50 protein-coding genes and 2 tRNA genes are annotated in these 56,907 nt (G+C 65.5%); 33 read left to right on the top strand and 19 right to left on the bottom strand.

Annotated elements, in window-relative coordinates:
* Positions 1 to 53 precede the first annotated feature (53 nt).
* A complete protein-coding gene (locus tag Q8J98_RS08925; protein WP_305185923.1) occupies positions 54 to 1,808 on the top strand; it encodes an acetolactate synthase 3 large subunit in 1,755 nt (584 codons plus the stop codon).
* A gap of 61 nt (positions 1,809 to 1,869) precedes the next feature.
* A complete protein-coding gene (gene ilvN / locus Q8J98_RS08920) occupies positions 1,870 to 2,430 on the top strand; it encodes an acetolactate synthase small subunit (protein ID WP_305185922.1) in 561 nt (186 codons plus the stop codon).
* Here ilvN and Q8J98_RS08915 read toward each other — a convergent pair whose 3' ends face one another.
* Positions 2,431 to 2,730: a hypothetical protein gene (locus tag Q8J98_RS08915; protein WP_305294028.1), complete on the bottom strand. Its 300-nt coding sequence runs from the start codon at positions 2,728 to 2,730 to the stop codon at positions 2,431 to 2,433.
* A 194-nt stretch (positions 2,731 to 2,924) separates the two neighbouring features.
* Here Q8J98_RS08915 and Q8J98_RS08910 point away from each other — a divergent pair, with 194 nt between their 5' ends.
* On the top strand, positions 2,925 to 3,764 hold the full coding sequence (locus Q8J98_RS08910) for a helix-turn-helix domain-containing protein (protein WP_305294027.1): 840 nt from the start codon (positions 2,925 to 2,927) through the stop codon (positions 3,762 to 3,764).
* A 242-nt stretch (positions 3,765 to 4,006) separates the two neighbouring features.
* Here the strand turns inward: Q8J98_RS08910 and Q8J98_RS08905 are convergent, their stop codons facing one another.
* The 5 genes from Q8J98_RS08905 to pdxH form a co-directional block, all read right to left on the bottom strand.
* Positions 4,007 to 7,690 (bottom strand): vitamin B12-dependent ribonucleotide reductase, encoded by a 3,684-nt coding sequence (locus tag Q8J98_RS08905; RefSeq protein ID WP_305294026.1) that lies wholly within the window; start codon positions 7,688 to 7,690, stop codon positions 4,007 to 4,009.
* A gap of 462 nt (positions 7,691 to 8,152) precedes the next feature.
* Positions 8,153 to 8,229, bottom strand: a tRNA-Pro gene (locus tag Q8J98_RS08900).
* A 41-nt stretch (positions 8,230 to 8,270) separates the two neighbouring features.
* A complete protein-coding gene (locus tag Q8J98_RS08895) occupies positions 8,271 to 8,744 on the bottom strand; it encodes a DUF192 domain-containing protein (RefSeq protein WP_370868075.1) in 474 nt (157 codons plus the stop codon).
* Positions 8,741 to 9,277: a cold-shock protein gene (locus Q8J98_RS08890; protein ID WP_305185988.1), complete on the bottom strand. Its 537-nt coding sequence runs from the start codon at positions 9,275 to 9,277 to the stop codon at positions 8,741 to 8,743. The genes Q8J98_RS08895 and Q8J98_RS08890 overlap by 4 nt, the downstream gene beginning before the upstream one ends.
* Before the next feature lie 113 nt (positions 9,278 to 9,390).
* Positions 9,391 to 9,996: a pyridoxamine 5'-phosphate oxidase gene (pdxH, locus tag Q8J98_RS08885; RefSeq protein ID WP_305294025.1), complete on the bottom strand. Its 606-nt coding sequence runs from the start codon at positions 9,994 to 9,996 to the stop codon at positions 9,391 to 9,393.
* 84 nt (positions 9,997 to 10,080) lie between these two features.
* Here pdxH and fabI point away from each other — a divergent pair, with 84 nt between their 5' ends.
* From fabI to trpE, 5 genes are all read left to right on the top strand, one after another.
* A complete protein-coding gene (fabI, locus tag Q8J98_RS08880; RefSeq protein WP_305185917.1) occupies positions 10,081 to 10,905 on the top strand; it encodes an enoyl-ACP reductase FabI in 825 nt (274 codons plus the stop codon).
* A gap of 1 nt (position 10,906) precedes the next feature.
* Positions 10,907 to 11,416 carry a xanthine phosphoribosyltransferase gene (gene gpt / locus Q8J98_RS08875; protein ID WP_305185916.1) on the top strand — a complete coding sequence of 170 codons (510 nt, stop codon included), beginning with the start codon at positions 10,907 to 10,909 and terminating at the stop codon, positions 11,414 to 11,416.
* A 78-nt stretch (positions 11,417 to 11,494) separates the two neighbouring features.
* Positions 11,495 to 12,670 carry an aminotransferase gene (locus tag Q8J98_RS08870; RefSeq protein WP_305294024.1) on the top strand — a complete coding sequence of 392 codons (1,176 nt, stop codon included), beginning with the start codon at positions 11,495 to 11,497 and terminating at the stop codon, positions 12,668 to 12,670.
* Between the two features lie 65 nt (positions 12,671 to 12,735).
* Positions 12,736 to 14,586 carry a peptidylprolyl isomerase gene (locus Q8J98_RS08865; RefSeq protein WP_305294023.1) on the top strand — a complete coding sequence of 617 codons (1,851 nt, stop codon included), beginning with the start codon at positions 12,736 to 12,738 and terminating at the stop codon, positions 14,584 to 14,586.
* 12 nt (positions 14,587 to 14,598) lie between these two features.
* Positions 14,599 to 16,110, top strand: coding sequence for an anthranilate synthase component I (gene trpE, locus Q8J98_RS08860; protein WP_305294022.1), 1,512 nt, complete (start codon positions 14,599 to 14,601; stop codon positions 16,108 to 16,110).
* Between the two features lie 12 nt (positions 16,111 to 16,122).
* Here the strand turns inward: trpE and Q8J98_RS08855 are convergent, their stop codons facing one another.
* Positions 16,123 to 17,844 (bottom strand): divergent polysaccharide deacetylase family protein, encoded by a 1,722-nt coding sequence (locus tag Q8J98_RS08855; protein ID WP_305294021.1) that lies wholly within the window; start codon positions 17,842 to 17,844, stop codon positions 16,123 to 16,125.
* A 128-nt stretch (positions 17,845 to 17,972) separates the two neighbouring features.
* On the opposite strand from Q8J98_RS08855, the gene Q8J98_RS08850 reads away from it, so the two are divergent.
* From Q8J98_RS08850 to lexA, 6 genes are all read left to right on the top strand, one after another.
* A complete protein-coding gene (locus tag Q8J98_RS08850; RefSeq protein WP_305185911.1) occupies positions 17,973 to 18,566 on the top strand; it encodes an aminodeoxychorismate/anthranilate synthase component II in 594 nt (197 codons plus the stop codon).
* Entirely contained in the window at positions 18,563 to 19,570 is a 1,008-nt protein-coding gene (gene trpD / locus Q8J98_RS08845; RefSeq protein WP_305185910.1) for an anthranilate phosphoribosyltransferase, read from the top strand. The genes Q8J98_RS08850 and trpD overlap by 4 nt, the downstream gene beginning before the upstream one ends.
* Positions 19,571 to 19,572: 2 nt before the next feature.
* Positions 19,573 to 20,361 (top strand): indole-3-glycerol phosphate synthase TrpC, encoded by a 789-nt coding sequence (gene trpC, locus Q8J98_RS08840; RefSeq protein WP_305294020.1) that lies wholly within the window; start codon positions 19,573 to 19,575, stop codon positions 20,359 to 20,361.
* Positions 20,358 to 20,831, top strand: coding sequence for a cyclic pyranopterin monophosphate synthase MoaC (moaC, locus tag Q8J98_RS08835; RefSeq protein WP_305294019.1), 474 nt, complete (start codon positions 20,358 to 20,360; stop codon positions 20,829 to 20,831). The genes trpC and moaC overlap by 4 nt, the downstream gene beginning before the upstream one ends.
* Positions 20,831 to 22,012, top strand: a complete 1,182-nt coding sequence (gene glp / locus Q8J98_RS08830) for a gephyrin-like molybdotransferase Glp (protein WP_305294035.1) — start codon at positions 20,831 to 20,833, stop codon at positions 22,010 to 22,012. The genes moaC and glp overlap by 1 nt, the downstream gene beginning before the upstream one ends.
* Positions 22,013 to 22,081: 69 nt before the next feature.
* The gene (gene lexA / locus Q8J98_RS08825) at positions 22,082 to 22,765 is read left to right on the top strand and encodes a transcriptional repressor LexA (RefSeq protein ID WP_305294018.1); all 684 of its coding nucleotides are present in this window, start codon (positions 22,082 to 22,084) and stop codon (positions 22,763 to 22,765) included.
* Positions 22,766 to 22,794: 29 nt separating this feature from the next.
* On the opposite strand, the gene Q8J98_RS08820 is transcribed toward lexA, so the two are convergent.
* Positions 22,795 to 24,909: a ComEC/Rec2 family competence protein gene (locus Q8J98_RS08820; protein WP_305294017.1), complete on the bottom strand. Its 2,115-nt coding sequence runs from the start codon at positions 24,907 to 24,909 to the stop codon at positions 22,795 to 22,797.
* 81 nt (positions 24,910 to 24,990) lie between these two features.
* Between Q8J98_RS08820 and gltX the strand changes: the two genes are divergently transcribed.
* Positions 24,991 to 26,403 (top strand): glutamate--tRNA ligase, encoded by a 1,413-nt coding sequence (gltX, locus tag Q8J98_RS08815; RefSeq protein ID WP_305294016.1) that lies wholly within the window; start codon positions 24,991 to 24,993, stop codon positions 26,401 to 26,403.
* A 60-nt stretch (positions 26,404 to 26,463) separates the two neighbouring features.
* Entirely contained in the window at positions 26,464 to 27,759 is a 1,296-nt protein-coding gene (gltA, locus tag Q8J98_RS08810) for a citrate synthase (protein WP_305294015.1), read from the top strand.
* A gap of 87 nt (positions 27,760 to 27,846) precedes the next feature.
* Here the strand turns inward: gltA and Q8J98_RS08805 are convergent, their stop codons facing one another.
* Positions 27,847 to 28,395, bottom strand: a complete 549-nt coding sequence (locus tag Q8J98_RS08805) for a biotin transporter BioY (protein ID WP_305294014.1) — start codon at positions 28,393 to 28,395, stop codon at positions 27,847 to 27,849.
* Positions 28,396 to 28,501: 106 nt separating this feature from the next.
* Between Q8J98_RS08805 and Q8J98_RS08800 the strand changes: the two genes are divergently transcribed.
* The 4 genes from Q8J98_RS08800 to Q8J98_RS08785 all read left to right on the top strand — a co-directional run bounded on the left by Q8J98_RS08800 (position 28,502) and on the right by Q8J98_RS08785 (position 31,987).
* Positions 28,502 to 29,173: an SDR family oxidoreductase gene (locus Q8J98_RS08800; RefSeq protein WP_305294013.1), complete on the top strand. Its 672-nt coding sequence runs from the start codon at positions 28,502 to 28,504 to the stop codon at positions 29,171 to 29,173.
* A 150-nt stretch (positions 29,174 to 29,323) separates the two neighbouring features.
* Complete coding sequence (surE, locus tag Q8J98_RS08795) at positions 29,324 to 30,109, top strand: 5'/3'-nucleotidase SurE (protein WP_305185900.1); 786 nt, start codon at positions 29,324 to 29,326, stop codon at positions 30,107 to 30,109.
* Positions 30,106 to 30,768, top strand: coding sequence for a protein-L-isoaspartate(D-aspartate) O-methyltransferase (locus tag Q8J98_RS08790; protein ID WP_305185899.1), 663 nt, complete (start codon positions 30,106 to 30,108; stop codon positions 30,766 to 30,768). Before surE ends, Q8J98_RS08790 begins: the two co-directional genes overlap by 4 nt.
* A 55-nt stretch (positions 30,769 to 30,823) precedes the next feature.
* Positions 30,824 to 31,987, top strand: a complete 1,164-nt coding sequence (locus Q8J98_RS08785) for a peptidoglycan DD-metalloendopeptidase family protein (protein WP_305294012.1) — start codon at positions 30,824 to 30,826, stop codon at positions 31,985 to 31,987.
* Between the two features lie 58 nt (positions 31,988 to 32,045).
* On the opposite strand, the gene Q8J98_RS08780 is transcribed toward Q8J98_RS08785, so the two are convergent.
* From Q8J98_RS08780 to recA, 4 genes are all read right to left on the bottom strand, one after another.
* On the bottom strand, positions 32,046 to 32,843 hold the full coding sequence (locus tag Q8J98_RS08780) for a class II glutamine amidotransferase (protein WP_305294011.1): 798 nt from the start codon (positions 32,841 to 32,843) through the stop codon (positions 32,046 to 32,048).
* A 91-nt stretch (positions 32,844 to 32,934) separates the two neighbouring features.
* Positions 32,935 to 33,228 carry a DUF1330 domain-containing protein gene (locus Q8J98_RS08775; RefSeq protein ID WP_305294034.1) on the bottom strand — a complete coding sequence of 98 codons (294 nt, stop codon included), beginning with the start codon at positions 33,226 to 33,228 and terminating at the stop codon, positions 32,935 to 32,937.
* Positions 33,229 to 33,236: 8 nt separating this feature from the next.
* A complete protein-coding gene (alaS, locus tag Q8J98_RS08770; protein WP_305294009.1) occupies positions 33,237 to 35,897 on the bottom strand; it encodes an alanine--tRNA ligase in 2,661 nt (886 codons plus the stop codon).
* Between the two features lie 114 nt (positions 35,898 to 36,011).
* Positions 36,012 to 37,079, bottom strand: a complete 1,068-nt coding sequence (gene recA / locus Q8J98_RS08765; protein ID WP_305185894.1) for a recombinase RecA — start codon at positions 37,077 to 37,079, stop codon at positions 36,012 to 36,014.
* A gap of 206 nt (positions 37,080 to 37,285) precedes the next feature.
* Here recA and Q8J98_RS08760 point away from each other — a divergent pair, with 206 nt between their 5' ends.
* A complete protein-coding gene (locus Q8J98_RS08760; protein WP_305294008.1) occupies positions 37,286 to 37,894 on the top strand; it encodes a hypothetical protein in 609 nt (202 codons plus the stop codon).
* 265 nt (positions 37,895 to 38,159) lie between these two features.
* On the opposite strand, the gene Q8J98_RS08755 is transcribed toward Q8J98_RS08760, so the two are convergent.
* The 4 genes from Q8J98_RS08755 to Q8J98_RS08740 form a co-directional block, all read right to left on the bottom strand.
* Complete coding sequence (locus Q8J98_RS08755; protein WP_305294033.1) at positions 38,160 to 40,355, bottom strand: ATP-binding protein; 2,196 nt, start codon at positions 40,353 to 40,355, stop codon at positions 38,160 to 38,162.
* Positions 40,356 to 40,528: 173 nt separating this feature from the next.
* On the bottom strand, positions 40,529 to 41,728 hold the full coding sequence (locus Q8J98_RS08750) for an RsmB/NOP family class I SAM-dependent RNA methyltransferase (protein WP_305294007.1): 1,200 nt from the start codon (positions 41,726 to 41,728) through the stop codon (positions 40,529 to 40,531).
* A 55-nt stretch (positions 41,729 to 41,783) separates the two neighbouring features.
* Positions 41,784 to 43,232: an IMP dehydrogenase gene (gene guaB, locus Q8J98_RS08745; RefSeq protein ID WP_305185891.1), complete on the bottom strand. Its 1,449-nt coding sequence runs from the start codon at positions 43,230 to 43,232 to the stop codon at positions 41,784 to 41,786.
* 68 nt (positions 43,233 to 43,300) lie between these two features.
* The gene (locus tag Q8J98_RS08740; protein ID WP_305294006.1) at positions 43,301 to 44,266 is read right to left on the bottom strand and encodes a tellurium resistance protein; all 966 of its coding nucleotides are present in this window, start codon (positions 44,264 to 44,266) and stop codon (positions 43,301 to 43,303) included.
* A 147-nt stretch (positions 44,267 to 44,413) separates the two neighbouring features.
* Between Q8J98_RS08740 and Q8J98_RS08735 the strand changes: the two genes are divergently transcribed.
* The 8 genes from Q8J98_RS08735 to Q8J98_RS08700 all read left to right on the top strand — a co-directional run bounded on the left by Q8J98_RS08735 (position 44,414) and on the right by Q8J98_RS08700 (position 51,895).
* Positions 44,414 to 45,298 carry a DMT family transporter gene (locus tag Q8J98_RS08735; RefSeq protein WP_305294005.1) on the top strand — a complete coding sequence of 295 codons (885 nt, stop codon included), beginning with the start codon at positions 44,414 to 44,416 and terminating at the stop codon, positions 45,296 to 45,298.
* Between the two features lie 52 nt (positions 45,299 to 45,350).
* A complete protein-coding gene (locus Q8J98_RS08730) occupies positions 45,351 to 46,301 on the top strand; it encodes a DMT family transporter (protein ID WP_305294004.1) in 951 nt (316 codons plus the stop codon).
* Between the two features lie 30 nt (positions 46,302 to 46,331).
* Entirely contained in the window at positions 46,332 to 47,195 is an 864-nt protein-coding gene (locus tag Q8J98_RS08725; protein ID WP_305294003.1) for an ATPase, read from the top strand.
* Between the two features lie 32 nt (positions 47,196 to 47,227).
* A complete protein-coding gene (gene metA, locus Q8J98_RS08720; RefSeq protein WP_305185886.1) occupies positions 47,228 to 48,151 on the top strand; it encodes a homoserine O-succinyltransferase in 924 nt (307 codons plus the stop codon).
* The gene (locus Q8J98_RS08715; protein ID WP_305294002.1) at positions 48,126 to 49,097 is read left to right on the top strand and encodes an alpha/beta fold hydrolase; all 972 of its coding nucleotides are present in this window, start codon (positions 48,126 to 48,128) and stop codon (positions 49,095 to 49,097) included. Before metA ends, Q8J98_RS08715 begins: the two co-directional genes overlap by 26 nt.
* Positions 49,098 to 49,135: 38 nt before the next feature.
* The gene (ppk2, locus tag Q8J98_RS08710; RefSeq protein WP_305294001.1) at positions 49,136 to 50,011 is read left to right on the top strand and encodes a polyphosphate kinase 2; all 876 of its coding nucleotides are present in this window, start codon (positions 49,136 to 49,138) and stop codon (positions 50,009 to 50,011) included.
* On the top strand, positions 50,004 to 50,621 hold the full coding sequence (locus Q8J98_RS08705) for a TetR/AcrR family transcriptional regulator (protein ID WP_305185883.1): 618 nt from the start codon (positions 50,004 to 50,006) through the stop codon (positions 50,619 to 50,621). The genes ppk2 and Q8J98_RS08705 overlap by 8 nt, the downstream gene beginning before the upstream one ends.
* 95 nt (positions 50,622 to 50,716) lie before the next feature.
* Positions 50,717 to 51,895 (top strand): pyridoxal phosphate-dependent aminotransferase, encoded by a 1,179-nt coding sequence (locus Q8J98_RS08700; RefSeq protein ID WP_305294000.1) that lies wholly within the window; start codon positions 50,717 to 50,719, stop codon positions 51,893 to 51,895.
* Between the two features lie 61 nt (positions 51,896 to 51,956).
* On the opposite strand, the gene Q8J98_RS08695 is transcribed toward Q8J98_RS08700, so the two are convergent.
* Both Q8J98_RS08695 and Q8J98_RS08690 read right to left on the bottom strand, forming a co-directional pair.
* A complete protein-coding gene (locus Q8J98_RS08695) occupies positions 51,957 to 52,565 on the bottom strand; it encodes a LysE family transporter (protein WP_305293999.1) in 609 nt (202 codons plus the stop codon).
* The gene (locus Q8J98_RS08690) at positions 52,565 to 53,017 is read right to left on the bottom strand and encodes an Lrp/AsnC family transcriptional regulator (protein WP_305293998.1); all 453 of its coding nucleotides are present in this window, start codon (positions 53,015 to 53,017) and stop codon (positions 52,565 to 52,567) included. The genes Q8J98_RS08695 and Q8J98_RS08690 overlap by 1 nt, the downstream gene beginning before the upstream one ends.
* Before the next feature lie 140 nt (positions 53,018 to 53,157).
* Here Q8J98_RS08690 and Q8J98_RS08685 point away from each other — a divergent pair, with 140 nt between their 5' ends.
* The 4 genes from Q8J98_RS08685 to Q8J98_RS08670 all read left to right on the top strand — a co-directional run bounded on the left by Q8J98_RS08685 (position 53,158) and on the right by Q8J98_RS08670 (position 56,424).
* Positions 53,158 to 54,540: a pyridoxal-dependent decarboxylase gene (locus Q8J98_RS08685; protein ID WP_305293997.1), complete on the top strand. Its 1,383-nt coding sequence runs from the start codon at positions 53,158 to 53,160 to the stop codon at positions 54,538 to 54,540.
* Positions 54,537 to 55,412: a YgcG family protein gene (locus Q8J98_RS08680; RefSeq protein WP_305293996.1), complete on the top strand. Its 876-nt coding sequence runs from the start codon at positions 54,537 to 54,539 to the stop codon at positions 55,410 to 55,412. The genes Q8J98_RS08685 and Q8J98_RS08680 overlap by 4 nt, the downstream gene beginning before the upstream one ends.
* 67 nt (positions 55,413 to 55,479) lie before the next feature.
* Positions 55,480 to 56,226, top strand: a complete 747-nt coding sequence (locus Q8J98_RS08675) for an SDR family NAD(P)-dependent oxidoreductase (RefSeq protein WP_305293995.1) — start codon at positions 55,480 to 55,482, stop codon at positions 56,224 to 56,226.
* A gap of 108 nt (positions 56,227 to 56,334) precedes the next feature.
* Positions 56,335 to 56,424: transfer RNA gene (locus Q8J98_RS08670), tRNA-Ser, on the top strand.
* Positions 56,425 to 56,907 lie beyond the last annotated feature (483 nt).

Genomic DNA, 56,907 nt, shown 5'->3' with positions numbered 1-56,907 from the left:
GCCCCCGCCCTAAACGGGGGTTTTTTCGTGCCGCAAGGCGGATGGAGTCAGATATGTCACAGTCGATGACCGGCGCAGCAATGGTGGTTAAGGCGCTGAAGGACCATGGCGTCGAGGTGGTGTTTGGCTACCCCGGCGGCGCGGTGCTGCCGATCTACGACGAGATCTTTCAGCAAAACGAGATCATCCACGTTCTGGTTCGCCATGAACAAGGGGCGGTGCACGCCGCAGAAGGCTATGCCCGTTCGACCGGCAAACCCGGCGTGGTGATTGTGACCTCTGGCCCCGGTGCGACCAATGCGGTGACCGGACTGACCGACGCGCTGCTCGACTCGATTCCGCTGGTGGTGTTGTCGGGTCAGGTGCCGACCTTCATGATCGGCACCGACGGCTTTCAGGAGGCCGACACCGTGGGCATCACCCGGCCCTGCACCAAGCACAACTGGCTGGTGAAAGACACCGACCAGCTTGCCGAGACCATCCACCGCGGTTTTCATGTTGCCACCTCGGGCCGCCCCGGTCCGGTGCTGATCGACATTCCGAAGGATGTGCAGTTCGCCACCGGCACCTATGTGGGGCCAAAGACGGTGCGGGTCGAAAGCTATCAGCCCAAGGTCAAGGGCGACATTGCCGCGATCACCCGCCTGGCCGAACTTATCGAAACCGCAGAACGCCCGGTGTTCTACACCGGCGGCGGGGTCATCAACTCGGGCCCCGGTGCCAGCCAGTTGTTGCGTGAACTGGTCGATGCGACCGGCTTTCCGATCACTTCAACGCTGATGGGGCTGGGTGCCTACCCCGCGTCGGGCAAGAACTGGCTGGGCATGCTCGGCATGCACGGGCTTTACGAGGCCAATCTTGCGATGCATGGCTGCGACCTCATGATCAACCTCGGCGCGCGCTTTGACGACCGCATCACCGGGCGGCTGGCCGATTTCAGCCCCCGCTCGACCAAGGTGCATGTCGATATCGACGCCAGCTCGATCAACAAGGTCATTCGCGTCGATCTGCCGATACTGGGCGATGTCGGCCATGTGCTCGAAGACCTGCTGAAGGTCTGGAAATCACGCGGGCGCAGGCTGAACAAGCCGGGGCTGGCGAAATGGTGGGGGCAGATCGAGGGCTGGAAGGCGAAGAAGTGCCTTGACTACAAGAACTCCAGCAGCGTGATCAAACCGCAATACGCGCTGGAGCGGCTTGAGGCGCTGACGAAATCGCGCGATCGCTACATTTGCACCGAGGTCGGCCAGCACCAGATGTGGGCGGCGCAGTACATGGGTTTCGAAGCGCCGAACCGCTGGATGACCTCGGGCGGTCTCGGCACCATGGGCTACGGCCTGCCCGCCTCGATCGGCGTGCAGATGGCCCACCCGGAAGCGCTGGTGATCAACGTGGCGGGGGATGCGAGTTTCCTGATGAACATGCAGGAAATGGGCACCGCGGTGCAGTTTCGCCTGCCGGTCAAGCAGTTCATTCTGAACAACGAACGGCTGGGCATGGTGCGCCAGTGGCAGCAGCTTTTGCACGGCGAGCGCTACAGCCAGAGCTGGTCCGAGGCGCTGCCCGATTTCGTCAAGCTGGCCGAGGCATTCGGTGCCAAGGGCATCCGCTGCTCGGACCCGGCCAAACTTGATGCGGCGATTGCCGAGATGCTGGCCTATGATGGGCCGGTGATTTTCGACTGCATGGTGGAAAAGCACGAGAACTGCTTCCCGATGATACCCTCGGGCAAGGCGCATAACGAGATGCTGATGGGAGATGCCGCAACCGAGGGTGCCATTCAGGCGGGCGGCGCGGTGCTGGTGTAGCGGCCGGGGGCGCTGCCCCCGGACCCCCGGGGTATTTGGACAAAGAAGAAAGAGCAAGATCATGGCAGCACTGAACATCAAGAAGGGTTCCACCAGCCATTCGGCCTATGAGCTGCGCGACCCAAATTCGCAAGTGGCCGAAAGCCATACCCTGGCGGTGCTGGTTGACAACGAGGCAGGCGTGCTGGCGCGGGTGATCGGGCTTTTTTCGGGCCGCGGCTATAACATCGACAGCCTGACCGTGGCCGAGGTGGACCATCTCGGCCACCGCAGCCGCATTACCGTGGTGACGCGCGGCACGCCGGCGGTGATCGAGCAGATCAAGGCGCAACTCGGCCGCATCGTGCCGGTGCACGAGGTCCATGATCTGACCGTCGAGGGCCGCGCCGTCGAACGCGAACTGGCATTGTTCAAGGTGGTGGCCACCGGCGAGAAGCGCATCGAATCGCTGCGGCTCGCCGAGATTTTCCGCGCCAATGTGGTGGACAGCACGCTGGAAAGCTTTGTCTTCGAAATCACCGGCACGCCGGAAAAGATCGATGCATTCGCCGATCTGATGCGCCCGCTCGGGCTGGCCGATGTGGCGCGCACCGGCGTTGCAGCGCTGTCGCGCGGGGTTTGATCAGCCGACCCGGCGCAGATGTGGCGCGGCGCGAAGGGGCGTCGCAGGTATCGAAGCGGCATTGACGAGGTCTTTGGGAATTTGCGGCAGCACCGCCTCGGCAAGCACCCGCACTGCACGCGCGAAACGGCTTCCCGATTTTTTGCGCAAGCTGAACTGCACAAGATCGCCGACCTCGGGCCAGGACTTGGAACACTGGCAGTTTTCCCGGCCCCTGAGATAGGCAAGCTGCGCGTGATCGTCGCACCAGATCACCGCCCCGGCGGTGACGGCATCGCTCCAGACGACCACGCCCAGCATCTGCGCCCTCTTCGTTCTCGGCGACCTCATAAGACTGTTAGCGCCAAAAGAGCAAGCGCTGGACTGTGGCGGAGATGCATCAACTTGTTGCGCCAAATCGACAAATTGGCACCAAATCGGATATCGACTGCGCCAGCTTCGTGTCACACTGACGTGGATTGTGGTCAGCCGCATTCTCCGGCCAAGGGTAGGTCATGCCAACAGAACATATCAGACGAAGGGTGCCGGCAGAAGCAGTGGCCAGCCAGCCCAGCAACCTCGAATTGCGTGCGGTATTCGGGCAGAACCTGCGTTTGCTCAGCGCGCGCGAAGGCTCGGTCAGCGCCGCCTGCCGCGCGCTGGGCATCAATCGCACCCAGTTCAACCGGTATCTCACCGGCACCGCGTTTCCTCGCCCCGATCTGCTTTACCGCATTTGCCGCCACTACGGTGTTGATGCGCGCATCCTTCTTGAACCGCTGAACGATACGGCACCGCCAAAGATGAGCGCGGAACTGGCGCGGGTCTTGCACGAGGTCATCGATGCGCCGCTTGATTTCCGGCTTGACCAGACCCTGCTGCCGAGCGGCATCTACCGGCTCTGGCGCCGCTCGTTCTTGTTGCCCGACAGGGTGATCATGTCGCTGGCGCGGGTCTGGCGCGACGGGCTGGTGACGCGGATGAAATCTTACGAACCGCATCTGATCAGCCCGAGTCAAACCGAGATCACGCGGCCTGCCATGCACCCTTGCCATGGCATCTTTCTGCGCGCCGAAGACGGCATCACCCTTGTCACGCTGTTTCCGGCAACAAGGATGCTTAGATTTTCCTACTTTCGCCAAGGGCTTGCTGGGTTCGGCGCACTTTACCCCGGCTATTCGGTGCTGGGCCGCGACCATGCAGACGGCATGGTGCGCAGCGGCGGCGCGGTGCTTGAATATTTGCCGCCGCCGGTCACCGGGCTGATGGCGCTGGCGCGTTCGGCGGGCTATCGCGATGCGGCCACGGTGCCCGCCATGTTCCGCAACCACTTGCTGAACGATCATCCGCTCTGAGGTGCTGGAAAACGGGGGCAGGTTTCCCTGCCCCCGGAGTTTCGCCGTTCAGGCTCGTGCTTGACCGCTCGGGTTTATCTGCCTGCGGCCTGAACGTCGTCAGGGGGCGAGCGCACCCGCCCCGGAACCTCACTTTTTACCAGCCTTCGCGGCGGGTGCCTTGGCCGCCGGTTTTGCGGCAGCTGCTGCCGCCGGGTCGGGGGGTGCGCCCGATGCGCCCGCCCCCGGTGCCAATCTCTCCTTCAGCTGCACCCGCTCGTGCCGCCGCAGGTGTTGCATTTCATGCAGGTGCCGTTGCGCACCAGCGTGTAGTTGCCGCATTCGCTGCAGGCCTCGCCTTCGTAGCCTTGCAGCTTTGCCTTGGCGCGCGCGTCCATGCTGACCACGCCGGAAACGATGGCGGTTGCCGAGGCGCTGTATTGCGCGGTTTCGGGCACCAGCGCGTTGAGCGCGCTCAGCGCGTCGCCGCCGTGAAATGCGGTGTTGCCCGAGATGCCGCCCTGAAACACCACCAGTTCCTGCGGCAGCCGCTTGCGCAGATAGCCGGTCGAGGAAATCTGCCGCAGCACATCAAGCGATTTCGACGCGGCCGATTCCGACGGTTCGGAGATGTTGCGCTTGCCCTCGTCCTTGCCGCCACCGATGTCGTCAAAGCTGGCACCCTGCGGTTTGACATGTGCAAGGTCGGTTCTGTCGAGGTAGGAAACCGCCAGTTCACGGAACACATAATCGAGAATCGAGGTTGCGTTCTTGATGCTGTCGTTGCCCTGCACCATGCCTGCGGGTTCGAATTTGGTGAAGGTGAAGGCATCGACGAATTCTTCCAGCGGCACGCCATATTGCAGCCCAACCGAAATGGCGATGGCGAAATTGTTCATCATCGCCCGGAAGCCCGCACCTTCCTTGTGCATGTCGATGAAGATCTCGCCAAGCTGGCCGTCGTGGTATTCGCCGGTGCGCAGATAGACCTTGTGACCGCCGACCACCGCCTTTTGCGTATAGCCCTTGCGCCGTTCGGGCAGCTTTTCGCGGTGGCTGCGCACGATCTCCTTGACGATCACCTTTTCGATGATCTTTTCGGCCAGCACGATCGCCTTTTGCTGCTGGCTGCCCGAAGCGAGGATTTCCTCGGCCTCCTCGTCATCCTCCACCAGCGAAGACGCCAGCGGCTGGCTGAGTTTCGAGCCGTCGCGGTAAAGCGCGTTGGCCTTGATCCCGAGGCTGTGGCTGAGTTCATAGGCCGCAAGCGTATCGGCAATGCTGGCCGAATTCTGCATGTTGATGGTTTTCGAGATTGCCCCCGAAATAAAGCTCTGCGCCGCCGCCATCATGTAGATGTGGCTGTTGACCGAAAGGTAGCGCTTGCCGGTCTTGCCGCAGGCGTTGGCGCAGTCAAACACCGAATAGTGCTCGGGCTTGAGGTGCGGCGCGCCTTCAAGCGTCATCGTGCCGCAAACGTGGTCGTTGGCAGCATCGACCTGCGCCTTGGAAAAGCCGAGATGGCGCAGCATGTCGAAGGTGGGATCGCAGAGCCGTTCCGCCGGAATGCCAAGCGTCCGGGTGCAAAAGTCCTCGCCAAGCGTCCACTGGTTGAACACAAAGCGGATGTCGAAGGCCGAGGGCAGCGCCGCCTCGAGCTTTTCGATTTCGCGCGCGCCAAACCCGTGGCCAAGCAGCGCGGTATGGTTGACGCCGGGGGCCTGACCCAGGCTTGCGTGGCCTACCGCGTGGGCGATGATTTCCTCGATATCGGCAGAGCCGTAGCCAAGGCTTTCAAGTGCAGCCGGGACCGAACGGTTGATGATCTTGAAGTAGCCGCCGCCCGCAAGTTTCTTGAACTTGACCAGCGCAAAGTCCGGCTCGATTCCGGTGGTGTCGCAATCCATCACCAGACCGATTGTGCCGGTGGGCGCAATGACCGAGACCTGCGCGTTGCGAAAGCCATGCGCCTCGCCCAGCCTGACCGCCTCATCCCATGAAGATTTCGCAAGTGCGACAAGGGTTTCATCGGGGCAATTCACCTGATCAAGCGGCACCGGAAGAACCGCCAGCCCGTGGTAGCCGCGCGCCTTGCCATAGGCCGCCTTGCGGTGGTTGCGGATCACCCGCAGCATGTGGTGGGCGTTGCGCGCATGGCCGGGGAAGGCCCCAAGCTCACCCGCCATCTCGGCCGAGGTGGCATAGGCAACGCCGGTCATGATCGCGCTCAGCGCGCCGCAAAGCGCGCGGCCCTCATCGCTGTCATATCCCATCCCCATGCTCATCAGCAGGCCGCCAATATTGGCATAACCGAGGCCGAGCGTGCGAAAATCGTAGGAACGCTGCGCGATCTCGCGGCTCGGGAACTGCGCCATGGTCACCGAGATTTCCAGCGTCACGGTCCAGAGCCGGGTCGCGTGGATATAGGCTTCCGCATCGAACTCGCCGTTCTTGTGGAAGGTCAGCAGGTTCATCGAGGCAAGGTTGCAGGCGGTATCGTCAAGGAACATGTATTCCGAACACGGATTGGAGCCGCGAATGGCACCGTCTTCGGGGCAGGTATGCCAGGCATTCACCGTGTCATGAAACTGGATGCCGGGGTCGGCGCAGGCCCAGGCGGCGTGGCCGACCTGCTCCCAAAGATCGCGCGCCTTGAGGGTCCTGGCGACCTTGCCATCGGTGCGGCGCAGCAGCGACCAATCGGCATCCTCCTTGACCGCCTTCAGAAAGGCGTCGGTCACGCGAACCGAATTGTTCGAGTTCTGCCCGGAAACCGAGATATAGGCCTCCGAATCCCAATCGGTGTCATAGGTCGGAAACTCGATGCTGGTGTGACCCTGGCGCGCGTATTGCAGCACCCGGTTGATGTAGGTTTCCGGGATCATCACCTTTTTCGCCGAACGGATCGCGGTTTTCAGGCCCGCATTCTTCACCGGGTCGGTGGCATCTTCCATGCTGCCATCCCAGGCACGGATCGCCGCAAAGATCTCGTTCAGCTTCTGCTCGTGCATTTTCGAGCCGGCGACCAGGCTTGCCACCTTTTGCTCTTCGATCACCTTCCAGTTGATGAACTGTTCGATGTCGGGGTGATCCATGTCGCAGATCACCATTTTTGCGGCGCGCCGCGTGGTGCCGCCGGATTTGATCGCCCCCGCTGCGCGGTCGCCGATTTTCAGGAACCCCATCAGCCCGGATGATTTGCCGCCGCCCGAAAGCCGCTCACCCTCGCCGCGCAAGCTGGAAAAGTTGGTGCCGGTGCCCGAGCCGTATTTGAACAGGCGGGCCTCGCGCACCCAGAGGTCCATGATGCCGCCGTCGCCGACAAGATCATCCTTGACCGATTGGATGAAGCAGGCATGCGGCTGCGGGTGCTCATAGGCGCTTTCGGATTTGGTCAGCTGGCCGGTCTTGAAATCGACATAGTAATGGCCCTGGCTCGGGCCGTCGATACCGTAGGCCCAGTGCAGCCCGGTATTGAACCACTGCGGCGAATTCGGCGCGGCCATCTGGCGGGCCAGCATGTAGCGCATTTCATCCATGTAGGCGCGGGCGTCATCCTCGGTGGTGAAATAGCCGCCCTTCCAGCCCCAATAGGTCCAGGCACCCGCCATCCGGTCGAACACCTGCCGGGCCGAGGTTTCGCCGACGAATCTCGCCGCTTCCGGCAGCACGTCAAGCGCCGCGGTATCGGGTGCAGAGCGCCACAGAAATTCGGGCACTCCCGGTTCCGCAACGCGCGTCAGGCAGGCGGGCACCCCGGCCTTGCGGAAATACTTTTGCGCCAGCACGTCCGAGGCGACCTGGCTCCAGCCGGCCGGCACTTCGACATGCTCATTGCGAAACACCACCGTGCCATCGGGATTGCGAATCTCCGAAATGGTGGTGGCAAAGTCGATCTCGCCATAGGCACCGCTCGCTACCGAAGTGAATTTCCGTTCGATTTTCATGGTCTGCCCCGTTCCCGTTTTTTGCCCGCGTTTCGCCAAAGCTGCGCCGCGCCCCGCAAACACTACGGAACCAAGGGCCTTTCCAGCGACAGGCCTCGCTTTCGGCTAAGCTTTGCGCCGACCTCGCCACCACTACATCTGGTGGCATTTCGATCGACTTCCACAAATTGACGGGTTTGCCGGGCAGGGTCAACAAAGTTTTCCGCACCGCATGGTTGATTTTTTGGTTGACGCGCTCATCGCGCAGTGCAGCCAAATTAACCTTTCGATTCATCCCCAAGCCGGACCGCGCAGAGAATGCGGCGCGCGCTGCGACAATTTCCTTTGATACCGCAGAATTGAAACAGTTTTCTAACAGATCGCATGAGCTTCATCGGCGAAGCGCGAATTTGCCTCGCCTCCGAACGGGCGTGGCTGCGGCACAACAGCGCGCGAAAGAACCGAGGTGAACTTGGGGGGATTTGGTCGGGGTGACAGGATTTGAACCTGCGGCCTACTGCTCCCAAAGCAGCCGCGCTACCAGGCTGCGCCACACCCCGACACCGCCACTCCTAACGAAATCGCGCCGCAAGGGAAAGGGTCACTGACAGGGAAATACCGCCGTGCCTTGCGCCAGCCGAGGATGCGCAAGCTCGGCACCGGGCACAATGCCGATGCGCCGCGCCAGGCCGCCGTTGATTTCCAGCACCATCAGCACCCCGTCGCCGCCCGGAATCGGGGTTTCGTCAAGCGGGACGGCATTTGCATGCACCTTGGTCACGGTGCCGGTCGGATCGATGAAAATCATGTCGAGCGGGATCAGCGTGTTGCGCATCCAGAATGACGCGGTCTGCGGGCGTTCGTAGATGAACAGCATGCCGGCGCTGGCAGGCAGGCTGGCGCGGTGCATCAGACCCTGCTGGCGCTCTTGCGGATCATCGGCGAGTTCAATGGTAAACTGCGCCTGACCGCCGGGAAAGCGAAACAGCGCCAGATCGTCACGGCACTCAACCGCCGCAACCGGCGACGCGGAAAAAGCCGCGAGCGCCGCACACACCAACCCGAATCGGATCACCCCTGCACCTCCCGCAATGCGGATTCCCACGCCAGCACCTGCGCCGCCATGCGCCCGCGCTTGCCCTCGATCACCCGAAGCGCCACCGCTTCACCCGGCCCAAGGTCGGCAAAGCCAGACTGGCGCAGAACCTCGATATGAATGAACACATCCTCGCTGCGGCCAAACACGTTGGCGAAACCGAAACCCTTCACCTTGTCGAACCACTTAACCCGCGCCGATTCAAGCGGCAGCGCGGCGATTTCGGCGGCCGAGGTATCATCAAGGTCGTCGATATGCGCCAGCCGGTCGGTTTCGGGCGGCGCGATCTCGACCACCTCGACCGCCTGAACACCGCGCGGCGTTGTCTGCGCCATCACCACGATCGGCGCGCCGTCGGCAACCGATCCCTGGCCAAAATTGCGCAACACATTGGCATGCAAGAGAATGTCGGGGCCGCCCTCGGAATCGAGCACGAAGCCGAATCCCTTGGCCGGATCGAACCACTTGACGTGGCCTGATACCCTGCGCAGCTCGGTCGGTTCCTGGATCATCATTCAGCTCTCGGTCACCCAATCAGGTCCCGCGCAATGTCACATAGTGCGGCGGGGATTCAAGCGGAAAAAGCTGGATAAACCAAGCTGGAGAAATTCACGAAGCGTGAAAATCAAGGGCTGAGGCGGGTCACCGACCAGTCACCCGCGACGCTCTGCCGCTGCCAGCGGAACCGGTCATGCAACCGAAACGGGCCATCCGCCCAGAATTCCACTTCGAGCGGACGCAGCCGGAAGCCACCCCAATACGGTGGCCGTGCCGGTGCCACCCCATGCTGAGCAGTCATTCGTGCCACTTCGGCCATCAGCGCCGCGCGCGACGCCAAAGGCTGACTTTGCCGCGACGCCCAGGCACCGAGGCGGCTCTTGAGACTGCGCGAGGCGAAATAGGCATCGGCTTGCGGTCCCTCTTCGCGGCTGACGATTCCGCGCACCCGGATCTGGCGGCGCAGGCTTTTCCAGTGCAGCACAAAGGCCGCCTTGCCCGCCGCGGCTATCTCCCGCGCCTTGACGCTTTCGTAGTTGGTATAAAAAACAAAGGCGTCGGCCTCGATCTCCTTCAGCAACACCATCCGCACATTGGGCAACCCGGCGGCATCCACTGTCGCCAGTGCAATCGCATCGGGGTCGTTCGGCTCGGATCTTTCGGCCTCAGCCAGCCAGGCGCGCGCTATCGCAAAGGGGTCGTCGCCCGCAAATATCCCGCTCCGGTCGCCCATGCTTTCCCCGATGCTGCCGCCTTGATGCCCTGCATGCTTTGGCCTAATGCTTGCAAACCTGAGTTGCAACGGCGGGGAGTTCGGATGTCAAAGAAACTGATGGCAGGCAAGCGGGGGCTGATCATGGGCCTGGCCAATGACAAGTCGATTGCCTGGGGCATCGCCAAGGCCTGCGCCGATGCGGGAGCGGAACTTGCGTTCTCGTACCAGGGCGAACAGCTGAAAAAGCGGGTCGAACCGCTGGCAGCTAGCATCGGGGCAACCGAGATGGTGGAATGCGACGTGGCCGATGAGGGCTCGCTCGATGCGCTGTTCGCGCGGCTCAAGCAGGTCTGGGGCAGCGTCGATTTCGTCGTCCATGCAATCGGCTTTTCCGACAAGGCCGAACTGCGCGGGCGCTATGTCGATACCAGCGCCGCCAATTTCCGGATGACGATGGATATTTCGGTCTATTCCTTCACCGCTGTCTGCCAGCGCGCGGCGGCGATGATGGGGCCGGGCGGCAGCCTGCTGACGCTCACCTATTACGGCTCCGAGCGGGTGATGCCGCATTACAATGTCATGGGTCTGGCGAAAGCCGCGCTGGAGGCGAGCGTGCGCTACATCGCCGAAGACCTTGGCAAGGATGGTATCCGCTGCAACGCCATTTCCGCCGGGCCGATCAAGACCCTTGCCGCCTCGGGCATCGGCGATTTCCGCTACATCATGAAATGGAACGAGTTGAACAGCCCGCTGCGGCGCAATGTGACGCAGGAAGAGGTGGGCAAGGCTGCGCTTTATCTTCTGTCCGATCTCGGTTCGGGCACCACCGGCGAAGTGCTGCATGTCGATGCGGGCTATCATGTGGTCGGCATGAAGGCGGTCGATTCGCCCGATATCGACGTGGTCACCGGGCGCAAGGAGGCCTGAGATGACCGAGCGTCTGCCGCATGAAAAGGGCTTTCACGTCAGCTGGGACCAGTTGCACCGCGATGCGCGCGCGCTCGCCTGGCGGCTCGATGGCAAGGGTCCGGGCGAGGGCGGGGTGTGGCGCGCCGTGGTTGGCATCACCCGAGGCGGGCTGGTGCCCGCGATGATCGTCAGCCGCGAGCTTGATATTCGCGTGGTCGATACGATTTCGGTGAAAAGCTACAGCCATCAGGCGCAGGCACCCGAAGCAAAGGTGACCAAAAGCCCGCAGGGCGATCTGATGCGCGACGGTGAGGGGATCTTGATCGTCGATGACCTCGTCGATACCGGCAAGACGCTGGAACTGGTGCGCCGCCTCTACCCGCGCGCGCATTTCGCCACCGTCTATGCCAAGCCCAAGGGCAAGCCGCTGGTCGATACCTATGTTACCGAAGTCAGCCAGGATACCTGGATCTTCTTTCCCTGGGACATGGCGCTGCAATATGTGCAGCCCTACCGAGGCACCGACTGAGCCTACGGCAAGCGCCGGGGGCTATCTGCCCCCGGACCCCCGAGGGTGTTTTTGCGAAGAAGAACAGGAAGGTGCGCGATGGTCTTGAAGCCGCTGAACCCGGCGCTTGCGGCGACCTTCGCGCCGCCGGTGATGGAGGCGCGGCGCTGGCTTGATGGGGAGGAGTTTGCGCCCGACCGGCCGCTGATCAACGTCAGCCAGGCCGCCCCTGTCGCGCCGCCGCCGCTGGCGTTGCGGCAAGCCATTGCCGAGGCCGCGCTTCACCTGCCTGCCGCGCATCTTTATGGGCCGGTGCTCGGCATGGCGGAATTGCGTGCAGAACTGGCAGCGCAATGGAGCGCGGCCTATGGCGGCGCGATAGCCCCGGCGCAGGTGGCGATCACCCAGGGCTGCAACCAGGCGTTCTGCGCCGCGCTGGCGACGCTGGCCGGCGCGGGAGATGAGGTTATTCTTCCAACCCCTTGGTATTTCAACCACAAGATGTGGCTTGACATGCAGCGGGTGAAGGCGGTGCCGCTGGCCACCGGGGCCGGGCTGATCCCCGAAGCCGAAGCCGCCGCGGCGCTGATCACCCCCGCCACGCGGGCCATCGTGCTGGTCTCGCCCAACAACCCCGGCGGGGTCGAATACCCGGCGGCAGTGCTGCGCGCTTTCCGCGAACTGGCGCGGCAACGCGGCATCGCGCTGATCGTGGACGAGACCTACCGCGATTTCGACAGCCGTGACGGTGCCCCGCACGACCTTTTCACCGATCCCGACTGGGACGAGGGCTTCATTCACCTCTATTCCTTTTCCAAGGCCTATCGGCTGACCGGGCACCGGGTGGGCGCGATTGTGGCCAGCGCCGAGCGGCTGGCCGAGGTCGAGAAGTTTCTCGACACCGTTGCGATTTGCCCCAGCCAGCTTGGCCAGATCGCGGCACTTTGGGGCATGCGCAACCTCGCGGGGTGGGTGGCGGGCGAGCGCGCCGAAATTCTCGCGCGGCGCGCGGCGATGCAGGCGGGTCTGACGGCCCTGCCCGGCTGGCGCACGCTGGGTGTGGGTGCCTATTTTGCCTATGTCGAACATCCCTCGCCGCTGCCCTCACCCGCCTTCGCCCGGGCGCTGGTGCGCGAGGCGGGCGTACTCGTGTTGCCCGGCACGATGTTCATGCCCGAAGGCGAGGGCGAACGGGAGTTGCGCATCGCCTTCGCCAATATCGACGTGGCCGGAATCGGACGGCTGATGGCACGGCTTTCCGCGCTGACCATCTGAGCCTTGCCCGTACGCAGGCAAACGCCTAAACACCGCCAGACGGCTTTCCGCGAAAGGTGCGAGCGATGACGACCCCGCTGCGTTCAAAAGGCAAAAACACCGTCGTCTGGATTCTGATGGCGCTTCTGGTGCTGGGTCTGGGCGGCTTCGGGTTTACCAACTTTTCCGGCTCGATCCGCTCGATCGGCAAGGTCGGTGACACCGAGGTATCGGTGAACGACTACGCGCGCGCGCTGAGCAACGAGATCAACGCTTTTTCCGCACAGGTGGGGCAACAGATCACGCTCGACATGGCGATGGCCTTCGGCATCGAAAGCGCGGTGCAATCGCAATTGTTCATCAATGCCGCCCTTGACGAGCAGGCGGCGCGGATCGGCATTTCGGCCGGCGATGACGAAGTCCGGCGGCAAATTCTCGGCGCGGCTTCGTTTCGCGGGCTCGATGGCAAGTTCGACCGGCAGAATTACACGCTGACGCTGCGCCAGCAGGGGCTGAACGAAACCGAATTCGAGGCCGCCTTGCGCGCGGATTCGGCGCGCGCCGTGCTGCTTGCCGCGGTGATCGGCGGCGTCAAGGCACCCGACACCCTGGCCCAGACGCTGGCCGCATGGCAGACCGAAACCCGCAGCCTGAGCCATGCCGAACTGACCGCCGACGATCTGACCGAGGCCCTGCCGGTGCCGACCGAGGCAGAGCTGCGCGCCTACCACGCCGCACACCCCGAGGCTTTCACCAGCGCCGAGACGCGCGACATCGCCTATATCTGGCTGACCCCGGCAATGCTGCGCGACGAGGCAATGCCGGATGAGGCAAGCCTGCGCGCGCTTTATCAGGCGCGGATCGACGAATACGTTTTTGCCGAACGGAGACTGGTGGAAATGCTGGTCTATCCGAGCGAGGCCGATGCGCTGGCCGCCCGGACCCGGTTTGACGCCGGACAGACGAGCTTTGCGGCGCTGGTTGCCGAGCGCGGGCTGGCGCGCGCCGATGTCGATCTGGGTGATGTGGCCATAGAAGACCTCGGCGCTGCGGGCGACGCGGTCTTTGCCGCGACGGTCCCGGCACTTCTTGGCCCGCTGCCATCGGATTTTGGCCCGGCGCTTTATGCGGTAAACGCGGTGCTAGGCGCTGAAGAAATCCCGTTTGAAGAGGCGAAGGTTCTGCTCGCCGCCGAAGCCTCGATGGAGGCCGCCCGGAGGCTGATTGCAACGCGCGCCGAAATCTATGCCGACCTGCTTGCGGGCGGAGCCACGCTTGAGGACATGGTCAGGGAAACCCCGATGCAGGCGGGCACGATCCGCTTTTCCGCCGATATCCGCGAGGGCATCGCGGATTACGAAGGTTTCCGCAACGCCGCCGCCTCGGCCAAGCCCGAAGATTTTCCCGAGCTTGCAATCCTTGAGGATGGCAGCATCTTCGCGTTTCAGCTTACGGCCATTAACCCGCCCGAACTGATTTCGTTTGACGAGGTCGCCGATGCGGTGCGCGCCGCATGGGAGTTGGCGGAAATCCATGCGGGCCTGCTGGCCCGCGCCGAAAACGCTGTGCGCGCAGTCGGCACCGGGGTGCCGCTCAGTGCGCAGGGGCTGGTCACCACCTCCATCGGGGCGCTGCCGCGTGGCGGCTTTCTGGAAGATGTTCCCGCCGACATTACCGCCGCCGCCTTTGCAATGAAGGCGGGCGAGGCGCGGGTTATCGATGCCGAGGGTCGGGTGCTGGTGCTGGTGCTCGACGCGGTGCACAAGCCCGCCGCCGACGATCCGGCAACCCAAACCGCGCGCGTGGCGCTTGCCACCCAGATCACCCAATCGCTGGCGCGCGATCTGGTTGACCTTTACGGGCGCGCGGCGCTTGTCGAGGCCGGGTTGCGCATTGATGCCGCCGCGATTGCCGCGGTGCAGGCGCAAATGCGCTAGGCGGGGGAAACTGTGGTCGCGCTCAATCCATCCTTCGAGGCCTTCGAGGCGGGCTGGAATGCCGGGAAAAACCAACTGGTCTATGCCCGCCTTGCCGCCGATCTCGATACACCGGTATCGCTGATGCTCAAGCTTGCCGACGCCGCGACGAACAGCTTCATGCTGGAAAGCGTCACCGGCGGCGAGGTGCGCGGGCGCTATTCGATGGTGGGCATGAAGCCGGACCTGATCTGGGAATGTCGCGGCCGGGCAGCGCGGATCAACCGGCAGGCGCGTTTTGACGAGCGGTTTGAAGACCTGCCGGGGCATCCGTTCGAAAGCCTGCGCGCCTTGATCGCGGAAAGCCGCATCGAAATGCCCGAAACGCTGCCCGCCGGTGCCGCCGGGCTTTTCGGCTATCTCGGCTACGACATGATCCGGCTGGTCGAACATCTGCCCGATGTGAACCCCGACCCGCTCGGCGTACCCGATGCGGTGCTGATGCGGCCTTCGGTGGTTGCCGTGCTGGACGGGGTGAAGGGCGAGGTGATCCTTTGTGCGCCCGCCTGGGCGAGCACCGGGCTTTTGGCGCGCGCCGCCTATGCGCAGGCCGCCGAGCGGGTGATGGACGCGCTGCGCGACCTTGACCGCGCCCCCGCCGCCGCCGCGCGCGATCTGGGCGAGGCCGAAGCGGTTGGCGAGGCTCGATCGAACTTTTCCAAGGCCGCCTATATGGAGGCCGTCGAAAAGGCCAAGGATTACATTCGCGCGGGCGACATTTTCCAGGTCGTGCCGTCGCAGCGCTGGGTGCAGGAATTCCGCCTGCCGCCTTTCGCGCTCTATCGCAGCCTGCGGCGCACCAACCCTTCGCCCTTCATGTTCTTCCTCAACTTCGGTGGTTTCCAGATCATCGGGGCAAGCCCCGAGATCCTCGTGCGCCTGCGCGCGGGCGAGGTCACCATTCGCCCGATCGCGGGCACCCGGCCACGCGGTGCAACGCCCGAGGAAGACCGCGCCTTCGAGGCCGAGCTTCTCGCCGACCCGAAGGAGCGGGCCGAACACCTGATGCTGCTCGACCTCGGGCGCAATGATGTGGGCCGGGTGGCGCGCGTCGGCACCGTGCACCCGACCGAGAAATTCATCATCGAGCGCTACAGCCACGTCATGCATATCGTCTCGAATGTGGTGGGCGAACTTGCGGCGGGCGAAGATGCGCTGTCGGCGTTGCTTGCGGGACTGCCTGCGGGCACCGTGTCAGGGGCACCCAAAGTGCGGGCGATGCAGATCATCGACGAGCTGGAGCCTGAAAAGCGCGGCGTCTATGGCGGCGGCGTCGGCTATTTTGCCGCCAATGGCGAAATGGACATGTGCATTGCACTGCGCACCGCCGTGCTGAAAGGCGGCCAGCTTTACACCCAGGCCGGGGGCGGCGTTGTCTATGACAGCGACCCCGAGGCGGAATGGCAGGAATCGGTCAACAAAAGCCGCGCGCTCCGCAAGGCCGCCGAAGATGCCGGGCTGTTCGTGCGGCGCGGCAACGGTTGAACCGAGGCAGGGCTAAAGCGGCCCGCCTGCCAGAGCCAGTGCCGAAAGCGGGGCGAGTTCCGGCCCGCCCTCACGGCCCGCGTGCCATTCGGCCAACCCGGCAAGCGTTTCGGGCCAGGCGCGCAACATCACCGCAACCCCCTTACCGCGCGCCGCCTCAAAGGCCGCGCGGTCAAGATAGCGGCGAATGGCGGGGGCCTTGTCGGTCTCGGTATCGAGCACGCGCCAGATAGCGGCCTGCGGCACCCCCGCGGCCGCCGCCAGTTGCTCGGCGGCGTTGAGCCCTTTTCCCGATTGCGTGGCCAGCCCCAGCCCATCGCGCGCCAGCACCGCAACGAGTTGCTGGGCGAGGCTGCGGTTGCCCTGAACAACCGGTTCGGGTGGCTCGACCACCGCCACCGCCTCGGGCAGCACCCGCCGCCAATCCGCCAGTGCCACCTCCAGATCGGTTGGCGTGGCCCCCGTGGGCAGTGGCTGGGCAAGGATTGCCACTTCGAAGCCCGCAGCGCGGTAAGCGGCAGCGGCATCGCGCGCACCGGCGCGCATCGGGTCAAGCGCAATGGTCAGCGGCAGCCCCAGCGCCTGCAGCGCGGCAATATCCGCCCCGGCACCGGGATCGAGAAACACCAGCGCCAGCATCGGGCCGCCAGTGGCGGTATAGTCGGTGCCATAGGCCACGATCGGCCGCAGCGCTTCGGCGGGAGGTGTCGGGTTGACCGGGGCCGGGGCGCTGCCGATTGATGGCAACCGGTTCACCGCGACGCCCGGCGCATTGGCAAAGCCGGGCGCGGCGGCTGTGGCGAAGCCCGGTTGCGGCAGCGCCGCAGCTGCCGGGCTGGAGGGTACCGTGTCGGGCACCAGAATGATGTCCGGAAGTGCTGCGGCCTGCGGCGGCGATGCAGCAGCAGGTTTGTCAGCCGCGGCGGCGGCGTCAGGCGCGGCATCCGCCACCGGCGCGGCAAGTGGCGAAGCGGCGGCCGCAGGTGCCGCCAGCACATCGGGGCTGGCCGGCAGATCAGACAGGGCGGCGGCTGAAAGCACCGGCGCAAAGGCTTCTCCGGGCGGTGGCACCGGCAAGGGCTGCTCCGCCTGCGGCAGCGCCGGGGATGCAAGATCGGCCACCGGCGCACCGGGTGCCACGGGGCCGCTTGGTGCCGCGGGGCGCGCGGCAGGATCGGTGCCTGCCACAGCGGGCGCGGCCTCGACGGTGGCAAGCGGGGCTGCGGGAAGGTTCGGCTGCGCCGGGGCCGCATCGGCACCGGGTCGCAATGCCAGAGCATCGCCCGGCGCGCGTGCAAACTCGGACCCGGCGGGAACCTCGATGATCGCGGGCGGGGCTGCCCGCCCCGGAACCGTGGCGGGTGCCGCCGGGGCTGGCTCCGCCATCGGCGCGGCTGTGGCAAGGTCGATTGCCGGGGCCGCAGCTTCTGACCCGCTGGTGACCGCCTCGGCAGGTGCATCGGGCGACGGCGCAATCGCCGCAGGTGCCGCTTCCGAAGCCCCGGAAGGCGCGCTTGCAGTCGCATCGGCCACTGGTGCAATCGCCAGCGGCGCGGGTGCCGTTGCCTCGGGCACCGCCACCACGGGCGCGGGCAGCACCGGCTCGGGCCGCGCCACCACCGGCGCGGGCGCTTCGGGGCGCTGCGGCAAGGGCAACATCAGCGATGTCACGGCAAGCGCCATCGCGGAAAACACCGCCCCCATCACCAGTCCGGAAAGAACGCCGCGCCCCATATCTGCCCTCGCCAACCTCTTGCCCGCCGCACGGGGCCTTGACCATGCCGCGCGGCTCTGCCCATCTATAGCCCGACGCAAAACCCGGTTCACCCTGAATCCGGCCCGCCTTGGGGATTTCCGCCGCCATGCTGCTTCTGATCGATAACTACGACAGCTTTACCTACAACCTTGTGCACTATTTCGGTGAATTGGGTGCAGATGTCGTGGTGCGCCGCAATGACGCGCTGGATGTGCAGCAGGCAATGGCAATGGGTGCCGAGGCGATCGTGCTTTCTCCCGGCCCCTGCGACCCGGCGCAGGCTGGCATCTGCCTGCCGCTGACCCTTGCCGCCGCCGAAACCGGAACCCCGCTGTTGGGCGTCTGCCTTGGCCATCAGGCGATCGGCGAAGCCTTTGGCGGCCATGTGGTGCGGGCGGGCGAGATCGTGCATGGCAAGATGGGCACCATTCACCACGCCGGTGCCGGAGTATTCAAAGGCCTGCCTTCGCCCTTCCTCGCCACCCGCTACCACAGCCTGATTGTCGAACGTGCCACCCTGCCCGCCTGCCTTGAGGTCACGGCATGGCTTGAAGATGGCACCATCATGGGCCTGCGCCACCGCGAGCGGCTGATCGAGGGGGTGCAGTTCCATCCCGAAAGCATCGCCTCCGAACACGGTCACGCGCTGATCCGCAACTTCCTCGCCAGCGCCGGAATTTCCGCAAAGGCAGCCGCATGAGCGATATTCGCCCGCTGATCGGCATCGCCGCCGAGCGCCCGCTGACCCGGCCCGAAGCCGAGGCCGCCTTCACCGCGCTTTTTGAAGGTGCGGCGACGCCAAGCCAGATGGGCGGGTTTCTGATGGCGCTGAGGGTGCGCGGCGAGACGGTCGAGGAAATCGCCGCCGCCGCCCGGGTCATGCGCGCCAAGTGCAACGCCGTGCGCGCGCCGCTGGGGGCGATGGACATTGTCGGCACCGGCGGTGATGGCAAGGGCACGCTCAACATCTCCACCGCCACCGCCTTCGTGGTGGCGGGCGCGGGGGTGGTGGTTGCCAAGCACGGCAACCGCAACCTCTCGTCAAAATCGGGTGCGGCGGATGCGCTGACCGCGCTCGGGATCAACGTCATGCAAGGTGCCGAGATCGCCGAAAAAGCGCTGGCCGAAGCAGGCATTGCCTTCATGATGGCGCCGATGCACCACCCCGCAATCCGCCACGTCATGCCGACGCGCAGCGAGCTTGGCACCCGCACCATCTTCAACCTGCTCGGCCCTCTCACCAACCCCGCCGGGGTGAAGCGGCAGTTGACCGGAGCATTTTCGCGCACCTGGATCCGCCCGATGGCCGAGGTTCTCGGCGCGCTCGGGTCTGATCGCGCCTGGCTGGTACATGGCGGCGACGGCACCGACGAGCTTTCCATTGCCGGGGTTTCCTATGTGGCGGCCCTCGAAGGCGGCGCGGTGCGCGAGTTCGAACTGCACCCCGAGGAAGCCGGGCTGCCGGTGCATGCCTTCGAGACGATCATCGGCGGCGAGCCCGCCGAAAACGCCGCTGCTTTTCGCGCCTTGCTTGCGGGGGTCAAAGGCGCTTACCGCGATGCCGTGCTGCTCAACGCCGCCGCCGCGCTGATCGTGGCGGAAAAGGCCGCGGACCTGCGCGAAGGCGTGGCCCGCGCGATCGAGAGCATCGATTCCGGCGCGGCGGCAGCCAAACTTGCAGCGCTGAAGGCAGTGGCGGGCTGAGCATGGATATTCTCGACCGGATCAAGGCCTACAAGCTGGTCGAGATTGCTGCGGCGAAACAGGCGCGCCCGCTTGCCGCCATCGAGGCGGCCGCGCGGGCGGCCCCGCCTGTGCGGGGCTTTGCCGCGGCGCTGACCGCCAGGGCCACGACCGGCTACGCACTGATCGCCGAGATCAAGAAGGCCAGCCCCTCGAAAGGCGTGATCCGCAGCGATTTCGACCCGCCCGCGCTTGCCCGCGCCTATCAGGCCGGTGGTGCCGCCTGCCTTTCGGTGCTGACCGATGGCCCGAGCTTTCAAGGTGCGCCCGAATTCCTTGCCGCCGCCCGCGCTGCCTGCACGCTGCCGGTACTGCGCAAGGATTTTCTCTACGACCCCTATCAGGTGGCCGAGGCCCGTGCCTGGGGCGCGGATGCCGTGCTGATCATCATGGCGGCGGTCAGCGACACGCAGGCCGCCGAACTGGAGGCGGCTGCCCTGGCCTGGGGTATGGATGTGCTGATCGAGGTGCATGACCGCGCCGAGCTTGATCGCGCGCTTCGGCTCGGCTCGCGGCTGATCGGAATAAATAACCGCAATCTCAAGACCTTCGCCGTTTCTCTTGATGTGACGCGCGAACTTGCGCCGCTGCTTCCTGCCGGGCGCGATCTGGTTTGCGAAAGCGGTCTTTTCAGCGCCGCCGACCTAGCCGACATGGCCGCATCGGGTGCCCGACGGTTTCTGATCGGCGAAAGCCTGATGCGCCAGGCTGATGTCGCCGCCGCCACACGCGCAATTCTGGGGGAGCCATGAGCCTGACCCATTTTGACCCGAAGGGCGACGCGCATATGGTTGATGTTTCATCCAAATCTCCAACCCACAGGGTTGCGGTGGCCGAGGGCACCGTGCTGATGCTGGCGGAGACGCTGCTGCTGGTGCAGGCGGGAAGCGCGAAAAAGGGCGACGTGCTGGGCGTGGCACGGCTTGCCGGTATCATGGCGGCCAAGCGCACCGCCGACCTCATTCCGCTCTGCCACCCGCTGCCGCTCACCCATGTGGCGCTGGAGCTTGAACCGGATCCGGCGTTGCCGGGGGTGCGGATCACCGCAACCGTGGAAACCGACGGCAAGACCGGGGTCGAGATGGAGGCGCTGACTGCGGTTGGCGTGGCGGCGCTCACCGTCTATGACATGCTCAAGGCGGTGGACCGCGCCATGCGCATTGACGGCATCCGCGTTATTCTGAAAGATGGCGGTAAATCAGGGCGTTACGAGGCGAGATGATGATTTCGGTTGACGAGGCACTGCGCCGGGTTCTGGCTTTGGCGGGGCCGGTCGGCAGCGAGGTCGTGCCGCTGCGCGCGGCGCTTGGCAGGGTGCTTGCCGCCCCCGCGCTGGCGCGGCTGACGCAGCCGCCTTTCGATGCCGCGGCGATGGATGGCTATGCGCTCGCGGCTGCCGACCATGTTGCGGGTGCCATGCTTCGCGTGGTGGGCGAGGCAGGTGCGGGGCATGGCTTTGCCGCCAGCTTGCAGCCGGGCGAAGCGGTGCGCATTTTCACCGGCGCGCCGGTGCCTGCGGGGGCGGAGGTGGTGGTGATGCAGGAGGATGTAGCGCGCGCGGGCGACCGCATCACCCTGCCCGCCAGGATCGACAGCCGCCGCCATATCCGCCTGCGCGGACAGGACTTTGCCGAGGGGCAAGCGCTTTCCGCGCCGCTGCTGCTGCAACCGCGACACCTCGGCCTGCTTGCCGCAATGAACCTGCCAGAGGTCACCGTTGCGCGCAGGCCGGTGGTCGCGGTAATCGCCACCGGCGACGAGTTGGTGATGCCGGGCGAAGACCCCGGCCCCGGCCAGATCATCTGCTCCAACTCATTCACGCTTGCCGCGATGGCCGAGGCGGCCGGGGCCGAGGCCCGCATGCTGCCGATCGCGCGCGACGACGAGGCGGCGCTGCGGCAGGCCTTCGCGCTCGCCGCGGGGGCAGACCTGATCGTCAGCTCGGGCGGCGCTTCGGTGGGCGACCACGATCTGGTCGGCAGGGTTGCCGCCGACCTTGGCATGGAGCGCGCCTTCTGGAAGGTGGCAATGCGCCCCGGCAAGCCGCTGATGGCGGGGCGCATGGGCAAGGCGGTGATGCTCGGCCTGCCCGGCAACCCGGTATCGGCCTTCGTGGCGGCACGGCTGTTTCTGCTGCCGCTGCTGGCGGCGATGCAGGGCTTGCCGGGCGCGCACGCGCCGCTGCGCGCCCGCCTTGGCAACGACGTTGCGGCCAACGGAGAGCGCACACATTACATGCGCGCGCGTCTTGAGTCGGGGCCCGATCTGCCAATGATTGCGCCGTTTTCGGAGCAGGATTCGGCGCTGCAGCGGCTGCTGACCGCCGCTGGTGCCTTGCTGATCCGGCCTCCGGGCGATGGCCCGCGCGCAGCGGGGGAGGTTGTCGAATACCTGCCGCTCTGAGCCGAGGCGTTGACACGAAACGGGAACACGGCTAGAACATAGTTTGAACAGGCTCGTGGAGGGGTGTCCATGCTGACGCGCAAGCAACTGGAATTGCTGGATTTCATTCAAAAACGCACGCAGCGCGACGGGGTTCCGCCTTCGTTCGACGAAATGAAGGATGCGCTCGATCTGCGCTCGAAGTCGGGCATTCACCGGCTCATCACGGCGCTGGAGGAGCGTGGCTTCATCCGCCGCCTTGCCCACCGCGCCAGGGCCATCGAAATCATCAAGCTGCCAGAGGCAATGGAGCGTGTCGGCTTCAACCCGCGGCTGATTGCCGGGGACCGGGCCGACCCGCCGCGCGGTGCCATGCCGGTGGCGGCGGGGGTGACGGAGCTGCCGGTGATGGGGCGGATCGCTGCCGGGGTGCCGATCGAGGCGATTTCCGAGATTTCGCACCACATCACGGTGCCCGAAACCATGTTGTCGGGGCGCGGCCAGCACTATGCGCTGGAGGTCAAGGGTGATTCGATGATTGAAGCGGGGATCAACGATGGCGACATCGTGGTGATCCGCGAACAGACCACCGCAGAAAACGGCGATATCGTGGTTGCCCTTGTCGAAGGCTTTGAAGCGACGCTGAAGCGGTTTCGCCGCAAGAACGGCATGATCGCGCTCGAGGCCGCCAACCCCGCCTATGAGACCCGGATTCTGCGTGATGATCAGGTAAAGGTGCAGGGCCGCCTCGTTGGTCTGATCCGCAGCTACTGAGGCCCGGGGGCCGGGACGCAGCTTCGCGCCTAGCGGCCGCGCGTGGCCCAAAGGCGCGGGCCGATCGCCCCGGCAACCGTCTCCACCCGCAGTGTCGCGCCTTCTGGCGTGATCGAAACCGCGCCGCTTTGGCGCAGGCTTTTCAGATCGAACAGCAGGCAATCGGGCGGTGCCGGGCGCTCTGCCTCGGCTGCCAATACCACCACCGCGCCACCTGTGCAGGCGTCGGCCACCCGCCCGGCCGCGCCCTTGCCGCTCAGGTGCACCACGCGCCGCCCGGCCAGCACCGCCTCGCGCGACCCGGCGGGGCCGCTCCATCCGGCGCGGGCCTGGGCATCCTGCGGGCTGGCGATGTCTCCGTCTTCCGCAAGCCAGGTTTCGGCGGCAAATCCGGCACCCGATTTGGAAAGCGCGCGGCCGTTCGCCGTCAGCAGCCCGACAAGCTCTCCCTCGGGGGCGATCAGCAGCACCGGGCGCTCAACCTGCGCCCAGAAGAGCGTCGCGGCAAGCGCGGCACCCAGCCCCGCCACCCGCGCGGCACCCCGCGCCAGCACCACCAGCGCCGCCGCCAACGCCAGCAAGGGCAGCACCACCCCCGGCGGCACCGGCACGGCGAGCAGCGCGCCATCAAGCCCCGCCACCCAGTCGGAAACAAAGATCATCCAGCGCGTGCCTTGCTCCATCACCCAAAGCGGCGGACCGGCAAGGCCGAAGGGTGCCAGCAGCGCCGCGATGACCCCGGCAGGCATCACCGCCGTGCCCATCACCGGCACCGCCAGCAGGTTCGCCAGAAGCCCGTATTCCGGCATCCGGTTGAAATGCGCGGCAGCAATCGGTGCCGAGGCCAGACCCGCCGCAAGCGACGAGATCACCAGCATCGCCACCGGCTTCAGCAGCCCCGGCACAAGGTGCTGCACCGCGGCCCAGGGGCGATAGACCAGAATCAGCGCCACCGTCGCCCCGAAGGACATCTGAAAGCCCGGCTCGACAAGGCTCTCAGGCTCCATCAGCAACAGCAGCAGTGCCGCCAGCGCCACGGTGCGCAGGCTGATGGCGCGGCGGTCAAGCAGCACCGCCACCAGCATCGTCGCGGCCATCACATAGGCGCGCTCGGTTGCCACGTTCGGCCCCGCCAGCCAGAGGTAGATGCTGGCAGCAACCAGCGCCACGCCCGCAGCGATCTTTTTCACCGGCAGATGCAGGGCAAGGCTGCCCGCCGCCGCGAGGCCGTAGCGCAGCGCCGCAAACACGAAGCCCACGAGCATGCCCATGTGCAGGCCGGAAATGGAAATGATGTGGTAAAGGTTCGAGGCGCGCATCGAGGCGTTGGTGGCCTCGGCAATGCCGGATCGGTCGCCGGTCATCAGCGCCGCCGCCACCGCCCCCGCCTGCCCCGGGATCCGCGCCTGAATCGCCGCCGAAATCCGCATCCGCGCGCGGTGCCCGGCAAGCAGCCAGTCGCCTGGTGCCGGCGGCTCTACCAGCAGCACCGGGGCGCGCACATAGCCCACCGCGCCGAGCCGTGAAAACCAGGAGTTGCGGCGGAAGTCATAGCTTTGCGGCGATGCCGGGCCGGCGGGCGGCATCAGGTTCGCGGTCATCATCACCCGCTGCCCCGGCTCGGGCAGAAGCTGCGATTGATCGCCATGCAGCGCCACGCGCGCGGTTGCGGGAATGCGCGCGGGCGCGGTGTTCGCGAGCACCATCTGGTCCAGCGTCAGCCGGATGTAATCGCCGCTGGACCGATCGATCGAGATGATCCGCCCCTCGACCGGCCCGTAATAGCGATAGCCGAGCACCGGTGCCGCCAGATCATGCGCCCGCGCCCCGGCAAGCAAAAAGCCCGCCGCCGCAACGGTCAGCGCCGCCGCAAAAATACGCCCCGCATCGGGGCCGCGCAGCCATGCGACCGCCCCGAGCACCGCCGCCACGGCAACAAGGGTATAGTCCGCCCTGCCCGGCTCCCGGTCGAGGCCGAACCAAAGCCCGATGCCGGTGCCAAGCCAGACCGGCAGCCACAGGAACATATCCGTCCCTGCGGCGGCGAGCGCCAGCAGCGGATGGCGCAAGCCGCCCCAATGCGCCAGAAGGCCGCCGCCGAGCCTGCCTTGCGGTGGCGAATGCAGATCGGCAGCGCCTGCCACTTCTTGTTTCTCCGCGCATCCTTGCCTAAGGATCAGCGCGAAAGCCTATCCGGCTCATGGTTACCGAAAGGTTAATGTGCGATGTCTTCCACCCCCCATGCCCCGGTGGTCACCCGTTTTGCACCGTCGCCAACCGGCTATCTGCACATCGGTGGCGCGCGCACGGCGCTGTTCAACTGGCTCTACGCGCGCGGGCGTGGAGGCAAGTTTCTGCTGCGCATCGAAGATACCGACCGCGAGCGTTCCACCCCCGAAGCGACGGCTGCCATTCTGCGCGGCCTCGCCTGGCTCGGGCTCGACTGGGATGGCGAGGCGGTCAGCCAGTTTGCCGGTCGTGCGCGGCACGCCGAGGTTGCGCGCCAGATGCTGGCAAGCGGCACCGCCTACAAGTGCTTTGCCACGCAGGACGAAATCGAGGCCTTCCGCGCGGCGGCACGCGCAGCGGGTACCTCAACCCTGTTCCAAAGCCCCTGGCGCGATGCCGACCCCGCCAGCCACCCCGATGCGCCCTATGTGATCCGCCTGCGCGCCCCGCGCGAAGGTGCCACGGTGATCGAGGACGCCGTGCAGGGCACGGTCACCTTCCGCAATGACCAGCTGGATGACATGGTTTGTTTACGCTCGGATGCTACGCCCACCTACATGCTGGCAGTCGTCGTAGATGACCACGACATGGGCGTAACCCATATCATCCGGGGCGACGACCATCTGACCAACGCGGCGCGTCAGGTGCAGGTCTATCAGGCGATGGGCTGGCCGGTGCCGGTCTTCGCGCATATTCCGCTGATCCACGGCCCCGACGGCAAGAAGCTCAGCAAGCGTCACGGCGCGGTCGGGCTTGAGGAATATCAGGCGATGGGTTTTTGCGCCGCGGGGATGCGCAACTACCTCACGCGCCTTGGCTGGAGCCACGGCGACGACGAGCTTTTCGACGATGCGCAGGCCAGGGAATGGTTCGATCTTTCGGGAATCGGGCGCGCCCCGGCGCGGCTCGATTTCAAGAAACTCGAGAACGTATCGGGCTATCACATCGCCAAGGCTGCGGACGCAGAATTGTTGCCCGAAATTGAGGCATATCTGGAGGCCGCGGGCCGCCCCGCGCTTAGAGAGGCGCAACGCGAGGGGCTGATGCGCGCCCTGCCCTGCACCAAGGAGCGCGCCAAGACCATTCCGGAACTTCTTGACAAGGCTCATTTTGTTCTGGCCGCGCGGCCACTGGTTCCGGACCAGAAAGCGGCGGCGGGGCTTGATTTGGTATCCCGTGGTATACTGGCTGAATTGACGCCGCAGCTGCAAAATGCTAGCTGGGTGCGAGATGAGCTGGAGGCAATTGTTGCCGCCGTGGCAGAGGCGCACGGGCTTGGCCTGGGCAAGATCGCCGGGCCGTTGCGGGCTGCATTGGCGGGGCGCACGGTAACGCCCAGCGTGTTCGACATGATGCTGGTCCTGGGCCGCGAGGAGACACTCGCACGACTAGGCGATCAGGCGGCCTGACAGGCCGGAGCAAACAACGGAACGCTCTCGGCACGGCCGGGAACAGGGAAAGGGAATGACATGGCTGAGACGAACAGAACTGCCACGCTGAACATCGACGGCAAGAGCTACGATCTGCCGATCTTCTCGCCCACTGTCGGCCCCGATGTGATCGATATCCGCAAGCTTTACTCTGACGCAGATGTGTTCACCTATGATCCCGGCTTCACCTCGACCGCCGCCTGCGAAAGCGCCATCACCTTTATCGACGGTGACAAGGGCCAGCTTCTGTATCGCGGCTACCCGATCGAGCAACTGGCGGAAAAATCGCATTTCCTTGAAGTCTGCTACCTGCTCTTGAACGGCTCGCTGCCGACTGCGGCACAGATGGACAACTTCGAGGGCCGGGTGACCCGCCACACCATGGTGCACGAGCAGATGCACTATTTCTTCCGCGGTTTCCGTCGCGACAGCCACCCGATGGCAACGATGGTGGGCGTCGTCGGCGCGATGTCGGCCTTCTATCACGACAGCCTCGACATCAATGACCCCTGGCAGCGCGAGGTGGCGGCGATCCGGATGATCGCCAAGCTGCCGACGATTGCGGCGATGGCCTACAAATATTCGATCGGCCAGCCCTTCGTCTATCCGCAGAACGATCTCGACTATGCCTCGAACTTCCTGCGCATGTGCTTTGCGGTCCCCGCCGAGGATTACAAGGTCAGCCCGGTGCTCGCCAAGGCGATGGACCGGATCATGATGCTGCACGCCGACCACGAACAGAACGCCTCGACCTCGACGGTGCGGCTTGCCGGTTCGTCCGGGGCAAACCCTTTCGCCTGCGTCGCCGCCGGCATTGCCTGCCTCTGGGGTCCGGCGCATGGCGGTGCCAACCAGGCCTGTCTCGAGATGCTGCGCGAAATCGGCACGGTCGAGCGCATTCCCGAATATATCGCCCGCGCAAAAGACAAGAACGACCCGTTCCGCCTGATGGGCTTCGGACATCGCGTCTACAAGAACTTCGACCCGCGCGCCAAGGTGATGAAGGAATCCGCCGACGAAGTTCTCGACCTCCTCGGTATCCACGACAACGAAACCCTGCGCGTGGCGAAGGAGCTGGAGCGGATCGCGCTGGAAGACGACTATTTCGTTTCGAAGAAACTCTACCCGAACGTCGATTTCTACTCGGGCATCATCCTTGAAGCGATGGGCTTCCCGACCGCCATGTTCACCCCGATCTTCGCGCTTTCGCGCACCGTCGGCTGGATCAGCCAGTGGAAAGAGATGATCGGCGATCCGGCGCTGAAGATCGGCCGTCCGCGCCAGCTTTATATCGGCGAGGCCGCGCGCGATTACACGCCCGTCGAAAGCCGCTGAAGGCGCAAACGAAAAAGGCCGGGGGGGGAACCCCCGGCCTTTTGCCATGAAGCAGCGCGAAAGCCCCGAATATCGGGCGCGCGAGACTCAGCTGCGGGCGCGGCCCAGCAAGGCCCAGCCGCCGGAAACAGCCAAGGCCGCAAGGACAGATTTCGCCATGTCGCCCGCAATGAAGGGCAGCATGCCCTTTTCGATCGCGCCGCCAAGACTGAGCGGCGTCACCGCATCAAGCCAGAGCACACCCGGAACATATATCATCAGCGACGCCGCGACCGAGGCCAGAAGTGCCGGCACAAAGCGGCGCGCACCAAGATCGGCGGCAAGACCGGCAAGCGCGACCATCGGCAGAAAACCGATGATGAAGCCGGTGGTCGGCCCCCCGAGCACCGAACCCGGCGCAAGCACCGGCAGCCCCACCGCGGCCTCGGCGATATAGGCAAGAACGGCCGCAAAGCCCAAGCGCCAGCCCATGGTCAGACCGACCAGCAACACGGCCAGCGTGGAAAGTGTCATCGGCACGGGATACATCGGCACCGAAACGCGCGCCGCCAGCGCAATCACGGCGGCCCCGCCAAGCACCATCAAGGCGCGGGCGGCAAGGGTTTGGCTCGGTAGAAGTGCCTTGGAAAGTGTCATCGGGGGCCTCTTGCAAAGGGTCAGTTGCGCAGAGTTATGCCGCAGTTGCCCGCGATGTCAACGCTCCCCCTTGCACGGCGGCGCGCCGAATGCGAAACGAACCCGCATGAGCGCCAAGCCCGACACCCCGACCGACACCCCGAGAACCGCCCTCGTCACCGGCGCCTCGCGCGGCCTTGGTGCCGCGCTGGCCGAGGCGCTGGCGGCGCAGGGCTGGCATGTGATTGCGGTAGCGCGCACCGTCGGCGGGCTGGAAGAACTTGACGACCGCATTCAGGCGGCCGGGGGCAATACCACACTCGCCCCGATGGATGTGACCGACGCCGATGCGATGGCGCATCTCGCCGCCTCGATCACGGCGCGCTGGGGCGGGCTTCAGCTTTGGGCACATACCGCCATCCACGCGGAATCGCTGACCCCCGCAGGCCATATCGCCGCCAAGGATCTGGCAAAATCAGTGGCCTGCAACCTCGCCGCCACGGCCCATCTGATCGGCCTCGTTGAACCGCTCCTGCGCGCAGGCCACGGAACCGCAGTCTTTTTCGATGATCCGCGCGGCGGGCAGAAATTCTTTGGTGCTTATGGTGCCACCAAATCCGCGCAAATCGCGCTCGCCCGAAGCTGGCAGGCGGAATCCGCAAAGATCGGGCCGCGCGTGCTGATCGAGGCACCGCTGCCAATGCCCACCGCCACCCGCGCCCGCTTTTTTCCCGGCGAGGACCGCAGCGCGCTCACGCCAACCCGCACCGAGGCCGCGCGCATTCTGGCGCGTCTCTGATCGCTGCTTCAGGGCAAATATCCCCCGCGGAGCGCGCGGCCCGTGCCGCAGGTGCCTCCGGCGGGGATATTTACACCAAAGCAGAGACCTTCCTTGCTTTACGCACCTCGCTTCGCGGTCTAATCAGGGGCAACTGGGCCGAGGGGTTTCATGCGCATTCTGGTTACCAATGACGATGGCATCAACGCTCCGGGTTTGCTGGTGCTGGAACAGATTGCAGCGGAAATCGCAGGCCCCGGCGGCGAGGTCTGGACCGTGGCACCCGCATTTGAACAATCGGGCGTCGGCCATTGCATCAGCTACACCCACCCGATGATGATCGCCCGCATGGCAACGCGGCGCTATGCGGCCGAGGGCAGCCCGGCGGATTGCGTGCTGGCGGGCATCTACGACGTGTTGCAGGGCGCGCGGCCCGATCTTGTGCTTTCCGGTGTCAACCGGGGCAACAACGCCGCCGAGAACGCGCTTTATTCGGGCACTGTCGGCGGCGCGATGGAAGCGGCCCTGCAAGGCATTCCGGCGATTGCGCTCAGCCAGTTTCTCGGCCCCGAGACCGACGATCTCGCCGACCCTTTCGAGGCCGCGCGGGCGCATGGGGCCGGGGTGGTGCGCGCGCTTCTCGACAGGGGGCGTTGGGATGGCGGCGACTACAGGCTGTTTTACAACGTCAACTTTCCGCCGGTTCCTGCGGCCAGGGTGCGCGGCATGAAGGCTGCGGCGCAGGGCTGGCGCACCGACACGTTCTTTGGCGTCAAACCGCATATCTCGCCTTCGGGGCGCAAGTTCTTGTGGATCACCGGCGGGCCGCAGCATCTGCCCACCGCGCCGGGCACCGATGTCGCGGTCAATCTCGAAGGCTTCATCTCGATCACCCCGATGCGCGCCGACCTTACCGCGCATGATGTGCTGGCCGATCTTGAGGCACGGCTGGCATGAGCGATCCGGGCGGCGGCGAGGGCAGTATCGCCGAACGCAAGATGCGGTTTCTTTTCGCGCTGCGCTCGCGCGGGGTCACCGATGCGCGGGTGCTGAACGCGATGGAACAGGTGGACCGGGGGCTGTTCGTGCGCGGTCTTTTCGCTGACCGGGCCTATGAAGACATGCCGCTGCCGATTGCCTGTGGCCAGACCATCAGCCAGCCAACGGTGGTAGGGCTGATGACACAGGCGCTGGAGGTGGGGCCACGCGATACCGTGCTCGAGGTCGGCACCGGTTCGGGCTATCAGGCGGCGATCCTGTCGATGCTGGCGCGGCGCGTCTATACGGTTGACCGTCACCGGCGGCTGGTGCGCGAGGCGGAAGTGCTGTTTGCCGCGCTCAATTTGCGCAATATCGTGGCGATCACCGCAGATGGCAGCCACGGCCTTCCCGAACAGGCCCCGTTCGACCGCATTCTGGTTACTGCCGCTGCTGAAGACCCGCCAGGCCCGCTCTTGGCGCAGCTCAAGATCGGCGGTATCATGGTGCTTCCCGTGGGGCAGTCGGATGCGGTGCAAAGCCTGATCCGGGTGCGGCGCGGCGAAACAGGCTATGAATATGACGAGTTGCGCCCGGTGCGCTTCGTGCCTTTGATCGAGGGCGTGAGCTACGATTAGGCGTTTTTTCCAAAGGGTCCGGTCACAGGGCCCGGTTGATGTGAGGATCGAGCCGATGCCGATATTTCCGCGCCGCCCTGCCCGTGCCCTTCTCGCCGGTGCCGCCCTGTTGGCGCTTGCAAGCTGCGATGCCAATGGCAACTTCGATTTCGACCTGCGCAATTTCGGCAATTCCGGGCTCGATACCTCGGCGGCGGTGCGCCAGGCGGTCAATCCGCGGCCGGAACCGGATGCGCGCGGCGTGATCTCGTACCCGACCTATCAGGTGGTGGTGGCCAAGCGCGGCGACAGCGTCGCCGCCATTGCCAACCGCGTCGGCCTGGGGGCGAGCGAGCTTGCAGCGTTCAACGCGCTCAGGCCCGATACCGTGCTGAATGGCGGCGAGGTGCTGGCCCTGCCGGGGCGGGTTGCCGAGGCCGCAGGCGGCGGTGCCACCGGGCGGATCGACATTACCGAACTGGCGAGCGGTGCCATTGACCGTGCCACCGCTGCGGGCACCGCGACCGCGCACCCCGCAACCACCGTTCCCGGCACCAGCGAACCGATCCGCCACAAGGTCGAGCGCGGCGAGACCGCCTATTCGATCGCGCGCTACTACAGTGTCGATGTGCGCTCGCTGGCTGACTGGAACGGTCTGCCCGCCGATCTGAGTGTGCGCGAAGGCCAGTATCTGATGATCCCGACACCGGCACCGGTCGCGCGCAGCGCGGCGGCCACAGCCGCAACCACGGCTCCGGGCCAAGGCTCGCCAACGCCGCTGCCGCCCTCGGCGGCGCAGCCGCTGCCCGCCAACAACCCGCCCGCAGCATCGGCCCCGCTGGCCACGCCGCCCGCCACCAACCTCGGTTCCACGCGCACCGCAACCACCGCAGCGCGAATGGCGATGCCGGTTACCGGTGCAATCATCCGGCCCTACGAGAAAAAGAAGAATGATGGCGTCGATATTGCCGCCGCCCCCGGTTCCCCGGTGCGTGCCGCCGAGGCGGGCATCGTGGCCGCGATCACCCGCGATACCGACGGCGTGCCGATTCTGGTCATTCGCCACGACAACAACCTGCTCACCGTCTATGCCAACATCGATGCACTGACGGTTGCCAAGGGCGACCGGGTGACCCGCGGTCAGGTGATCGCCAAGGTGCGCGCGGGCGAGCCGGGCTTCGTGCATTTCGAGGTGCGGGACGGCTTCGAGAGCACCGACCCGATGCCCTATCTGCAATAGCGGCTGTTGGCGGAACCTCACGCCGCGCGGCTTGGCGGATGGTGAACCTGCCGCCCGCTCAGGCGGCTTTTGAAGCCTGCAACACCGGCAGGAATGGCTCGACCCGCATCTGCGAACCTTCAAAGGTGCAGAAAGACCCCTGCGGCAGCGGCTCCCAGCCGCCTTCGCCGGTTTCGAGCGGCTCCGACACCACGGCGCGCCCCACCCGGGCATCGGACCAGCGGTGATAGAGCGTTGGGGCCAGCGCATCGGTGGCGTAGCGAATTGCAAAAAGCTGCTCGCCATTGCTGAAGGCGCAGGTCAGCCGCACGAATGGTGCCGCGCCGCGGCCGCGGGCCAGCGCCTCCATGCGCGCGGTCGCCCGCTCCATCGCGCCCTTGGGGTCATCATCCAGCCCTTCGCCAAGCGCCACCAGAAACAGCGCTTCGCTGTCAGTGGCCCCCTTGCGGTTGGGGTAGTAGGTATCGGGGATCATCATTTCGGCATCACGACGGTAGCTGTCATAGCCGCCGAACTGGCCGTTATGCATGAAGCTCCAGCGCCCTACCGCGAACGGGTGGCAATTGTTGCGGCTGGTCGCGGTGCCGGTGGATGCGCGCACATGCGCCATGAACAGCCCCGACTGCACATGCGAGGCCAGCGATTTCAGGTTCGGGTCAGACCATGCGGGCAGCACATCCCGGTAAAGCCCCGGCTCGGCGCGGCTGTCATACCAGGCCAAGCCGAAGCCATCGGCATTGATCGCGGAATGGCACTCGGTCGCGCAATGGCTCTGCTCGATCAACGAGTGACCCGGCTGGGTGACAATTTCCTCAAGATAGATCGGTTGCCCGATATAGGCCGCCCAACGGCACATTTCCTGCCCCTGCCCCTACCCGGGCTGTCGCGCCCGGTTGCGCCATAATACATTCAGAATGCCGCAGGTTCAAAGCCCGAATCGGTGCCGATCAGGGTGCCACTTCCTCGACAATCATCAAATCGCGCTCGGATGCCCCTTTCGCATGCGCCAGGGCTGCCTGATAGGCAGGCGAAAGATAGCAGGCATGCGCCGCCTCAAGGCTGGGAAAGCGCGCCACCACATTGCGCGCGCGGTCGCGCCCCTCAAGCTGCACATAGCGCCCGCCACGGGCGAGGAATACGCCGCCAAAGGCCGCGATTGCCGGGCCCGCCGCCGCCGCATAGCGCCCATAGGCCGCTGCATCGGTGACATGCACATGCGCGATCCAGAGCGCGGTAGGTATGGTGCCAGTCATTTCAACCCTCCGATCATGGCTTCCGCCGCCGCCACCGCCTGCGGCGCGCGCGCCGGGTCGTTGCCGCCCGCCTGCGCCATGTCGGGCCGCCCGCCGCCGCCCTTGCCGCCCAACGCCTCGGCCGCCGCGCGCACCAGATCGACCGCCGAAAGCCGCGCGGTCAGATCCTCGGTCACGCCCGCCGCAGCCGCCGCCTTGCCGCCGGTATCGGCAACAATCAGCACCGCGCCTGACCCCACGCGCACCTTGAGGGCATCGACAAGCCCCGGCAGATCGCGCCCGGAAACCCCGGAAACGACCTGGGCAATGAAGCGGATTCCGTTGATTTCCTTGATGTCTGTTTCGAGCTTCCCGGCACCTCCGCCGAGCGCCATTTCGCGCTTGATCTGCGCCAGTTCGTTGGCCAGCGCCCGGCGCTCCTCGGCCAGGGCGCGCACCCGCTCGGCAACCTCGGTGACCGGGGCTTTCATCGTTGCCGCAATCTCGGCCAGTCGCGCCGCCTGCAATTTCAGATGTTCAAGCGCCGCTTGCCCGGTCAGTGCCTCGATACGGCGCACGCCCGCACTTGAGGCACTATCGCCCAGCGCAACGAAGGCTCCAATATCGCCGGTGCGTGCAACATGGGTGCCGCCGCAAAGCTCCAGACTGTAGGTAGCACCATCCGCCCCCTTGCCTGAACCGTTCAGGCGGCCCATCGAAACCACCCGCACCTCGTCGCCGTATTTCTCGCCGAAAAGCGCCTGCGCGCCCAGGGCGCGGGCGTCATCGGGGGTCATGATCCGGGTTTCGACCGGCGCGTTCTGGCGCACGAATTCGTTCACCTCGGCCTCGACCCCTGCCAGTTCGGCAGCCGACAACCCCTTGGAATGGCTGAAATCAAACCGCAACCTGTCGGGCGCGTTCAGGCTGCCCTTCTGTGCCACATGATCGCCCAGGGCGCGCCGCAGCGCCTCGTGCAACAGATGCGTCGCCGAATGGTTGGCGCGGATCGCGCTGCGGCGGGCGTGGTTGACCTCAAGCTTCGCGGGCTGGCCGCGGCGGAACTCGCCCTCGGTCACTTGCGCGAAATGGATGAACACTCCGGCGGCTTTCTTGGTGTCGGTCACTTCGGCCAGCCCGGTTTCGGTGCGGATGATGCCGAAATCACCCACCTGCCCGCCGGATTCCGCGTAATAGGGGGTCTGGTTGACCACGATCTGCACCGCACCCGCAGCGCTTTCAACCTCGGCACCATCGACGACCAGCGCCAGAAGCTGCGCCTCCGCCGCCTCGGTGTCATAGCCCAGAAACTCGGTCGCCCCGTGCTTTTCGGCGAGCTCATACCAGATCGTCGCGTCTTTCGCCTCGCCCGAGCCCGCCCAGGAAGCGCGGGCCTTGGCCTTTTGCGCCTCCATCGCGGCATTGAACCCCGCCACCTCTACCGCACGGCCCTGTTCGCGCAGCGCATCTTGCGTGAGGTCAAGCGGGAAGCCGTAGGTATCGTAAAGCTTGAAGGCGGCAGCGCCGGGAAGCTCCGCCCCCTCGGGCAGCCGTGCCAATTCATCATCAAGCAGCTTCAGGCCACGGTCGAGCGTGGTGCGAAAACGGGTTTCCTCCAGCTTCAGCGTCTCTTCGATCAGCGCCTGCGCCCGGTTCAGTTCCGGGTAAGCCGCGCCCATCTGGCGCACCAGCGTCGGCACCAGCTTGTGCATCACCGGATCCTGCGCGCCCAGCATATGCGCGTGCCGCATGGCGCGGCGCATGATCCGCCGCAGCACATAGCCGCGCCCCTCGTTGCCGGGCGTCACGCCATCGGCAATGAGAAATGCGGTCGAACGCAGGTGGTCGGCAATGACACGGTGGTGCACCTTGCCGGGGCCATCGGGGTCGGCACTGGTCGCATGCGCGCTCGCCTCGATCAGGCTGCGCATGAGATCGGTATCGTAGTTGTCGTGCTTGCCCTGCAACAAGGCACCGATCCGCTCCAACCCCATGCCGGTGTCGATCGACTGCATTTCAAGCTTGCGCAGGCTGCCATCGGGCATCTGCTCGTTCTGCATGAAAACGTTGTTCCAGATCTCGATGAAACGGTCGCCCCCTTCTTCCGGCGAACCGGGCGGCCCGCCCCAGATGCTTGGCCCGTGGTCATAGAAGATCTCGGTGCAGGGGCCGCAGGGGCCGGTCGGCCCCATCCGCCAGAAGTTGTCGTCATTGGCGATGCGGATGATGCGCGCCTCGGGCAGCCCGGCGACCTTCTTCCAGATCGCTGCCGCCTCTTCGTCGGTGTGGTAAACGGTGACGGTCAGCTTTTCGGGGTTCAGGCCGAAATCGCGGGTCAGCAATTCCCAGGCAAAGGCAATCGCCTCGGCCTTGAAATAGTCGCCAAAGCTGAAGTTGCCGAGCATCTCGAAAAACGTGTGGTGGCGCGCCGTGTAGCCGACGTTGTCGAGGTCATTGTGCTTGCCGCCAGCCCGCACGCATTTCTGTGCCGTGGTGGCGCGCTTGTAATCGCGCGTCTCGACCCCGGTGAAGCAATTCTTGAACTGCACCATGCCCGAATTGGTGAACATGAGCGTGGGGTCATTGCGCGGCACAAGTGGCGAGCTTTCGACCACGCGGTGGCCGTTGCGCTCGAAAAAGTTGAGGAATGTAGAGCGGATATCGTTCAGGCTGGGCATGTCGGGGGCCTATCTCGGGCAGATCGCTCTCCGTTTAGCGCCCGGCCCTTGCCCTGTCCAGAAAGCAAAGCGGCCGGACCCGGGGCCCGGCCGCAGCGCAGCGCAGAAGCCGCGCTATTCCTCGGTCACCGCGTCGTCGATGTCGGCTGCCGAAAAGTCCAGCCCATGGCCGGCGCGGATCTTGTCTTCAATGGCATTCGCCACCGCGGGATTGTCGCGCAGGAACTGCTTGGCATTCTCGCGCCCCTGGCCGATGCGCTCATCCCCGTAGGAATACCAGGCCCCCGATTTCTCCACGACCCCGGCCTTCACGCCCAGATCGACCAGCTCGCCCACCTTCGAGATGCCTTCGCCATACATGATGTCGAATTCGACCTGCTTGAAGGGCGGTGCGACCTTGTTCTTCACCACCTTGACGCGCGTGGTGTTGCCGACCACCTCGTCACGATCCTTGATTGAACCGGTGCGGCGGATATCGAGCCGGACGCTCGCGTAAAACTTCAGCGCCTGCCCGCCCGAAGTGGTTTCGGGGCTGCCGAACATCACGCCGATCTTCATCCGGATCTGGTTGATGAAAATGACCATGCAATTGCTGCGGCCGATGCTGGCGGTGAGCTTGCGCATCGCCTGGCTCATCAGCCGGGCCTGTGCACCGACCTGATGGTCGCCCATGTCGCCCTCGATCTCGGCCTTGGGGGTCAGCGCCGCCACCGAATCAATCACCACCAGGCTGACCGCGCCGGATCGCACCAGCGTATCGACAATTTCAAGCGCCTGCTCGCCGGTATCGGGCTGCGAAATCAGAAGATCGTCGAGGTTCACCCCAAGCTTGCGCGCATATTGCGGGTCGAGCGCGTGCTCGGCATCGACAAAGGCGCAGACGCCGCCCTTTTTCTGCTCTTCGGCCACCACATGCAGCGTCAGCGTGGTCTTGCCCGAGCTTTCCGGCCCGTAAATCTCGATCACCCTGCCTTTCGGCAGGCCACCGATGCCAAGCGCGATATCGAGGCCCAGCGATCCGGTCGAGGTCGCTTCGACATCCATCACCGGGTTGTCGGAACCGAGCCGCATGATCGACCCCTTGCCGAACTGCCGCTCGATCTGGGCCAGCGCCGAATCGAGCGCCTTTTGCTTGTCCGCAGCTCTCTTGTCATTCATCTCGAATACATTCGCCGTTGCCATTGCCTGATCCTTATTCCACAGGGTGCGCCGCGCGGCAATCGGTTGCCTGTTGCGCTTGTTCTTGCCTTGTTCTGTCTGGTATGGGACCAAAACCGGAACAATTCAACTCAAATCTTGCCCGCCCAGTTTCGGGAAACTTGGTTAAGATACGGTTTACGCAGCCCGTCTTCCCGGATAGGTAGGGGCGAATTGTTTCGACGGATCCCATGCTCATATTCTGGCAGCAACGGCTGGTGCTTCTGGCCACCCCAAAGACCGGGTCAACCGCGCTTTCGGTCGCGCTGGAGCCGCTCGCGGCGATTGCCGTGCAACGGCCGCCGGCGCTCAAGCACACCACCGCGCAACGGTTTCGCCGGTTTCTCGCGCCCTATCTCGAGACCGCATCGGGCGAGCGGTTCGATGTCGTTGCCCTGATGCGCGAGCCTTTGGACTGGCTTGGCAGTTGGTACCGTTTCCGCCAGCGCGACGATATTGCGGGCAGCGCGAATTCGACCGAGGGGCTGAGCTTCGATGCGTTCGCCGGGGCCTACATGTCGCGGCCGCAACCCGCCTATGCGCAGCTTGGCGCGCAGGCGCGGTTCCTCAGCCTTGCCGATGGCTCGCTTGGGGTCGACAAGCTGTTTTGCTACGAAGACATCGGGCGTTTCGTGAGTTTTCTGGAAGAGCGGCTTGATTTCGAAATTGTCCTGCCGCGGGTCAATGTTTCTCCCAAAGGGGTGACCACGCTCTCGGCCCCTTTGCGCACGCGTTTGCAGATGCATCTTGCGGAGGATCTGGCGCTTTATCAACGGGTCAAGGCGGGCGAGACAGCCTGAGCCCGCGCCGCGCCGCTTCGGGCAGAGGCGGCGGCTTCTGGCAGCCCTCCGCGGCACCGCAGCCGCAGCGCGATCATGGACCCCGCTGCAAAGTCCTTTGGCCATGCCGGGCTTGCATCTGCAGCGCGCCTACGTCGCCCGCGCCGCACAACATCCCGCACCGCATGCCTTTTCGTAAGCAGCTCCAACCCCACATGCTGCGCGGGCCTGCCACGCCATCCCGGCATGAGGTCAAGGCAGCTGCCCCGCGCCCGAAAACGGATGCTCAGCCCCGCAACTGCTTGGCGACGGTTTCGGTCAGCTCGCTCAGCGAAAACGGTTTGGGCAGGAACACCGAACCCGGAACCGGCGGGCGGCCATCATTGAAGACATCCTCGGCATAACCGGACACGAACACCACCGGGGTCGCAGGTCGCGCTTTCAGCGCCTCCCGCACCCAGGATGGGCCGTCGATCCCGGGCATGATGACATCGGTTAGGAAAACATCAATATGCAGCGAGGCATCTTGCAGCAGACGCAGCGCCTCTTCGCCGGTTTCAGCCTCAAACACCGTGTAGCCGCGAAGTTTCATCGCCCGGCTCGCGAAGGCGCGCACAGGTGCCTCGTCTTCGACCAGAAGCACCGCGGCCTGCCCGGCGCTCGCGGCTCGCGCTGGCGCGACCTCGCGCGCGGCCTCGGGTTCCGGATCGCCGACATGGTCGTGCGCCGGGAAGTAGAGCGTGAACGAGGTGCCCGACCCGACTACCGAATCGCAGAACACATAGCCGCCGGTCTGCTTGACGATGCCATAGACAGTCGAGAGGCCAAGCCCGGTGCCCTCGCCCGTGCGTTTGGTGGTGTAGAAAGGCTCAAAGATCTTCGGCATCTTGTCTGGGGCAATGCCGATGCCCTCGTCGATCACCCGCACCACCACATAATCGGCGGGTGCGAGCGTTGCGCGGTCGCGCCGCAACTCGGCTGTCAGATGCAGATTCTCGGTTTCAATGCGAATTTCGCCGCCCCCCGGCATGGCGTCGCGCGCATTGACGACGAGGTTCATGATCACCTGTTCAAGCTGGCGCTTGTCGGCCCGGATCGTCCGCAGGTCCGGCGCGTGGGTAAGCACCAGCCGCACCTTCTCGCCGACCAGACGATTGAGCAGATGGGTCAGGTCGGAAAGCGTGTCGCGCAGGTCGATGACATGCGGCTTCAGTGTCTGCTTGCGCGAAAACGCCAGAAGCTGGCCCACCAGGCTGGCGGCGCGGTTGGCATTCTGGCTGATCTGGTTGAGGTCGGAAAAATCCGGGTCGCCATTGTCGTGGCGCAGCATCAAAAGATCGCAGTGGCCAGAAATGGCGGTCAGCAGGTTGTTGAAATCATGCGCAACGCCGCCCGCAAGCTGGCCGATAGCCTGCATCTTCTGGCTTTGCACAAACTGCGCCTCGAGGGTCTTGAACTGGGTCGCGTCAGAAAGCACGGCGACCAGGGTGGCGCGGCCCTCCTCCACCACCCGCGCCAGCGAAACCTGCAAAAAGACCTCGCGCTCGGATTGTCGCGCGCGCAGCACTTCGGGGCGGCGGTCGGCGCGCCCTGCCAGCGCATCGGCCAGCCAGTCATTGACCGGCCGCCCGAGCCCCTCGAACAATTCGGCGAACCGCGCCTCGGGCTCGATCTCGCCCAGCAGATCGCGCGCCGCGCGGTTGGCCGCGAGCACCTGCCCCTTGGGCGCAAGCCGCATCAGCGCGACTGGCAGCGCGTCGAATGTGGTCGGATCGGCGGCGGTGTTGCGCCCTGAGGCCATCGGCAGCAGAAAAATCTCGCGCCGCCCGCCCGGCCCAGCGACCTCTGAGACAACGGCGCGCACCACGCCTGCGGGGGTTGCGATCTCGTGCTCCTCACCGGAACGCAACGGCAATTGCGAAAACACCCGGTCAAGCGAGCGCGCCCGTTCGCCAACCAGCCGCCGCATCGCCTCGTTCATAAACAGGATGGTGTCGTTCTTGGATGCGGTCAGCATCGGCAGGCTGAGCGTTTCGCCACCTCGGCCGCCCATGGCGCGCTCTGCCGTTTCCTCGAGCCGCCAGAGAAACCCGCTGGTGCCGACCCTGTGCACCAGCAGACGCGCATGACCACGCCGGGTCACCAGATCTTCGCGCGCAGCTCCAAGTGCCACAGCCTTGCATTGCAGGCGAAACAGCACCGAAGCGGGGCTGGCGAAAACTTCGGACAACGCCCGCGCAAGGGTCTGCCCGCCGCGCGCGCCAAAACGCTCCACCGCGGCGTGATTCTGAAACCCGATGCTGCCGTCGGTGTCGGTGGTAAAGCAGGGTGCCACATCATGCGCTATGAACTCGGCAAGCTGGCGCTGCAACGCGGCCTCGACCCGCGCGTGGCGCAAGGCAAGAAGCCGCAGCAACAGCGCCGTTGCGGCAAGCGTACCTGCGACCGACAGACCGGCCAACATCAGCCATCGCTCGGCCATGAGCAGCGCGGTGACCGCCACCACCGCCGCCGCCGCCAGCAGCCAGACGCCGCCCGGGGCCAGCGCCAGCGCGCTGCGGGTGAGCGGGGATGGTGTGGTTACCGGATGCGTCACCAAGGCTCCTGCGGCAGATTCGCTTGCAGCCATTGCGCCGGGGAAACCTTAAAGGCTGATTAATCGGAACCGGGTTGCAACCTTTGCGTGTGCCCATCATGCCGGTTTCGCATGAGTACCGCCAGAAAGAAGCCGTCGCCGCCGCCAATCGGGCGCATCCGTCGCACCTTTGCCACTTGCCAGCCTGCATGCGCAGCCAGAAATCGCGCCACCTGGTCTTCGTTCTCGGCACCGAGCAGCGAGCAGGTCATATAGGCAAGCACCCCGTTCGGCGCGACCAGCACCGCGGCCCGCGCGAGAATGTCGGATTGAAGAGCCACAAGTTCGGCCAGCCGGTCCGGGGTCAGCCGCCATTTCGCCTCGGGCGTGCGCCGCCAGGTGCCCGAGCCGGAACAGGGCGCATCGACCAGCACCAGGTCCTGCCCGCCCGGAGCTTCCCCCGGCGGCGCGGTTGCAACCTGCACCCCGGCGCGTTCGGCGCGGGCTGCCAGATCGCGCATCCGCACCGGGTCGATGTCATGCGCGGTGAACTCCGCGTGACGAAGAGCTGCCATCGCCAGCAGCTTGCCGCCACCGCCAGCACAGTAGTCGAGCACACGCACCGCAGTATCCAGCGGCAACGCCTCGACAGCGCATTGCGACGACAAATCCTGCACCTCGACCAGACCCTGAGAATACGCCAATGACTGCGCTATTTTCCGTGCATTTCCAGTAACTTCCAGCGCGAAGCTCGACTCCTCTCTGCACCGTGTGTCGATGCCCTCCGCGGCCAGCGCCGCCTGTGCTTCGGTGCGCGAGGCGCGGCGGGCGTTGACGCGCAGAAATACTGGCGCGCGGTGGCGTTGCGCCTCCATCACCGCCGCGAAATCGGCACCGAGGGCGGCTTGCAGCAACGGCGCGAGCCAATCGGGGCAATCCAGTGCCGTGAGGCCCACGGGTGCCGCGCGCGGCATCCGTTCTGCCTTGGTCAAGACTGCGGGCGCGAACCTCACGCCTGTAAAAATCGTTTCTGTATCAATATCTTGCGCGACGCAGTGCCCGATCATGAGGCCGCGCCCGGTCGTTGAGCCGCCAAGCGCGGCATAGGAACGCCGTCGCCGCAGCACGTCATAAACCAGATCGCGGATGGCGGCGCGGTCGCCGGAACCGGCGTAGCGGCTGCTTCGTGCCCAGCCTGTCAGCGCCGCTTCGGCGGCCTCGCCAGCCAGATGGCGGTCGAGAATGTCGATTGCGGCGGCAATGCGGGCGGCGGGGGTCACCTTCGGCTGCCTTCATGCAACGCCTGATGATTACCTGGCAACCACATGTAATTCATCACATAACGCGATAGTTAGGGCTTTCGCGGGTGATCTGGACATCGTGCACATGGCTTTCCTGAAGCCCGGCCCCGGTGATGCGCACAAACTCGCAGTTGGCGCGCATTTCGGCAATCGTGCGGTTGCCGGTGTAGCCCATCGCGGCGCGCAAACCGCCGACCAACTGGTGCACCACCGCCGCCGCCGAACCCTTGTAGGGCACCTGCCCCTCGATGCCTTCGGGCACCAACTTGTCGGACGCCGCATCCTTCTGGAAATACCTGTCGGCCGACCCGCGCGCCATCGCACCCAGGCTGCCCATGCCGCGATAGCTCTTGAAGCTGCGGCCCTGGTACAGGATGACTTCGCCGGGGCTTTCATCGGTGCCCGCAATCGCGCTGCCGACCATGGCGCAGCTTGCCCCCGCCGCGATCGCCTTGGCGAAGTCGCCCGAGTATTTGATGCCGCCATCGGCAATAACCGGAATGTCGCCCGCCGCCTGCGCGGCATCCATGATCGCGGTCAGTTGCGGCACGCCAACCCCGGCAACAATCCGCGTGGTGCAGATGCTGCCCGGACCGATGCCCACTTTCACCGCATCCGCGCCCGCCGCAATCAGCGCCCGCGTGGCAGCGGCGGTGGCAACATTGCCCGCCACCACCTGCACCGAATTCGACAGTGCCTTGACCCGCTCGACCGCGCGCGCCACCCCTTCGGAATGGCCATGCGCGGTGTCGATCACGATCAGGTCGCACCCCGCCTCGATCAAGGCGGCAGAGCGCGCGAAACCCGCATCGCCCACCGTGGTCGCGGCGGCCACCCGCAGGCGGCCCATTTCGTCCTTGCAGGCGTGCGGGTTCAGCACCGCCTTTTCGGTATCCTTCAAGGTGAGCAGCCCGGTCAGCTTGCCCTTGCCATCGGTCACCAAGAGCTTCTCGATCCGCCGCGCCTTCATCAGCCCCTTGGCTTCGTCAAGGTCGGCAGGCTCGGTCAGCATGGCGAGATTGTCCGAGGTCATCATCACCCGCACCGGCGTGCGGTCATCGGTGGCAAAGCGCATGTCGCGGTTGGTGACGATCCCGACCACATGCCCGCGCGCATCCACCACCGGAAAGCCGGTAACGTTGTAGCGGTCCTGCAAGGCCTTGGCGTCGGCAAGGGTCTGGTCGGGGGTCAGCGTGATCGGGTTGTAGACAACGCCCGATTCAAAGCGCTTCACGCGCCGCACTTCATTGGCCTGCGCTTCGATGTCAAGATTGCGGTGTATGACCCCCATTCCCCCGGCCTGCGCCATCGCGATCGCCATTTTCGCCTCGGTCACCGTGTCCATTGCGGAACTCAGAAGCGGGATGTTCAGCCGGATGAGTTTGGTGACAAAAGTCGCCACATCCGCCTCGGACGGAAGCACCGACGACGCGGCGGGAACCAGAAGCACGTCATCAAATGTGAGGGCCTCGCGAATCTGCATGGAATGCCTCCTTGGCAGCTTTCGTTTGGCGGTTCCCTGTTTCACCAATGGCGGGCTTTGGCAAGCCCTCAGGCCACCGCAGCGTTGGTTTTTATGGCAAGCCGCCCCGCCGCCCAGTCGCGCAGGATGGCGAAGGCCACCGGCGCAGTGATCATCGTGGCAAGCACCAGCATCAGCCCCCCGGCCATCTGCCAGCGCCCCCCAAGCATCAGCCAGAGCCCGGCACTGGAGGCGGCGGGAAAGGTCAGCGCCGCCCAAAACGGGCTGAAACCGGCGGTCAGCAGCCAGCGGGCACCAACAATCAGGCCCAGCGCGCAGGCGGCGGAAAGCGCGGCCAGCGCGGTTGCGATGCCCGGCATCTGCAATTCCCAGGCAAGCGCCCCGACGTAGGCCATCGGCGCAAGATGAATTGCCAGCAGCGGGCGCAGCGGTGCGGGCACGCGCTCGCGGCGCGCCTGCTCGGCACTTGCCGCCCAGATCAGCAGCGACAGCACCAACGCCGGCCAGAACAGCGCCGTTGCCAGACCGCTCATGCCCAGGTGCTGCGCCGCAAGCCCGGCCACGCCAAGCCCCGACCAGGGCAGATGCCAGGCGGGGTTCACCCGCCGCTGCACCGCCGGCACCCCGATCAGCACCCTGACAAGAAGCGCGAGCAGAACCAGATGCAGCCCGAACGCCGCCCAGAACAACAGCCGCGCCGGTTCCGGTGCATAGGGTGCAATGACCGAAACCAGTTGCTCAAGGCAAAGTACCGCCGCAGCCACGCCCGCATAGCCCGGCAAAATGCGCAAGTCTTCAACCACCACCGCAGGCCGCCGCGCCAGTTTCACCACAAAGGTCAACACCGCAAATGCCGCAAGCAGCGACAAGCCGCCCAACAGGGCCTCGGCGAGTTCGCCCGGCAGACCAAACCCCGCCGCGCCCCAGCGCCATGCCAAACCGAGCCCGAGCAACCCGAGAATCGGCGGAAAGATCGCCGGGGGGGTGCGCCGCCACAGCCCTTTCGGGGTCGGTTTTGGGAATTTGAATGCCATTATCGTCTCGCTTGCCAGCCTCCCGCAGCCTTGCCACCAATTCCGCCGCCGCAAAAGCCCGCGCGCGACACATATGCGTCAGTTTGCGCGGGCTGGACAAGGCTTTCGGCGCGGGTGATGAAGCAGCACCCGATCCGCAGGTTGATCATGCCACAAGCGCCCCGCACCTTCGCCGCCGCCCTGTGGATGCTTGGCGCGATTTCCGCGTTCATCGCAATGGCAATATCGGGGCGCGCGGTTGCAAGCGCGCACGACACTTTCGAGATCATGACCTACCGTTCGGCAATCGGTCTGGTGCTGGTGCTGGCGGCGGCGGTGGCGACGGGGCAGACCGCAGCACTGCGCCCGCGCCGCCTTGGGCTGCACGCCTTGCGCAACGTCTTTCACTTCGCCGGGCAGAACCTGTGGTTCTACGCGCTGACGCTGATCCCGCTGGCGCAGCTTTTCGCGGTCGAGTTTTCCTATCCGATCATGGTGGCGCTGGTGGCACCATTCCTGCTTGGGGAACGTTTCACCCCGGTGCGGATCGCCTCGGCTGCCCTGGGTTTTTCCGGGGTGCTGATTGCGGCGCAGCCCTGGGCCGCGGGCGGGCTTTCGGTTGGCATCCTGATAGCGCTTGGTGCTGCGGTTGGCTTTGCCGGATCGACGCTGATAACCAAGATGATGACGCGGCTGGCCCCGATGATCGAAATCCTGTTCTGGCTGACCATATTCCAGCTGGCCTTCGGCCTGATCCTCGCGGGTTATGATGGCACCATCGCCGCGCCCACCGCCACCTCTGCCCCTTGGCTTTTGCTGATCGGCGTTTCCGGCATTGGCGGGCATTTCTGCCTGACCCGTGCGCTCAGCATCGCCCCTGCCTCGGTGGTGGCCCCGATCGACTTTCTGCGGCTGCCGATCATCGGCGTGATCGGCATGCTGTTTTATGCGGAACCGCTGCAAGGGGCCGTGTTCGCGGGCGGCGCGGTGATTTTCCTTGCGACCTGGATCAACATCCGGTCCGAGCGACCGGTTCGGTTGGCCAAAGTGTAATCGGCACAAGTTCCGGGTGGCGCGGCGGCGTTGGCTCGCTTAGCTGTCAGCCATGAGCACCCGCCCCAGCCAGACCCGCATTTCCCGCCTCGCCTGGCTCTTGCTGGGCGCGCTCGCGTTGATCTGGGGCACCTCGTTCCTGTCCAACCGCGCCGCGCTGGCCGAGGCGGGGGTGCTGACCGTGGTCGGGTTGCGGGTGCTTGGCGGAGCGATCCTGCTGTGGCTCTGGGTGCTCGCGCGGCACCTGCCCCTGCCCCGCGACCCCCGCTACATCCTGCGGTTCCTGATCATGGGGGCGCTGAACAACGCGATTCCGTTCTCGCTGATCGTCTGGGGGCAAAAGCACATCGATTCGGGCCTCGCCGCCATCTTGAATGCGTCAACGGCGGTGTTTGCCGTGGTCATCGCCGCGCTGGTCTTTGCCGATGAAAAGCTGACGTTCAACAAGGCGGCAGGCGTGGCGATCGGCTTTCTGGGGGTGGTTCTGGCGATCGGCCCCGAGGCGCTGACGGGCTTCAGCCTTGCCTCGGCGGGGCACCTGGCGGTGATCGGTGCCTCGATCGCCTATGGTTTCGCCGGAGCCTATGCGCGCCGCGCGATCCGCGGCCTCAGCCCCGAGGTGGCGGCGGCGGGCATGCTGACCGGGGGCGCGGTCTGGATCGTGCCGATGATGCTCTACGTTGACGGCGTGCCGGGGTTCGACTGGTCGGCTTCGGTGCTCGCCAGCATCGGCTGGCTCGCCTTCGGCTGCTCGGCGCTTGCCTATCTGGTCTATTACCGCATCCTTGCGATGGCCGGCGCGGGCAACCTGTCGCTGGTAACGCTGCTCATTCCGCCGGTGGCGATCATCGCAGGCTGGGCCGTCTATGCCGAGCAGCTCGCGTGGAACGCTTGGGCGGGGTTTGCGGTGCTGGCGGCGGGGCTGGTGCTGCTGAACCGCGCCCCGCGCCAAAGCATTGCCGCAGGTGCGAAATCCGGTGACGGCGGGGCCGATGCGCGCTAAACCCCTTGGCCAGAAGCACGGGGTTCGCCGATGATCTACCAGACCGCCACCGACTGGCGCGACGCGCCGCACAAAAAGGTGCTGTTGTTCGGCATGTCAGGGCTTGGCAAGACCCATGTCGCCAGCATGCTGCGCGGCACCGGCCAGTGGTTCCACTACTCGGTCGATTACCGCATCGGCACCCGCTACATGGGCGAACACATCGCCGACAATTTCAAGCGCGAGGCAATGCGGGTGCCGCTTCTGCGCGAGCTTTTGCTGACCGACTCTGTCTATATCGCCTCGAACATCACCTTCGACAACCTCGCGCCGCTGTCCACCTACCTCGGCAAACCGGGCGGTGCCGCGAAGGGCGGGCTGCCGTTTGCGGAATACCTGCGCCGCCAGGACCAGCACCGCGTCGCCGAAAATGCGGCGCTGCTGGATGCCCCCGCCTTCATTGCGCGCGCGCATGACCTTTATGGCTACGCGAATTTCGTCTGCGACAGCGGCGGGTCGATCTGCGAGGTGGTGAACCCGGAGGACCCCGCCGACCCGGTGCTTTCCACGCTTGCCGCAAACCTGCTGATGGTCTGGATCGAAGGCAGCGACGAGCACAGCGAAGAACTGGCGCGCCGTTTCGACCGTGCGCCGAAACCGATGTATTACCAGCCTGCCTTCCTTGAGGCGGCATGGGCCGATTATGGCTCCGAAACCGGTCAGCCGCCCGAAAAAGTTGACCCCGACGCCTTCGTGCGCTGGACCTATCGGCGCGCGCTGGCCCACCGCCAGCCGCGCTACGCGGCGATGGCGCGGCACTGGGGCATCAAGGTCGCGGCAGCCGATGTGGCGCGCCTGCGCTCGCCACATGGTTTTGTCGAGCTCGTCGCCCACGCCCTTGAGGCGCAAGCCTAGACAACTTATCTTCCAGCGATCAGGAGAACTTGATGCCGATCACGCTGCCCGAAAACCTGCCCGCCTTCGACATCCTCTCGCGCGAAGGCGTGATGGTGATGACCCCGGGGCGCGCCGCGACGCAGGATATTCGGCCGTTGCACATCGGCCTCTTGAACCTGATGCCGAAGAAGATTCAGACCGAAAACCAGTTTGCCCGGCTGATCGGCGCAACGCCCTTGCAGATCAACCTCTCGCTGATCCGGATGACCGACCACGAAGCGCGCAATACCGCCGCCGACCATATGGAGGCGTTTTACCGCCCCTTTGCCGAGGTTGCCGACAGCGGCGAAAAGCTTGATGGGTTGATCATCACCGGCGCGCCCATCGAACATCTGCCGTTCGAGGAGGTCAGCTATTGGGACGAACTGAGCGAGGTGTTCGACTGGACCCAAAGCCATGTGCATTCCACCTTTGGTGTCTGCTGGGGCGGCATGGCGATGGCCTACCACTTCCACGGGCTGAAAAAGCACATGCTCGACGCCAAGGCCTTCGGCTGTTTCCGGCACCGCAACCTTGTTCCCGCCTCGCCTTACCTGCGTGGTTTTTCGGATGAATTCGTGATTCCCGTCAGCCGCTGGACCGAGGTGCGCCAGCCCGAGGTCAACGCCACGCCCGGCCTGCGCACGCTTCTGGCCTCTGACGACGCCGGGCCCTGCCTGCTGGAAGATGCGGGCCACCGCGCGCTCTACATCTTCAACCATTTCGAATATGACAGCGGCACGCTGAAAGAAGAATACGACCGCGACGTGACGGCGGGCAAGCCGATCAACGTGCCGCAAAACTACTATCCCGGCGACGACCCGAGCCAGCCGCCGTCAAACCGCTGGCGCAGCCACGCGCATCTGCTTTACGGCAACTGGGTGAACGAAATCTATCAGTCCACCCCCTATGATCTGGAGAACATTGGCCAGTAACCTCGCCTTTATCGCACTTGCCCTGTTGGCGTTCGCGGCGCTGACGTTCTGGCGCGCGGGCCATGTCGAGCGGCGCATCGAGCGCGTGCACCCGCCGCGCGGGCGGATTGTGCAGGTGCGCGACGGTGAGGTGCATGTGGTTCAGCGCGGCACCGGGCCGGACCTGGTGTTGCTGCACGGCGCGCTGACAAATCTCAAGGATTTCCCCGAATCATTGCTCGTGCCGTTGTCGCAATCTTACCGGGTGACGCTGATGGACCTGCCCGGGCATGGCTATTCGACCCGGCAGAAGCGGGTTTCCACGCCCAAGGCGCAGGCAACGGCGCTTGCTGATGCGGCGGCAATACTTGCGCTGCGCGCGCCCATCGTGCTTGGCCACAGCTACGGTTCCACGGTTGCCCTTGCCTGGGCACTTTCCGGCGCGGCGCTGCCGGTGCGGCCCTCGGCGCTGGTGCTGATTGCGCCGCCGATGTTGCCCGAACCGATCGCAGCACCCTGGCTGCGAAAACTTTTCAGGCTGCGGCTGGCGCGACGCATGATCGCGACCTTTGCCACCGCCTGGACACCGAACGCTTTCCTGCACCTTGGGCTTGACCATGCCTTCGCGCCGCAGCACCGACCAAAGGGCTATATCCGGCATGCGGGCACAAGGCTTTTGCTGCGGCGGGCGAATTTTCGCGCCAACGCCGAGCAGGTCGCGGTGCTGAGTGCGGCGCTTCGGCTGCTTGCGCCAAGCTACCCGTCACTGGCGCTGCCGGTCGAGATCCTGCACGGCACCGCCGATGGCGTCGTGCCACAGGCAGAGCTCCTGGCCGCGCTCGTAGCCCAGATCCCCGGCGCGCGGCTGACGCTGCTGCCCGGGGTCGGCCACATGCCACACTACGGCGACCCGGAACCTATCCTCGCGGCAGTCTCGCGCGTCGCCGCTCTGGCCTTGCCCGTCTGATACCGCCATACTGGCACCAGTCGAGCAACGAGGCACCGATGACCAGCGAAATTCCCTTTGTCGGCGACATAACCCGGTTTCTGACCGACGACGCCCCCAGGTCTGTCCGCGCCGCCATTGCGCAAGCCGGTCGCAAGGATATTCTCGATGAAAGCTACCCCTACCGGCACGAAATGAAGTCTGCGGAATACGCGCCCGTCATGGCCGCGCTGCAGGTGGAACTGGTCAAGATGGCCTGGGATCTGCGCACCACCGGACGCCGCCTTGCGGTGGTGTTCGAGGGCCGCGATGCGGCGGGCAAGGGCGGCACCATCGAGCGGATGCGCGAAAACCTGAACCCGCGGCAGGCCTATATCGTGGCGCTCTCGAAGCCCTCGGAACGCGAGGCAAGCCAGTGGTATTTTCAACGTTACGTCGATTGGCTGCCCGCAGCGGGCGAGGTCGCGCTTTTTGACCGCAGCTGGTACAACCGTGGCGTGGTGGAACATGTGTTCGGGTTTTGCACCCCCGATCAGCGCGAGCGCTTTTTCGGCCAGGTCCCGGCCTTTGAACAGTTGCTGATCGACGAAGGCATCGTGCTGGTGAAGCTCTGGCTCAACGTCGGGCGTGCCGAACAAGTGCGCCGGTTTCTCGACCGCGAGGGCGACCCGCTGAAGCAGTGGAAGCTGAGCTGGATCGACGTCGAGGGGCTGAAGAAATGGGATGCCTATTCCGCCGCCATCCGCGAAACCCTTGCCCGCACCGATACCGCGCATGCGCCTTGGACCGTGATCCGATCCGACGACAAGGACCGCGCCCGGATCGCGGCGGTCCAGGCCGTTCTGAACGCGATAGACTACAAGGGTCGTGACCTCGCCGCGATCGGCAGGGTTGACGCAGCAATCGCCGGGGGTGTCGGGCTTTGGCATGATTAAGCAGGGCTACCACCACGGCAACCTGAAACAGGCGCTTGTCGAGGCAGCGCTGCGGCTGATCGAGGAGCGCGGACCGACAGGTTTCACGCTTTCCGAGGCTGCCAAGCAGGCCGGGGTGACCCCGGCTGCGGTCTATCGGCATTTTGAAGGCCGGGAAGACCTGATCGCGGAATGCGCGCGTCAGGGCTATGCGATTTTCGCCGATCTGATGGAACACGCCTATGCGGGCGGCACGCCTTCGGCGCTTGCCGCCTTCGGGGCCACCGGGCGGGCGTATCTGGCCTTTGCGCGCCGTCATCCCGGCCATTACATGGCGATGTTCGAGGCCGGAATCTCGCCCAACCGCACCCCCGAGCTTGCCGTTGCCTCGGCGCGTGCCGAGGCGGTGCTGAGCCGCGCCGCCGAGCTTTTGTCGCGCCATATTCCGGCGGGCCGCAGGCCACCTGCGGCGATGTTTTCAGCGCATGTCTGGGCGTTGAGCCATGGCGTGGTCGAGCTTTACGCGCGCACCGCGCCCGGCACCCGCTCGCCCTATTCCGCCGAAGACCTGCTTGAGTCGGGGATTGGCATCTATCTGCGCGGGCTCGGGCTGCTGCCGCCCGACGCCTGACGCCACCCTTTTCGCCGGGGCGTGCTGTGCCTCTGCCCCTTGCAGGCGGGTGGTTTTCGTGATGGCTTGGCGCGAAATTCCAATAGGGGCGGCGAATGAAACTTGCGGCGCGCAATGCGCATATGATGGGCGATGCGGGGAACGGCTGGGCGATCCTGTTTCGAGCGCGCGAGATGATCGCGGCGGGCGAAGCGGTGACGATGCTGACCATCGGCGAACCGGACGTGAAAACCGACTCGGCAATTCTTGACGCGATGGATGCCTCGGCGCGCGGCGGCAACACCGGCTATACCGATATTGCGGGCCAGCACGCGCTTCGCGCCGAAATCGCCGACCGGGTGAGCGCGCGCACCGGGCTTCAGACCCGGCCTGAGAATGTGGTGGTGACGCCCGGCGGGCAGGCGGCGCTTTTTGCCGCGCATATGGCGCTTCTCGATGCCGGTGACAGCGGGCTTTATGTGGCCCCCTATTACCCCACCTACCCCGGCACGATCCGCTCGGGCGGGGCCGAGGCGGTGGCGGTGCCGGCGAGGCCGGAATGCGGGTTTCAGCCCGAGGCGGCGGCGCTCGATGCGGCAGCGCGCGCCAGCGGGGCGAAAACCCTGCTGATCAACAGTCCGAACAACCCGACCGGCGTGATCTACACGCGCGAAACGCTCGAGGGCGTCGCCGAGATCTGCCAGCGGCGCGACCTCTGGCTGATTTCTGACGAGGTTTATGAAACCCAGATCTGGGAAGGTGCCCATGTCAGCCCGCGCACCCTGCCCGGCATGGCCGAGCGGACGCTGGTGATCGGCTCGCTCTCGAAAAGCCATGCGATGACCGGCGCGCGGATCGGATGGATCGTCGGCCCCGAGACGGCGGTCGAGGCGGTGCACCAGTTGGCAATCAACACCACCTACGGGGTGCCGGGCTTCGTGCAGGATGCGGCGCTTTATGCGCTGCGCCGAGGTGCCGCGATGGAGGCGCGCAACGCCGCGCCCTACCGGCGGCGGCGCGACATTGCGGCGCGGGTGCTTTCCGGCAGCCAGGCGGTGCGGCTCATTCACCCGGCGGGGGCGATGTATGTGATGGCCGATATCCGCGCCACCGGGCTTACCGGCGATGCCTTCGCGGCACGACTTCTGGCCGAAGAAAAGATCGGGGTGATGCCGGGCGAAAGCTTTGGCGCGGCGGCAGCGGGGCATCTGCGCATTGCCCTGACCCAGGAGGATGGGCTGCTCGAGGCGGCGCTGGCGCGGCTCAGGGCATTCGCCGAGGCGCGCATGCCCTGAGGCAAGGCCGGGGGTTTTCCACCCCCGGACCCCCGGAGGGTATTTCTGCGAAGGAGAAGCCTCAGGCGACCGCGTTCGCGAGCGCCCAGAGGCCGAAGCCGCCCATCATCAGGCTGGAGACCCGCGCCACCCAGAGCGCGAAGGCGGTCGGCAGGCGGTGGTGCAGCGCCGCCACGGTGCCTGCAAGGATGAACCACCAGAGCATCGAGCCCGCGAAAACCCCCGCGACCACCTGCACGGCGCTGGCCAGGCTGGCGGTTTCGGCCAGGCCCAGGCCGGCAAAAATGGCGGCGAAGGAAAGGATGGTGGCGGGGTTGGCGATAGTCAGCGCGAAGGTGAGGGCGGCGGTGGCAAGCGCCGGTCGCTGAGCCGCGGCGGCGGCTTGCGGGGCGGGCGCGCCGCGCGGCCAGCCCTTCCAGGCGAGCCAGAGCAGAAAGCCTCCACCAACGAGGCCGAGAGGAGTGGAAATGCGGGCCAGAGTCGCGGCGAAGGTGGCAAAGCCCGCCGCTGCGAAGCTGGCATAAAGCGCATCGGCCAGCGCCGTTCCGAGGCCCCCGGCTAGGCCCGCGAAGAAGCCCTGCGCCAGTGTCCGCTGGATGCAGAGCGCGCCGATCGGGCCGAGCGGGGCGGCGATGGCGAGCCCCATTGCCATGGATGTGACAAACAGCATCAGCACTGCCGCCGGTAGCGGAAAGGCGGTTCGACCACCGCCGACAGCGCCAGGATGGTTTCCGAGCGCGCCAGCCAGGCTTCGGACTTGAGCCAGCCGAGAAAAGCCTCGACCGCCGCGAGGTCGGCCACCTGGACCTGCACAAGGTAGGCCCAGGGGCCGGTGACGTGGTGGCAGGCGGTGACTTCGGGGCAAAGCGCGATTGCGGCGCGAAAGGCGGCCTCGGAGGCGGCGGGGTTGAGCGCGAGCCAGACAAAGGCGGTGGTCGGCAGGCCAAGTGCTGCGGGGCCTGCGTCGGCGCGCAACGCGCGGATAGCGCCGCTGGTGGTCAGGCGGCGAACCCGCTCGTTCACCGCCGAGGCGGAAAGGCCCACGGCAGCGCCGAGCGTGGTCAGCGGCTGGCGGGCATCTGCGCCCATCAATTCGATGATTTTGCGGTCTTGATCATCCATTGCATGTGATTATCCTGTTACTTGATATATACTCAGCATGATATCCTGCACTCGCCCCGCTTTCAAGCCCGCCCGCTTCGGCTTGCCATCGCCGCTGTCGCGTGCCCTACTCGCGGCACTGCAAATTGCCCGGAACTGCCATGAACCACGAAGATCTGCGCCTCTGGTCCAAGCGCGCCGCCGATTGGGCCGCCGATTACCACGCCGGGCTGCGCGCCCGCCCGGTGCGGCCAGACATAGCGCCGGGCAGTATCGCCGCCGCATTGCCACCTGCGGCACCGGAGGAAGCCGAGCCGATGCAGGCAATCTGGGACGATTTCGAGCGGCTGGTGCCGGGCGGCATGACGCATTGGCAGCACCCGCGCTTTTTTGCCTATTTCCCTGCCAATGCCGCCCCCGCCTCGATGCTGGCCGAGCAACTGGCCAATGCCATCGCGGCGCAGGCGATGCTGTGGCAGACCTCGCCCGCCGCAACCGAGATCGAAATGGTCATGGTGCGCTGGCTGGCCGGGGCGCTGGGTCTGCCGCAGGCGCGCGGGGTCATCCACGACAGCGCCACCACCGCGACACTTTCCGCCGTGCTGACGATGCGCGAGAAGGCCTTGGGCTGGGAGGGGCTGACGCGCGGGCTTTCCGGCGCGCCGCGATTGCGGCTCTATGCCTCCGATCAGACCCATTCCTCGGTTGACAAGGCGGTGCGGCTGGCGGGGATCGGGCAGGAAAATCTGGTAAAGGTGGCAACCGACACCGAGGGGGCGATGGACATGGTGGCACTCGCCGGGGCAATCGCCGCCGACCGTGCAGCGGGCTATCTGCCGATTGGCGTTGTGGTCTGCGCGGGGGGCACTTCGGTTGGCGCTTTCGACCGGGTCGGCGCGGTGGTGGCGCTGGCGCGGCGCGAGGGGTTGATGAGCCATGTCGATGCCGCATGGGCGGGGTCGGCGATGATCTGCCCGGAGTTTCGCAGGCTTTGGGTGGGTGCCGAGGCCGCGGATTCGGTGGTGATGAACCCGCATAAATGGCTTGGCGCGCAATTCGATTGCGCGGTGCAGTTTCTCGCCGATCCGGGCCCTCAGATCCGCACCCTGGGGCTGCGCCCGGCCTACCTGGAAACCCCCGGTGTCGAGGAGATCACCAATTTCAACGAATGGACCGTGCCGCTGGGCCGCAGGTTCCGGGCGCTGAAACTCTGGTTCCTGTTTCGCGCCTATGGCCTGGAAGGCTTGCGCGCGCGCATCCGCAACCATGTGAGCTGGGCGGCCGAGGCGGCGGCGGCGCTCGCTGCGGTTCCGGGGGTGGAGATCGTCACTGCGCCATCACTGTCGCTTTTCAGTTTTGCGCTTGCCGCAGGCGACGCGGCGACCGAGGCGTTGCTGGCCCGGATCAATGCCGATGGGCGCATCTACCTTACCCAGAGCCGGCATGCGGGGCGCTATGTGATCCGGGTGCAGGTCGGACAATTTGACTGCACCGCAGAAGATGTCAGAATGATCGCCACGGTCGTAACGGAGCTTAGCCGATGAAACGCCTGCTCATTACCCTCGTGCTCGTGCTTGCCCCCCTTGCTGCCGGTGCCGAGCCCTACCCCATCTATGCCAGCACGGCGGTCAACGATTATGCCAATCTGCTGGAACCTGACATGGAGGCCAAGGTGGTGGCCGAAATCGAGGCGCTGCGGGCTGACACCGGGGTGGAGCTGACCGTGCTGACGATCGAGACCCGCTGGGCCTATGACCCCTCGCCATCGATCGAGGCCTTTGCCACCGGGCTGTTCAACACCTGGGGCATTGGCGATGCCGCGCGTGACGATGGAATCCTTATCCTCGTGGTGCGCGATGACCGGGAAATGCGGATCGAGCTTGGCTCGGGCTACAACCCCGAATATGATCTGCCCGCGCAAGACATCATCAACAACGTGATGCTGCCCGAGTTCCGCGCCGAACGTTATGACCTCGGAATTCTTACCGGCACCCGCGCGGTTGCCGACCACATCGCGCGCCGCTTTGCCGGGCTGCCGATGCGCGACGGCGCGGTGCCGATCGGCGCGCCCTCTGGCGGTGGCGGCGGTCTGGTCTTTGGCATCGTCTTTTCCGAAGTGCTGTTTGGAGCGGGTGTGCTGGCGCTGATCTTCCGCCGCCGCATCGGGCAGATGATCGACCGCTACCGCAGTTGCCCCGAATGCGGCCAGCGCGGGCTGCACACCGAACGCCATGTGCTTGTGCAGCCGACTTCCCACTCCCGCGGCCAGGGCGAAACCATCAGCCGCTGCACCCATTGCAGCTGGAGCCGGACAAAGAGCTACACGATTCCCGACACCTCATCGTCATCATCCTCATCGGGCGGTAGTTTCGGTGGCGGCTCGTCGTCTGGCGGCGGTGCCTCGGGGCGCTGGTAACGCACTTGACGGCGCGGCGTGGCGCGCTAGTTTCTGAACGACCGTTCAGTTTCCCGGGGAGTGGGTCATGCGGCTTGGCGATGTGAAAGCGGTTGTCACCGGCGGGGCCTCCGGGCTTGGCGCTGCCACAGCGCGGCATTTGCGCGGCGCGGGTGCCAAAGTGACCATAGCCGACCGAGACCGCGCCCGCGGCACCGCGCTTGCCGCCGAAATCGGTGCCGGTTTTGCCGAGGTTGACGTGACCAGCGAGGCCAGCGCACTTGCCGCGATTTCGGCTGCCAAGGCGGGGATGGGCGGGCTCAACGTGCTGATCAATTGTGCCGGTATCGCCAGCGGCGAGCGGGTCCTGGGCCGCAACGGGCCGCACCGGCTTGAAAGCTTTGCGCGAACCATCGAGATCAACCTGATCGGCAGCTTCAACATGCTCCGTCTCGCTGCCGCCGAAATGGCCGGCAACGAGGGGCCGGAGCGCGGGGTGATCATCAACACCGCCTCGATTGCCGCCTTTGACGGGCAGAAGGGCCAGGCCGCCTATGCCGCCTCGAAGGCCGGGATCGCCGGCATGACGCTGCCGCTGGCGCGCGATCTGGCCAGCCAGGGGCTGCGGGTTTGCGCCATTGCGCCCGGCATATTCTCGACCCCGATGATGGCCGGCCTGCCCGCCGATGTGCAGGAAAGCCTTGCCGCCGAAGTTACCTTTCCGCGCCGCCTGGGCGAGCCTGCCGAATACGCGGCGCTGGCTGCCTTCATCCTCGAATGCAGCTATCTGAACGGCGAGGTGATCCGCCTCGACGGTGCCTTGCGGATGCGCTGACCCCCTTGGCGCGCGGGGCGCGCGATACCCGCGCCCACGGCCCCAAATAGAGGTTGCAACCCCGCCGCCGCCACGATAAATCCCGCCCTCATGAACGACCCCTACCGCGGAGAGGTGGCAGAGTGGTCGAATGCGGCGGTCTCGAAAACCGTTGTGGGTGTGAGCCCACCCAGGGTTCGAATCCCTGTCTCTCCGCCACTCCATATTGTAATTGCAGCGCTTTTCCCGTCATTAGGGAAAACCCGCCATGGCACCCGCCACAGAATGCGACAGGTACCGCGCGCGCTGCCATGTGCGCAAATTGTCGGGCTGACATTTTCCTGATCGGGAAAAGCCACATGGGGTTGGGATCGCTACGCGCGATTTACGCGGGAAATGGTCTGCACGCCCTGCCCGCGCCGGAACAAGGGCAAATGTGGTGCTTGGGGCACCACAACATGGCTCTGATGCACAAGTCGCCCAGCCAGGTTTCTTTCTGGGCATCCGAAACCTCATAGCGTGGTTCCAAGGGCGCGCGGTTCGCATGCGCGACAACGCTCTTGATCGTGTCCCACGGCGTGGTGTAGGTTCTGGCTGAGGTGGTCACCGGCGATTTCCGGCTAGGGTCTGGTTGCTTACACCAACCTTGACCGAGAGGACCACCGATGACCGACGAGATGATGAACCTGCGGGCGCTTGTTG

The sequence above is a fragment of the Phaeovulum sp. genome (assembly GCF_030684035.1).
In the GTDB taxonomy this organism is placed as follows: Bacteria; Pseudomonadota; Alphaproteobacteria; order Rhodobacterales; family Rhodobacteraceae; genus UBA6213.
This window is presented reverse-complemented; position numbering and strand designations above follow the sequence as displayed.

Coding starts and splice junctions, on each gene's coding strand:
- Q8J98_RS08925 (WP_305185923.1), top strand. CDS start 54: ATGTCACAGTCGATGACCGGCGCAGCAATGGTGGTTAAGGCGCTGAAG.
- ilvN (WP_305185922.1), top strand. CDS start 1,870: ATGGCAGCACTGAACATCAAGAAGGGTTCCACCAGCCATTCGGCCTAT.
- Q8J98_RS08915 (WP_305294028.1), bottom strand. CDS start 2,730: ATGCTGGGCGTGGTCGTCTGGAGCGATGCCGTCACCGCCGGGGCGGTG.
- Q8J98_RS08910 (WP_305294027.1), top strand. CDS start 2,925: ATGCCAACAGAACATATCAGACGAAGGGTGCCGGCAGAAGCAGTGGCC.
- Q8J98_RS08905 (WP_305294026.1), bottom strand. CDS start 7,690: ATGAAAATCGAACGGAAATTCACTTCGGTAGCGAGCGGTGCCTATGGC.
- Q8J98_RS08890 (WP_305185988.1), bottom strand. CDS start 9,277: ATGATCCAGGAACCGACCGAGCTGCGCAGGGTATCAGGCCACGTCAAG.
- pdxH (WP_305294025.1), bottom strand. CDS start 9,996: ATGGGCGACCGGAGCGGGATATTTGCGGGCGACGACCCCTTTGCGATA.
- fabI (WP_305185917.1), top strand. CDS start 10,081: ATGTCAAAGAAACTGATGGCAGGCAAGCGGGGGCTGATCATGGGCCTG.
- gpt (WP_305185916.1), top strand. CDS start 10,907: ATGACCGAGCGTCTGCCGCATGAAAAGGGCTTTCACGTCAGCTGGGAC.
- Q8J98_RS08870 (WP_305294024.1), top strand. CDS start 11,495: ATGGTCTTGAAGCCGCTGAACCCGGCGCTTGCGGCGACCTTCGCGCCG.
- Q8J98_RS08865 (WP_305294023.1), top strand. CDS start 12,736: ATGACGACCCCGCTGCGTTCAAAAGGCAAAAACACCGTCGTCTGGATT.
- Q8J98_RS08855 (WP_305294021.1), bottom strand. CDS start 17,844: ATGGGGCGCGGCGTTCTTTCCGGACTGGTGATGGGGGCGGTGTTTTCC.
- Q8J98_RS08850 (WP_305185911.1), top strand. CDS start 17,973: ATGCTGCTTCTGATCGATAACTACGACAGCTTTACCTACAACCTTGTG.
- trpD (WP_305185910.1), top strand. CDS start 18,563: ATGAGCGATATTCGCCCGCTGATCGGCATCGCCGCCGAGCGCCCGCTG.
- trpC (WP_305294020.1), top strand. CDS start 19,573: ATGGATATTCTCGACCGGATCAAGGCCTACAAGCTGGTCGAGATTGCT.
- moaC (WP_305294019.1), top strand. CDS start 20,358: ATGAGCCTGACCCATTTTGACCCGAAGGGCGACGCGCATATGGTTGAT.
- glp (WP_305294035.1), top strand. CDS start 20,831: ATGATTTCGGTTGACGAGGCACTGCGCCGGGTTCTGGCTTTGGCGGGG.
- lexA (WP_305294018.1), top strand. CDS start 22,082: ATGCTGACGCGCAAGCAACTGGAATTGCTGGATTTCATTCAAAAACGC.
- gltX (WP_305294016.1), top strand. CDS start 24,991: ATGTCTTCCACCCCCCATGCCCCGGTGGTCACCCGTTTTGCACCGTCG.
- gltA (WP_305294015.1), top strand. CDS start 26,464: ATGGCTGAGACGAACAGAACTGCCACGCTGAACATCGACGGCAAGAGC.
- Q8J98_RS08805 (WP_305294014.1), bottom strand. CDS start 28,395: ATGACACTTTCCAAGGCACTTCTACCGAGCCAAACCCTTGCCGCCCGC.
- Q8J98_RS08800 (WP_305294013.1), top strand. CDS start 28,502: ATGAGCGCCAAGCCCGACACCCCGACCGACACCCCGAGAACCGCCCTC.
- surE (WP_305185900.1), top strand. CDS start 29,324: ATGCGCATTCTGGTTACCAATGACGATGGCATCAACGCTCCGGGTTTG.
- Q8J98_RS08790 (WP_305185899.1), top strand. CDS start 30,106: ATGAGCGATCCGGGCGGCGGCGAGGGCAGTATCGCCGAACGCAAGATG.
- Q8J98_RS08785 (WP_305294012.1), top strand. CDS start 30,824: ATGCCGATATTTCCGCGCCGCCCTGCCCGTGCCCTTCTCGCCGGTGCC.
- Q8J98_RS08780 (WP_305294011.1), bottom strand. CDS start 32,843: ATGTGCCGTTGGGCGGCCTATATCGGGCAACCGATCTATCTTGAGGAA.
- alaS (WP_305294009.1), bottom strand. CDS start 35,897: ATGCCCAGCCTGAACGATATCCGCTCTACATTCCTCAACTTTTTCGAG.
- recA (WP_305185894.1), bottom strand. CDS start 37,079: ATGGCAACGGCGAATGTATTCGAGATGAATGACAAGAGAGCTGCGGAC.
- Q8J98_RS08760 (WP_305294008.1), top strand. CDS start 37,286: ATGCTCATATTCTGGCAGCAACGGCTGGTGCTTCTGGCCACCCCAAAG.
- Q8J98_RS08755 (WP_305294033.1), bottom strand. CDS start 40,355: ATGGCCGAGCGATGGCTGATGTTGGCCGGTCTGTCGGTCGCAGGTACG.
- guaB (WP_305185891.1), bottom strand. CDS start 43,232: ATGCAGATTCGCGAGGCCCTCACATTTGATGACGTGCTTCTGGTTCCC.
- Q8J98_RS08740 (WP_305294006.1), bottom strand. CDS start 44,266: ATGGCATTCAAATTCCCAAAACCGACCCCGAAAGGGCTGTGGCGGCGC.
- Q8J98_RS08735 (WP_305294005.1), top strand. CDS start 44,414: ATGCCACAAGCGCCCCGCACCTTCGCCGCCGCCCTGTGGATGCTTGGC.
- Q8J98_RS08730 (WP_305294004.1), top strand. CDS start 45,351: ATGAGCACCCGCCCCAGCCAGACCCGCATTTCCCGCCTCGCCTGGCTC.
- Q8J98_RS08725 (WP_305294003.1), top strand. CDS start 46,332: ATGATCTACCAGACCGCCACCGACTGGCGCGACGCGCCGCACAAAAAG.
- metA (WP_305185886.1), top strand. CDS start 47,228: ATGCCGATCACGCTGCCCGAAAACCTGCCCGCCTTCGACATCCTCTCG.
- Q8J98_RS08715 (WP_305294002.1), top strand. CDS start 48,126: ATGATCTGGAGAACATTGGCCAGTAACCTCGCCTTTATCGCACTTGCC.
- ppk2 (WP_305294001.1), top strand. CDS start 49,136: ATGACCAGCGAAATTCCCTTTGTCGGCGACATAACCCGGTTTCTGACC.
- Q8J98_RS08705 (WP_305185883.1), top strand. CDS start 50,004: ATGATTAAGCAGGGCTACCACCACGGCAACCTGAAACAGGCGCTTGTC.
- Q8J98_RS08700 (WP_305294000.1), top strand. CDS start 50,717: ATGAAACTTGCGGCGCGCAATGCGCATATGATGGGCGATGCGGGGAAC.
- Q8J98_RS08695 (WP_305293999.1), bottom strand. CDS start 52,565: ATGCTGTTTGTCACATCCATGGCAATGGGGCTCGCCATCGCCGCCCCG.
- Q8J98_RS08690 (WP_305293998.1), bottom strand. CDS start 53,017: ATGGATGATCAAGACCGCAAAATCATCGAATTGATGGGCGCAGATGCC.
- Q8J98_RS08685 (WP_305293997.1), top strand. CDS start 53,158: ATGAACCACGAAGATCTGCGCCTCTGGTCCAAGCGCGCCGCCGATTGG.
- Q8J98_RS08680 (WP_305293996.1), top strand. CDS start 54,537: ATGAAACGCCTGCTCATTACCCTCGTGCTCGTGCTTGCCCCCCTTGCT.
- Q8J98_RS08675 (WP_305293995.1), top strand. CDS start 55,480: ATGCGGCTTGGCGATGTGAAAGCGGTTGTCACCGGCGGGGCCTCCGGG.